Annotated in this window: 54 protein-coding genes and 2 tRNA genes (2 of these 56 cut by a window edge); 35 read left to right on the forward strand and 21 right to left on the reverse strand. The window is 68.7% G+C overall.

The features are described 5' to 3' along the window. Positions 1–158 carry the 3' portion of a methionine synthase gene (locus SCNU_RS01165; RefSeq protein ID WP_274378020.1) on the forward strand. Its footprint begins 868 nt before the window's first position, so only the last 158 of its 1026 coding nucleotides appear in the window; its start codon lies beyond the left edge, outside the window; its stop codon occupies positions 156–158. Positions 159–214: 56 nt separating this feature from the next. Here the strand turns inward: SCNU_RS01165 and SCNU_RS01170 are convergent, their stop codons facing one another. Then, positions 215–604, reverse strand: coding sequence for an MmcQ/YjbR family DNA-binding protein (locus SCNU_RS01170; RefSeq protein WP_009677512.1), 390 nt, complete (start codon positions 602–604; stop codon positions 215–217). 67 nt (positions 605–671) lie between these two features. On the opposite strand from SCNU_RS01170, the gene ligA reads away from it, so the two are divergent. Then, positions 672–2750, forward strand: coding sequence for an NAD-dependent DNA ligase LigA (ligA, locus tag SCNU_RS01175; RefSeq protein WP_009677513.1), 2079 nt, complete (start codon positions 672–674; stop codon positions 2748–2750). A gap of 49 nt (positions 2751–2799) precedes the next feature. Here the strand turns inward: ligA and SCNU_RS01180 are convergent, their stop codons facing one another. Further along, on the reverse strand, positions 2800–3510 hold the full coding sequence (locus SCNU_RS01180) for an ACT domain-containing protein (protein ID WP_009677514.1): 711 nt from the start codon (positions 3508–3510) through the stop codon (positions 2800–2802). A 4-nt stretch (positions 3511–3514) separates the two neighbouring features. Beyond that, complete coding sequence (locus tag SCNU_RS01185; protein WP_009677515.1) at positions 3515–3853, reverse strand: YbjQ family protein; 339 nt, start codon at positions 3851–3853, stop codon at positions 3515–3517. 170 nt (positions 3854–4023) lie between these two features. Here SCNU_RS01185 and gatC point away from each other — a divergent pair, with 170 nt between their 5' ends. Both gatC and gatA read left to right on the forward strand, forming a co-directional pair. Then, on the forward strand, positions 4024–4335 hold the full coding sequence (gene gatC, locus SCNU_RS01190; RefSeq protein WP_009677516.1) for an Asp-tRNA(Asn)/Glu-tRNA(Gln) amidotransferase subunit GatC: 312 nt from the start codon (positions 4024–4026) through the stop codon (positions 4333–4335). Between the two features lie 2 nt (positions 4336–4337). Continuing rightward, on the forward strand, positions 4338–5825 hold the full coding sequence (gatA, locus tag SCNU_RS01195) for an Asp-tRNA(Asn)/Glu-tRNA(Gln) amidotransferase subunit GatA (protein ID WP_009677517.1): 1488 nt from the start codon (positions 4338–4340) through the stop codon (positions 5823–5825). Here gatA and SCNU_RS01200 read toward each other — a convergent pair. Beyond that, entirely contained in the window at positions 5795–7039 is a 1245-nt protein-coding gene (locus SCNU_RS01200) for an alpha/beta-hydrolase family protein (protein WP_009677518.1), read from the reverse strand. The genes gatA and SCNU_RS01200 overlap by 31 nt on opposite strands. Next, positions 7036–7671, reverse strand: a complete 636-nt coding sequence (locus tag SCNU_RS01205) for a hypothetical protein (RefSeq protein ID WP_009677519.1) — start codon at positions 7669–7671, stop codon at positions 7036–7038. The genes SCNU_RS01200 and SCNU_RS01205 overlap by 4 nt, the downstream gene beginning before the upstream one ends. A gap of 167 nt (positions 7672–7838) precedes the next feature. Between SCNU_RS01205 and SCNU_RS01210 the strand changes: the two genes are divergently transcribed. The 3 genes from SCNU_RS01210 (at position 7839) to SCNU_RS01220 (ending at position 10924) form a co-directional block, all read left to right on the forward strand. Beyond that, entirely contained in the window at positions 7839–9110 is a 1272-nt protein-coding gene (locus tag SCNU_RS01210; protein ID WP_009677520.1) for a sensor histidine kinase, read from the forward strand. Positions 9111–9147: 37 nt separating this feature from the next. Continuing rightward, positions 9148–9789 (forward strand): response regulator, encoded by a 642-nt coding sequence (locus SCNU_RS01215; RefSeq protein WP_040517306.1) that lies wholly within the window; start codon positions 9148–9150, stop codon positions 9787–9789. A 103-nt stretch (positions 9790–9892) separates the two neighbouring features. Then, complete coding sequence (locus SCNU_RS01220) at positions 9893–10924, forward strand: ATP-dependent 6-phosphofructokinase (RefSeq protein WP_009677522.1); 1032 nt, start codon at positions 9893–9895, stop codon at positions 10922–10924. Between the two features lie 217 nt (positions 10925–11141). On the opposite strand, the gene SCNU_RS01225 is transcribed toward SCNU_RS01220, so the two are convergent. Then, the gene (locus SCNU_RS01225) at positions 11142–11381 is read right to left on the reverse strand and encodes a PspC domain-containing protein (protein WP_009677523.1); all 240 of its coding nucleotides are present in this window, start codon (positions 11379–11381) and stop codon (positions 11142–11144) included. A gap of 127 nt (positions 11382–11508) precedes the next feature. Between SCNU_RS01225 and gatB the strand changes: the two genes are divergently transcribed. Next, positions 11509–13014 (forward strand): Asp-tRNA(Asn)/Glu-tRNA(Gln) amidotransferase subunit GatB, encoded by a 1506-nt coding sequence (gene gatB / locus SCNU_RS01230; protein ID WP_009677524.1) that lies wholly within the window; start codon positions 11509–11511, stop codon positions 13012–13014. A 16-nt stretch (positions 13015–13030) separates the two neighbouring features. On the opposite strand, the gene SCNU_RS01235 is transcribed toward gatB, so the two are convergent. Further along, positions 13031–14176, reverse strand: coding sequence for a PQQ-dependent sugar dehydrogenase (locus tag SCNU_RS01235; protein ID WP_009677525.1), 1146 nt, complete (start codon positions 14174–14176; stop codon positions 13031–13033). 80 nt (positions 14177–14256) lie between these two features. Here SCNU_RS01235 and SCNU_RS01240 point away from each other — a divergent pair, with 80 nt between their 5' ends. Then, entirely contained in the window at positions 14257–15408 is a 1152-nt protein-coding gene (locus SCNU_RS01240; protein ID WP_009677526.1) for a DoxX family protein, read from the forward strand. A gap of 97 nt (positions 15409–15505) precedes the next feature. On the opposite strand, the gene ilvD is transcribed toward SCNU_RS01240, so the two are convergent. The 4 genes from ilvD to SCNU_RS01260 all read right to left on the reverse strand — a co-directional run bounded on the left by ilvD (position 15506) and on the right by SCNU_RS01260 (position 19629). Beyond that, positions 15506–17350, reverse strand: coding sequence for a dihydroxy-acid dehydratase (gene ilvD / locus SCNU_RS01245; protein ID WP_009677527.1), 1845 nt, complete (start codon positions 17348–17350; stop codon positions 15506–15508). A 119-nt stretch (positions 17351–17469) separates the two neighbouring features. Continuing rightward, on the reverse strand, positions 17470–17811 hold the full coding sequence (locus SCNU_RS01250) for a hypothetical protein (protein WP_009677528.1): 342 nt from the start codon (positions 17809–17811) through the stop codon (positions 17470–17472). Positions 17812–17871: 60 nt separating this feature from the next. Beyond that, positions 17872–19209 carry a magnesium transporter gene (gene mgtE / locus SCNU_RS01255; protein ID WP_009677529.1) on the reverse strand — a complete coding sequence of 446 codons (1338 nt, stop codon included), beginning with the start codon at positions 19207–19209 and terminating at the stop codon, positions 17872–17874. A gap of 12 nt (positions 19210–19221) precedes the next feature. After that, entirely contained in the window at positions 19222–19629 is a 408-nt protein-coding gene (locus SCNU_RS01260; protein ID WP_139025693.1) for a PH domain-containing protein, read from the reverse strand. 286 nt (positions 19630–19915) lie between these two features. Between SCNU_RS01260 and SCNU_RS01265 the strand changes: the two genes are divergently transcribed. From SCNU_RS01265 to SCNU_RS01285, 5 genes are all read left to right on the forward strand, one after another. Continuing rightward, entirely contained in the window at positions 19916–21859 is a 1944-nt protein-coding gene (locus tag SCNU_RS01265; protein ID WP_083812521.1) for an acetolactate synthase large subunit, read from the forward strand. Beyond that, positions 21856–22356 carry an acetolactate synthase small subunit gene (gene ilvN, locus SCNU_RS01270; protein WP_009677532.1) on the forward strand — a complete coding sequence of 167 codons (501 nt, stop codon included), beginning with the start codon at positions 21856–21858 and terminating at the stop codon, positions 22354–22356. The genes SCNU_RS01265 and ilvN overlap by 4 nt, the downstream gene beginning before the upstream one ends. Positions 22357–22483: 127 nt before the next feature. Further along, positions 22484–23485 carry a ketol-acid reductoisomerase gene (gene ilvC / locus SCNU_RS01275; protein ID WP_175284057.1) on the forward strand — a complete coding sequence of 334 codons (1002 nt, stop codon included), beginning with the start codon at positions 22484–22486 and terminating at the stop codon, positions 23483–23485. Between the two features lie 141 nt (positions 23486–23626). Beyond that, on the forward strand, positions 23627–24067 hold the full coding sequence (locus SCNU_RS01280; RefSeq protein WP_009677534.1) for an SRPBCC family protein: 441 nt from the start codon (positions 23627–23629) through the stop codon (positions 24065–24067). 119 nt (positions 24068–24186) lie between these two features. Then, positions 24187–24636 carry an SRPBCC family protein gene (locus SCNU_RS01285; protein WP_009677535.1) on the forward strand — a complete coding sequence of 150 codons (450 nt, stop codon included), beginning with the start codon at positions 24187–24189 and terminating at the stop codon, positions 24634–24636. Positions 24637–24707: 71 nt separating this feature from the next. On the opposite strand, the gene SCNU_RS01290 is transcribed toward SCNU_RS01285, so the two are convergent. Next, the gene (locus tag SCNU_RS01290) at positions 24708–25379 is read right to left on the reverse strand and encodes a trypsin-like serine protease (RefSeq protein WP_009677536.1); all 672 of its coding nucleotides are present in this window, start codon (positions 25377–25379) and stop codon (positions 24708–24710) included. Between the two features lie 271 nt (positions 25380–25650). Here SCNU_RS01290 and serA point away from each other — a divergent pair, with 271 nt between their 5' ends. The 3 genes from serA (at position 25651) to SCNU_RS01305 (ending at position 29362) form a co-directional block, all read left to right on the forward strand. After that, complete coding sequence (gene serA / locus SCNU_RS01295) at positions 25651–27246, forward strand: phosphoglycerate dehydrogenase (protein ID WP_009677537.1); 1596 nt, start codon at positions 25651–25653, stop codon at positions 27244–27246. Positions 27247–27263: 17 nt separating this feature from the next. Continuing rightward, positions 27264–28274 carry a 3-isopropylmalate dehydrogenase gene (locus tag SCNU_RS01300; RefSeq protein WP_009677538.1) on the forward strand — a complete coding sequence of 337 codons (1011 nt, stop codon included), beginning with the start codon at positions 27264–27266 and terminating at the stop codon, positions 28272–28274. A 137-nt stretch (positions 28275–28411) separates the two neighbouring features. After that, on the forward strand, positions 28412–29362 hold the full coding sequence (locus SCNU_RS01305) for a DUF1648 domain-containing protein (RefSeq protein ID WP_009677539.1): 951 nt from the start codon (positions 28412–28414) through the stop codon (positions 29360–29362). Here SCNU_RS01305 and SCNU_RS01310 read toward each other — a convergent pair. Beyond that, entirely contained in the window at positions 29340–30557 is a 1218-nt protein-coding gene (locus SCNU_RS01310; protein ID WP_009677540.1) for an MFS transporter, read from the reverse strand. The genes SCNU_RS01305 and SCNU_RS01310 overlap by 23 nt on opposite strands. A 109-nt stretch (positions 30558–30666) precedes the next feature. Between SCNU_RS01310 and SCNU_RS01315 the strand changes: the two genes are divergently transcribed. The 7 genes from SCNU_RS01315 (at position 30667) to SCNU_RS01345 (ending at position 37114) form a co-directional block, all read left to right on the forward strand. Further along, complete coding sequence (locus SCNU_RS01315) at positions 30667–31437, forward strand: fumarylacetoacetate hydrolase family protein (protein ID WP_009677541.1); 771 nt, start codon at positions 30667–30669, stop codon at positions 31435–31437. Continuing rightward, the gene (locus SCNU_RS01320; protein ID WP_009677542.1) at positions 31434–32267 is read left to right on the forward strand and encodes an alpha/beta fold hydrolase; all 834 of its coding nucleotides are present in this window, start codon (positions 31434–31436) and stop codon (positions 32265–32267) included. The genes SCNU_RS01315 and SCNU_RS01320 overlap by 4 nt, the downstream gene beginning before the upstream one ends. Positions 32268–32300: 33 nt before the next feature. Beyond that, positions 32301–34127 carry a glycosyltransferase gene (locus SCNU_RS01325; protein ID WP_009677543.1) on the forward strand — a complete coding sequence of 609 codons (1827 nt, stop codon included), beginning with the start codon at positions 32301–32303 and terminating at the stop codon, positions 34125–34127. 14 nt (positions 34128–34141) lie between these two features. Continuing rightward, positions 34142–35638, forward strand: coding sequence for a glutamate--tRNA ligase (gene gltX, locus SCNU_RS01330; protein WP_009677544.1), 1497 nt, complete (start codon positions 34142–34144; stop codon positions 35636–35638). Between the two features lie 138 nt (positions 35639–35776). Next, a tRNA-Gln gene (locus SCNU_RS01335) sits at positions 35777–35848 on the forward strand. 54 nt (positions 35849–35902) lie between these two features. Beyond that, positions 35903–35975: transfer RNA gene (locus tag SCNU_RS01340), tRNA-Glu, on the forward strand. Between the two features lie 362 nt (positions 35976–36337). Further along, the gene (locus tag SCNU_RS01345; RefSeq protein WP_009677545.1) at positions 36338–37114 is read left to right on the forward strand and encodes a DUF2510 domain-containing protein; all 777 of its coding nucleotides are present in this window, start codon (positions 36338–36340) and stop codon (positions 37112–37114) included. Between the two features lie 89 nt (positions 37115–37203). Here SCNU_RS01345 and SCNU_RS01350 read toward each other — a convergent pair whose 3' ends face one another. Both SCNU_RS01350 and SCNU_RS01355 read right to left on the reverse strand, forming a co-directional pair. Next, positions 37204–37704: a pyridoxamine 5'-phosphate oxidase family protein gene (locus SCNU_RS01350; RefSeq protein WP_009677546.1), complete on the reverse strand. Its 501-nt coding sequence runs from the start codon at positions 37702–37704 to the stop codon at positions 37204–37206. A gap of 44 nt (positions 37705–37748) precedes the next feature. Further along, positions 37749–38468, reverse strand: a complete 720-nt coding sequence (locus SCNU_RS01355) for an IclR family transcriptional regulator (RefSeq protein WP_040517308.1) — start codon at positions 38466–38468, stop codon at positions 37749–37751. Between the two features lie 135 nt (positions 38469–38603). On the opposite strand from SCNU_RS01355, the gene leuC reads away from it, so the two are divergent. The 3 genes from leuC to SCNU_RS01370 all read left to right on the forward strand — a co-directional run bounded on the left by leuC (position 38604) and on the right by SCNU_RS01370 (position 41562). Next, positions 38604–40040 carry a 3-isopropylmalate dehydratase large subunit gene (leuC, locus tag SCNU_RS01360; protein WP_009677548.1) on the forward strand — a complete coding sequence of 479 codons (1437 nt, stop codon included), beginning with the start codon at positions 38604–38606 and terminating at the stop codon, positions 40038–40040. Between the two features lie 26 nt (positions 40041–40066). Beyond that, positions 40067–40657 (forward strand): 3-isopropylmalate dehydratase small subunit, encoded by a 591-nt coding sequence (leuD, locus tag SCNU_RS01365; protein ID WP_009677549.1) that lies wholly within the window; start codon positions 40067–40069, stop codon positions 40655–40657. 185 nt (positions 40658–40842) lie between these two features. Continuing rightward, on the forward strand, positions 40843–41562 hold the full coding sequence (locus tag SCNU_RS01370; protein ID WP_009677550.1) for an HU family DNA-binding protein: 720 nt from the start codon (positions 40843–40845) through the stop codon (positions 41560–41562). Positions 41563–41659: 97 nt separating this feature from the next. On the opposite strand, the gene SCNU_RS01375 is transcribed toward SCNU_RS01370, so the two are convergent. Genes SCNU_RS01375 through cofC form a run of 3 tightly spaced genes read right to left on the reverse strand, consistent with a single transcriptional unit; the run spans position 41660 to position 45509 of the window. Then, positions 41660–42565, reverse strand: coding sequence for an NUDIX hydrolase (locus SCNU_RS01375; RefSeq protein WP_009677551.1), 906 nt, complete (start codon positions 42563–42565; stop codon positions 41660–41662). Beyond that, positions 42565–44772 (reverse strand): RNA degradosome polyphosphate kinase, encoded by a 2208-nt coding sequence (locus tag SCNU_RS01380; RefSeq protein WP_009677552.1) that lies wholly within the window; start codon positions 44770–44772, stop codon positions 42565–42567. Before SCNU_RS01380 ends, SCNU_RS01375 begins: the two co-directional genes overlap by 1 nt. A 14-nt stretch (positions 44773–44786) precedes the next feature. Beyond that, a complete protein-coding gene (cofC, locus tag SCNU_RS01385) occupies positions 44787–45509 on the reverse strand; it encodes a 2-phospho-L-lactate guanylyltransferase (protein WP_238526270.1) in 723 nt (240 codons plus the stop codon). Positions 45510–45645: 136 nt separating this feature from the next. Between cofC and SCNU_RS01390 the strand changes: the two genes are divergently transcribed. Next, the gene (locus tag SCNU_RS01390) at positions 45646–46656 is read left to right on the forward strand and encodes an NAD(P)H-dependent glycerol-3-phosphate dehydrogenase (protein WP_040517310.1); all 1011 of its coding nucleotides are present in this window, start codon (positions 45646–45648) and stop codon (positions 46654–46656) included. Positions 46657–46669: 13 nt separating this feature from the next. Here SCNU_RS01390 and SCNU_RS01395 read toward each other — a convergent pair whose 3' ends face one another. Continuing rightward, positions 46670–47275, reverse strand: coding sequence for a DUF3515 domain-containing protein (locus tag SCNU_RS01395; RefSeq protein ID WP_009677555.1), 606 nt, complete (start codon positions 47273–47275; stop codon positions 46670–46672). 80 nt (positions 47276–47355) lie between these two features. On the opposite strand from SCNU_RS01395, the gene thiL reads away from it, so the two are divergent. Genes thiL through SCNU_RS01410 form a run of 3 tightly spaced genes read left to right on the forward strand, consistent with a single transcriptional unit; the run spans position 47356 to position 49564 of the window. Further along, positions 47356–48348: a thiamine-phosphate kinase gene (gene thiL, locus SCNU_RS01400; protein WP_040517415.1), complete on the forward strand. Its 993-nt coding sequence runs from the start codon at positions 47356–47358 to the stop codon at positions 48346–48348. Between the two features lie 17 nt (positions 48349–48365). Further along, the gene (locus SCNU_RS01405) at positions 48366–48890 is read left to right on the forward strand and encodes a gamma carbonic anhydrase family protein (protein ID WP_009677557.1); all 525 of its coding nucleotides are present in this window, start codon (positions 48366–48368) and stop codon (positions 48888–48890) included. Continuing rightward, the gene (locus SCNU_RS01410) at positions 48887–49564 is read left to right on the forward strand and encodes a uracil-DNA glycosylase (protein WP_009677558.1); all 678 of its coding nucleotides are present in this window, start codon (positions 48887–48889) and stop codon (positions 49562–49564) included. The genes SCNU_RS01405 and SCNU_RS01410 overlap by 4 nt, the downstream gene beginning before the upstream one ends. Positions 49565–49572: 8 nt before the next feature. Here the strand turns inward: SCNU_RS01410 and SCNU_RS01415 are convergent, their stop codons facing one another. Together SCNU_RS01415 and rpmB are read right to left on the reverse strand one after the other, a co-directional pair. Next, positions 49573–50361 (reverse strand): enoyl-CoA hydratase/isomerase family protein, encoded by a 789-nt coding sequence (locus SCNU_RS01415; protein WP_040517416.1) that lies wholly within the window; start codon positions 50359–50361, stop codon positions 49573–49575. Positions 50362–50508: 147 nt separating this feature from the next. Next, complete coding sequence (gene rpmB / locus SCNU_RS01420) at positions 50509–50700, reverse strand: 50S ribosomal protein L28 (protein WP_009677560.1); 192 nt, start codon at positions 50698–50700, stop codon at positions 50509–50511. A gap of 255 nt (positions 50701–50955) precedes the next feature. On the opposite strand from rpmB, the gene SCNU_RS01425 reads away from it, so the two are divergent. From SCNU_RS01425 to SCNU_RS01440, 4 genes are all read left to right on the forward strand, one after another. Then, complete coding sequence (locus SCNU_RS01425) at positions 50956–52611, forward strand: DAK2 domain-containing protein (RefSeq protein WP_040517418.1); 1656 nt, start codon at positions 50956–50958, stop codon at positions 52609–52611. Continuing rightward, positions 52611–54881, forward strand: coding sequence for an ATP-dependent DNA helicase RecG (gene recG, locus SCNU_RS01430; RefSeq protein ID WP_009677562.1), 2271 nt, complete (start codon positions 52611–52613; stop codon positions 54879–54881). The genes SCNU_RS01425 and recG overlap by 1 nt, the downstream gene beginning before the upstream one ends. 103 nt (positions 54882–54984) lie before the next feature. Beyond that, positions 54985–55413 (forward strand): CBS domain-containing protein, encoded by a 429-nt coding sequence (locus tag SCNU_RS01435; RefSeq protein WP_009677563.1) that lies wholly within the window; start codon positions 54985–54987, stop codon positions 55411–55413. Between the two features lie 51 nt (positions 55414–55464). Then, positions 55465–55764, forward strand: the start of a protein-coding gene (locus SCNU_RS01440; RefSeq protein ID WP_009677564.1) for an HNH endonuclease family protein. 450 nt of this gene lie beyond the right edge of the window; only the first 300 of its 750 coding nucleotides appear in the window; it begins with the start codon at positions 55465–55467; the stop codon falls past the right edge of the window.

Below are 55764 nucleotides of genomic sequence, written 5' to 3' on the forward strand. Positions count from 1 at the left end.
ACCGCATCGGGCTTCCGCGTCGGATCCTGCGCGACAACCTGTTGGTGACGCCGACGTGCGGACTCGCATCGGCGACGCCTGCGTGGGCCGCCCGAGCACTGACCCTGGCCTCGGAGGTCGCCTCCGGACTGGCCGCCGATCCGGACTTCGGTAATTGAATCCCCGATAGCGTCGAGTCTTCGCTCGAAACGCTGAAACACGCGGATTCGGGGATTCAAATACGAGAATCCAGTTCGTTGATCACGCGCTTGGGCGCGATCTGGCGGAAGCCGGCGTCCAGCAGTTCGGCGATCTCATCCCAGTCGGAGTCGGCCGCGAGGTCGATGCCGAGCCATCCGTACGCGCCGACGTACGCGGGGACGAAGAAGCGGTCGTCCTGGACGAGGGCCTCGCGCTCGGCCGGATCGGGAATGAACAGCAGCGCCTGGTCGTGGCGGACCTTGGTGCCCTTCTCTCCACCGCCGTACATCGCGAACATCTTCCCGCAGCGGAACGTGGGCCTGCCGTGCGCGATCTTCTCGGTCGTCTCCGGCAGTCCGAGGGCGAGCGTTCGCAGTCGCACCAGCATCGGGTCGTCGTCGGAGAACATGATCGGATGCGGCATGCCGGTAAGCGTAGTGGCGGGCTTTCCGGGCCGCCGGATTGTCGGAGCACTCCGCTAATCTGAACGCGTGACTGAGGCTGACGGATCGGGTACCGACTGGGCGCGCGAGTGGGCACTGCTCGCGGAAGAGGTGCGGGGACACCAGTTCCGCTACTACGTACAGGATGCGCCGGTCATCAGCGACGGTGAGTTCGACACCCTGTTGCGCAGGCTGCAGGCACTCGAGGACGAGCATCCCGAACTCGCGGTCGCCGATTCACCGACCAAGCTCGTCGGCGGCGGCTTCTCGACGGATTTCACCTCGGTCGATCACCTCGAGCGGATGATGTCCCTCGACAACGTCTTCGACCACGACGAGATGCGCACGTGGGTTTCGCGTACCGAGGCCGAGATCGGCGCGGGCACGGAGTTCCTGTGCGAGCTCAAGATCGACGGCGTCGCGCTGGCATTGGTGTACGAGAACGGCAAGCTGGTGCGCGGGGTGACCCGCGGCGACGGTCGTACCGGCGAGGACGTGACCCTCAACGCGCGGACGATCACCGACGTTCCGCATGTGCTCGACGACGCCGTGCGGCCGGTCCCGGCGCTGCTCGAAGTCCGCGGTGAGGTCTTCTTCCGCGTGGAGGACTTCCAGAACCTGAACGCCTCTCTGGTGGAGGACGGGAAGGCGCCGTTCGCGAACCCGCGGAACTCGGCCGCGGGCTCACTGCGCCAGAAGAACCCGCAGATCACCGCCAAGCGGCACCTGCGGATGATCTGCCACGGCATCGGCAAGATCGAGGGATGGCGCCCGGAATCGTTGCACGACGCGTACCTCGCGCTCGGCGAGTGGGGGCTGCCCGTCTCGAAGCACACCCGGAAGGTCACCGGGGCGGGCGAGATCGTGAAGACCATCGATTACTGGGGTGAGAACCGCCACTCGGTGGAGCACGAGATCGACGGTCTGGTGGTCAAAGTCGACGATGTCTCACAGCAGCGCAGGCTCGGCGCCACCTCACGTGCGCCGCGCTGGGCGATCGCCTACAAGTACCCGCCCGAGGAGGTCACCACCAAGCTGCTCGACATCATGGTCGGTGTCGGCCGCACGGGTCGGGTGACACCGTGGGCACTGATGGAACCGGTGTTGGTCGCGGGCTCGACGGTCGCGCGGGCGACGCTGCACAACGCGTTCGAAGTGAAGCGCAAGGGCGTGCTGATCGGCGACACCATCACCATCCGCAAGGCGGGCGACGTGATCCCCGAGGTCCTCGGACCGGTCGTCGAACTGCGCGACGGCACCGAGCGTGAGTTCGTGATGCCGACCAATTGCCCCGAGTGCGGAACCGAGCTCGCGCCGGCGAAGGAGGGGGACAAGGACATCCGCTGCCCGAACCAGCGGTCGTGCCCGGGACAGCTGCGCGAGCGGCTGTTCTACCTCGCGGGCCGCGGCGCGTTCGACATCGAGGCGCTCGGATACGAAGGGGCTCAAGCGCTTCTGTCGAGCGGTGTGCTCGCCGACGAGGGCGACCTGTTCTCCCTCACGGCCGACGATCTGATCAAGACCGACCTGTACACCACCAAGGCGGGAGCGCTGTCGGCCAACGGCAAGCGATTCCTCGACAATCTCGACAAGGCCAAGCACGTCCCGCTGTGGCGGGTGATCGTCGCGCTGTCGATCCGACACGTCGGTCCGACCCCCGCGCGGGCCCTGGCCACCGCGTTCGGCGATCTCGAGGCGATCCAGGCCGCGTCGGTGGAGGACCTGGCGCAGGTCGACGGGTTGGGGCCCACGCGCGCGGCCAGCGTGCACGACTGGTTCGCGGTGGACTGGCACCGGGAGATCGTCGCGAAGTGGCGAGCGGCCGGAGTCTCGATGGCCGACGAGCGCGACGACTCGATCGAACGGACATTGGAAGGCAAGACCATCGTGGTGACCGGCTCGCTGGTCGACTTCTCGCGCGACGGCGCCAAGGAGGCGATCATCTCGCGGGGCGGCAAGGCGTCCGGATCCGTCTCGAAGAAGACCGACTATGTCGTCGTCGGCGAGGCCGCGGGCAGCAAGGCGGACAAGGCCGAGCAGTTGGGCGTGCCGATTCTCGACGAGGACGGGTTCAAGGAACTGCTCGCGACCGGGGCCGTGGCCGGGGCGACGCCCACCGAGGACTGATCGGCTCGACGGCCGGTTCGGGGCGTCGCCGTCGGCTCCGGTCCGCGAGCTACTCGGCGGGCCGATGCTCGTCCGACGAGCGCTTGCCCGCCGAACTCTTCTTCGGCTTCTTGGTCGACAGGGTGCCGATGATGCCTGCCAGGTAGCCGAGTCGTGCGACCTCGGCGGGCCGGAACTCCGGACCGCCGATCCGCCCCAGCAGCAGGGCTTTGCCGCCGTCGCCGAGCGGGGCGGCGGCGACGCTCGTGTCCATCTCCCGCCACGACTCGGGGAGCCAGTCGGCGTCCGAGTCGAACGCGACCGGTCCGTCGAGCGGCAGCCAGTCGGCCGTCTGCAGCGGGCTCTCGGGCGCGCCCGAACTCGCGTACAGTCGCAGCACGTCCGAGCCCGGCCGCGAGACGATCGTCGCCCACGAGACCCGGAGCACTCGGGGTGCGTAATCGGCGAGGATCTGCAGCCGGTCGTCGCCGCCCGCGGCGACGAGGTCGATCAGCTCCAGCTCCTGGTGCGTGTCGAGCACGCCCGCGTGCGGTCGCAGGGAATCGACGTGGACGCCCGCCACCTTCTCGGCAGCGGTGATCAGCGTGTCCGGCAGCGCACCCGCGGGGAGGTCCACCACCAGATCGTCGACGGCATAGCCCTCGCCGCGTTCGATCACTTCGAGCGAGCGGATGTCCGCGCCGACCGCACCGAGCTGCACGGCGAGCATGCCGAGACTGCCGGGGCGGTCGTTCAGGAGAACGCGCAGCAGGTACGACACCGGGTCAGCGAGGCTGCTGATCGAAGGGACGGACGCCGACGGCCGTGCCGTACGCGCACACCTCGACGCCGCCGGAACCGGCGTACTCGTTGGTCTCGAAACGGAAGGCGAGCACGGCGTTGGCGCCCTTGCTCTGGGCTTCGGCGGCCAATCGGCTGAGCGCCTCGTGGCGCGCCTCGTGCAGCAACTGGGTGATGCCCTTGAGCTCGCCACCGCCGATTGATTTCAGGCTCGCTCCGATGTTGGAGCCGATGTGACGGGATCGAACCGTGAGGCCGAAGACCTCGCCGAACACGTGCTCGATACGGTAGCCCGGCAGTTCGTTTGTGGTGACGATGATCATGCGTCCAAGCTACGTGGTGCGGTACGGGCGAGCCACTCCAGGATCATTCGGCCGGTGCACGGTCCCTGCCCGGGCCCGGCCGGGACCGGCCGCATATCCTGGTAACCGAAACCCACTGTCCAAGAGCTCCCGCGGTGCGCCGTGATGTGAGCGCGAGCGAGAGGTCGACGATGTCCACCGATTCCCAGCCGGCGATCAGCCGGGACGAGGTCGCGCATCTGGCGCGGTTGTCCCGCCTGGCGCTCGACGACGCCGAACTCGACACCTACTCGTCGCAGCTCGAGAAGATCCTGAGTCATGTCGCGCAGATCTCCGAGGTCGCAGCCGACGACGTTCCGCCGACCGCGCACCCGGCCGACCTGCGCGACGTGCTGCGCGAAGACGTCGTCGTGCCCAGCCTCACCGCAGCGGAGGCGCTCTCCGGGGCGCCCGCCGTCGAACAGGAACGCTTCGCCGTTCCCCAGATCCTGGGAGAGGAGTGAGCGTGAGCGACACCCGCACCGCCACTGACATCACCGGCCTGTCCGCGGCCGACCTGGCAGGCAAGATCGCCGCGCGCGAGCTGTCCTCGGTCGAGGTCACCCGCGCGCATCTGGACCGGATCGCCGAGATCGACGGCGAGCTGGGCGCCTTCCTGCATGTCGGGTCCGATGAGGCGCTCGCAGCGGCGCAGGCCGCCGACGACGCCATCGCGGCCGGCGACGCTCCGTCCGCGCTCGCCGGCGTGCCGATCGCGCTCAAGGACGTCTTCACCACCGTCGACGCGCCGACCACGTGCGGCTCCAAGATCCTCGAGGGCTGGGTCTCGCCTTACGACGCGACCGTCACGGCCAAGCTCCGCGCCGCGGGCATTCCGATTCTCGGCAAGACCAACATGGACGAGTTCGCGATGGGTTCGTCGACCGAGAACTCGGCGTACCAGGTGACCCGGAACCCGTGGGACACCACGCGCATCCCCGGCGGCTCGGGCGGCGGCAGCGCCGCCGCACTCGCCTCGTATCAGGCGCCGCTGGCCATCGGCACGGACACCGGCGGCTCCATCCGGCAGCCCGCGTCGGTGACCGCGACCGTCGGCGTCAAGCCGACCTACGGCACGGTGTCCCGCTACGGACTGGTGGCCTGCGCGTCGTCGCTCGATCAGGGCGGCCCGTGCGGTCGTACCGTCCTGGACACCGCGCTCCTGCACGAGGTGATCGCGGGCCACGATCCGCGCGACTCCACGTCGATCGACGTGGCGATCCCGGACGTGGTCGGGGCGGCGCGCGCGGGCGCCGCAGGTGATCTGACCGGCGTGCGGATCGGCGTCGTCAAGCAGTTGCAGGGCGAGGGCTACCAGGCGGGCGTACTCGAGTCGTTCCAGTCGGCGTGCAAGCAGTTGACGGATCTCGGCGCGACCATCGTCGAGGTGGACTGCCCGCACTTCTCCTATGCGCTCGGCGCTTACTACCTGATCCTCCCGTCGGAGGTCTCGAGCAACCTCGCGCGCTTCGACGCGATGCGGTACGGGCTCCGCGTCGGCGACGACGGCACCCACAGTGCCGACGAGGTCATGGCGCTCACGCGTGACGCCGGCTTCGGCCCGGAGGTCAAGCGCCGCATCATGATCGGCACCTATGCGTTGAGCTCGGGCTACTACGACGCGTTCTACGGTCAGGCGCAGAAGGTCCGCACCCTGATCGCCGGCGACTTCGCCAAGGCGTACCAGGACGTCGACGTGCTGATCTCGCCGACGACGCCGACCACGCCGTTCAAGCTCGGCGAGAAGGTCGACGATCCGCTGTCGATGTACCTGTTCGACCTGTGCACGCTGCCGGTGAACCTGGCGGGCACCGCCGCGATGTCGGTGCCGTCGGGCCTCGCGAGCGACGACGGCCTGCCCGTCGGTCTGCAGATCATGGCGCCCGCGCTCGCCGACGACCGGCTGTACCGCATCGGTGCGGCCTACGAGGCGGCCCGCGGCCCCATCGGCTGAGCCGGCCCGGCACAGCCCGACGGCATGCTCGCGACGGCCAGGCCCTGCTCGACGCCGTAGCGGTGTCCGTGGCCCGTCGGCACCTTCAGCGACCCGGCCAGATCGAGCACGGTTCCGACCATCGACGCGACCGGCAGCCACGGCAGCGCATCTGCCCGCTGCCGGTCGCCGTCGTCTCCGGCGATGCGAGTGACGGGACGCCACAGCAGTGCGGGACGGAACGCGGGAACCGGGTCGTCGGCGTTGGCCAGCACCACGCGGCGTTCACACGACCGCACGTCCTCGACGGTGCCCGCGGGCGGGCCGGCCAGCACCGTGCCCGCGAGATCGACGCCCGAGGCGTTCGCCCACCGGCGGGCGGCGTCGGCACCGACGGCGCCCAGACTCTGCCCGGCGAGGTACACCCGCGGTCGTCGATCCGGCGGAACCGTCGCGAGGCGGCGTTCGACGCTCGCGAGCAGCGCCGTCGCGCTGTCGCCTGCGTGATCCGGGGAGGAGACGAACGCGCGCCACGACGCGACGTCGTCGTACTGCAGTGCGAGCACCCGGACCGAACCGTCGAAGTGGCGGACGAAGCCGTCGACCGCGCCGGCGTCCACCCATCCCGATCCGGTGGGCACGGCGATCACCACGGCCCGCTGGTCGAGGCCGCCGTCGGCGCTCCAGCGCGCCGTCAGCCGGTCGGCACGCTGATCGAACGTGCCGGACTCGGTGAGTGGTCCGTAGATCATCGCCCGACTGTCCGGGACGTCCGGGCCGGACGCCTGCGCCGGTGCGGGCAGGTGGAGGGCGGTGACCGCGACCAGGCTCGCCAACGACCCGCCGACCCAGATCCGTGCGGGCACGACCACGACGGCCAGCGCGGCCACGATCGGGATCAGACCGACGGCCAGTACCCACCCGGTGCCGACCGGTGGCGCGCCGACTGCCGCGCGCACGCTCAGTTCGTGCCGGACCGCGAAACCCAAGACGGCGGAGCTGACCAGCAGACCGGCGCCCAGCCACGCCCCGGACACCGCGGGCGCCGCCCGATTCCGGTATCGATCGACGGCCTGGCCCACCAGCGCGCCGACCCCCATGCCGGCCAGCGTCAGCACCACCCCGGCGACGGTCGCGATCAGCGCCGATTGCGGCAGCATTCCCGGGGCCAGGGCGAGCAGGCGTCCGACGAGGGCGCCGACGGCGACGGCCGGCCGGATCCGCAGGCGGCTCATTTCAGCCCCAACGTTTCCGCGGTGCGCGCCAGATAGCTCGTCGCGATGTCGCCGTTGGTCTCCCGGACCGGCGGTCCGGACCGCTGACGCCAGGTGTTCACGGCGAGTCCGGTGCGTGCGGTCTCGGCGGCTGCGTGGCAGAACGGATCGTCGCACGTGGCGTGCATGTCGGCGATCAGTCGGTCGTCGAGGGCGTTCCGCGCCCACGTGCCCGCCGGTCGGCCGGTCGTGTCCGCGTATCGCAGGAGGTCGTAGCCGAGGTCGTGCGCGCGGCAGGCGTCGGTGAAGCGGTCCGGCAGCGGGATCGGCGACGAGCAGTCCCCGCGCGGATTCACCGGGCGCCCGTCGACCAGGATCGGCGAGTAGCCGAGCCGGGCGGCGAAGTCGGCGGGCAGGTCGCCGAGCGCGTCCGACGGGTGCTCGCCGACCAGGTCGGCGACCACCCGCTCGGCCGGCGTGGCCAGATGCGTCGGTGCGGACACCCGTCCGGTGGTCGCCAGCGCCGAGCTGATCGGCAGCAGCCCGAACACCCCGACGGCCAGCGTCGCACCGGTGAGGAGCCTCAGGGACCATCGGCGGAAGTGATGTCGAACGTCGGATTCGTTGCTGGTCAGAGTGGATTTCTTGGGCATACTCGAACGCTATGAGTCGGGCGTGCCCGCGCGGATCGCCCGCAGTGACGGTATTGCGCACGGTTCCGATGGGGGATCCGGCGGGCCTGCCTCACCCTCCGGGAGCAGGCGGATCTCCCTCTCGTGGGGGAGGCGCCGGGACGGCGGGCCGACCTATCGTCGAAAGAATGAAGTTCCCGTCCGTCGCCACCGTCCGCAGCTCCGTCGAGCGCGTGCACGACCGCCTCCCGCTCGACCGGGTCAGCGACCCCGCGCTGCACCGTTACCTGTCGCGGTGGCAGAACTGGCTCGCCGCCTTGGCAGCGGTGTCGATGATCGCCGTCTGCTGGCCGGTCCTCGGTCAGATCACCCGCATGCCGGGGTTTCTGCTCCCTGTGTTCGCGGTCCTCGGCTGCGGCGGGATCGCCCTCGTGTTCGCCGGTGAGGAGGCGGTCCGGTTCGGCTGGGTCTCGGCGGTCCTCACCTCCGGAGTCGCGACGTTCGTCCCCTCGGACCAGGAATGGCCGATCCCCATCCCGCTCTTCCTGCCGCTGCTCGCGCTGACCTTCGCCGCACTGTGCACGCAGCCGCTTCGCCGACTGCCCGTCGTGGTCGCGGCGACGGTCGGTGTGTTCGTCCTCGGCATGCCGCGCGAAGCGACGGTCGGCTGGAGTTTCGCGCTGGTCGTCGTCGGGATGGGCGTCGCCTTCCTGCGATACCGCGCGCGGTCGCAGCGCGAGATCGCCGAGCAGACCGAGGAGACCGAGGTGCTGCGCGCCCGCGAGGCGGTGCTCGCCGAACGATCGCGCATCGCCCGGGACCTGCACGACATCGTGGCGCACCGGATGTCGATGGTCGTGGTGATGGCGCAGACCGCTCCCTACCGGCTCGCCGCGGCCGACGAGGCGGAGGAGGTCGGTCCGGGTGCGAAGGCGGAGTTCGACGGAATCGCCGACGCCGCCAGGGAATCGCTCGACGAGGTCCGCCAACTGCTCGGCGTTCTCCGTCCTCACGGCGACGACGCGGATACCGTGGCGCTGGCTCCGGTTCAGGGACTCAGCGACCTCAGCGAGCTGATCGAGGGCGTGCAGGCGGTGGGGGTGGACGTCGAGCTGACCGACACCGCCGATCACACGGTGGTCGCGCAGACCGTCGGCGCCGCGGTGTACCGGATCGTCCAGGAGTCGGTCACGAACGCCACCCGGCACGCGCCCGGCGCGGCGATCGCCGTCCGGATCGAAGCCGACCCGGTGCACGAGGGACGGCTCGACGTCGAGATCGTCAACGGCGTCCCGACGCAGGCGGTCGGAGCGACGGTCGGCGGCGGACACGGCATTCTCGGGATGACCGAACGCGCCCATGCGGTCGGCGGAAGTCTCACGGCCGCAGCGCGTCCCGGCGGCGGCTTCGCGGTCCGCGCCTCCCTCCCGGTCAGTCCGGCGACGCGAGCGGTCGCGTGACGCGGCGGCGTCGAAGGCGTCGTCTAGGCTGAGCTCCGTGCCGACAACCGTGCTGATCGCCGACGACCAGGCGATGGTCCGCGCCGGATTCGCCGCACTGCTGGGCGCCGCCGACGACATCACCGTCCTGGGCGACGCGGCCGACGGGCTGATCGCCGTCGACGAGGTGCATCGCCTCAAACCCGATGTGGTCCTGATGGACGTGCGCATGCCGCGACGCGACGGACTGTGGGCCGCCGAGCAGATCATCTCCAGCGGATCGTCGACCAAGGTCTTGATGCTCACCACGTTCGACATCGACGACTACGTGTATTCGGCACTCCGCATCGGCGCGTCGGGATTCCTGCTCAAGGACGCGCCCGCCGACGAACTGGTGCGCGCGGTGCGGGTGGTCGCGGCCGGCGACGCACTGCTCGCACCGTCGGTCACCAAACGGCTGATCGAGCAGGTGACCTCCCGGACCACGCGGAAGGCGACCGCGGCCGCCGAATCGCTGACGCCCCGCGAGCTCGAGGTGCTGCTCACCGTCGCCGACGGCAAGTCGAACGGGGAGATCGCCGACGAACTGTTCGTCTCGGAGCAGACGGTCAAGACCCACGTCAGCAACATGCTGACGAAGCTCGGCCTGCGGGATCGCGCGCAGGCGGTCGTGTTCGCGTATGAGAACGGCTTGAAGTAGGTCGGTCACCGGGGGCGGCGGAAGTCGCTGACGCCCTGCCGGATACCGCGTTTCGTGTTGTGATTGACACCGAACCCGACTTCCGACGAGAGGGCCGTGATCGATGGCACGAATCGGCATCCTGACTTCCGGTGGCGACTGTCCGGGCCTCAACGCGGTGATTCGCGGCACGGTCCTGCAGGGCCGGACGGTGCACGATCAGGAGTTCGTGGGCTTCAAGGACGGCTTCTGGGGTCTGGTGTACGGCGAGGCGATCGACCTCGACCGGTCGGTGGTTCGCGGGATCTCACAGCAGGGCGGAACGATCCTCGGCACCAGTCGGTTCGGACCGTACACCGAGCCCGACGGGGGACCGGAGAACATCAAGCGGGCGCTGGAGCGGATCGGGGTCGACGGCGTGATCGCGGTCGGCGGTGACGGCACCATGGCCGCCGCGAACCGTCTGCTGGGCGACGGGATTCCGGTGGTCGGCGTGCCGAAGACCATCGACAACGATCTGCAGGCCACCGACTACACGTTCGGTTTCAACACCGCGGTGGAGATCGCGACCGAGGCCGTCGATCGGCTGCGCACCACTGGCAACTCGCACAAGCGCTGCATGGTGCTGGAGGTGATGGGCAGACACGCCGGCTGGATCGCGATGTACTCCGGCGTCGCGGCCGGCGCTCACGCGATCCTGATCCCCGAACAGCAGGAGTCGCTGGAGCAGGTCTGCGAGTGGGTGCTGAGCGTGCGCGACCGCGGCCGGTCGCCGATGGTCGTGGTGGCCGAGGGATTCAAACTGCCCGAGATGGATGAGGCGCACTCGCACAAGGGGATGGACGGATTCAACCGTCCTCGGCTCGGCGGCATCGCCGAGATCCTGGCGCCGCTCATCGAGGAGCAGACGGGGATCGAGACTCGGGCCACGGTACTCGGGCACATTCAGCGAGGTGGCGTGCCGAGTGCCTGGGACCGGGTGCTCGGCACCCGCTTCGGTCAGGCGGTCAGCGATCTCGTCGCCGACGGTCAGTGGGGCCAGATGGTCGCGCTGCGCGGCACCGACATCGTCCGAGTCCCGTTCCACGAGGCCGTGGGCCACACCAAGACCGTGCCCCTCGACTACTACCGCGGCGCGCGCGCGATCTTCGGCTGACGCCGCGACGGGTCTCGGAAGGCTGTGCCCGACGAGTGTGTGCGAAGGTCCGCCCCAGCCTCGCCTGCCGCCCCCGGCTGATCGAGTAGCCGCGGCGTATCGAGATCCGCACATCGACGGATGACAACCCTGAGGCGAGCCTGGAGTGCTTGTGCCGTTGACTGTGACCACCATGTGGTCACGACCAACGGCACAAGCGAACAGCCCGGGGCCGGCTCTAGCTCTTCGGGATGATGATCCAGAGCAGGAGGTACAGCAGCACCTGGGGGCCGGGGAGGATGATCGACGCGACGAACGCGACGCGGACCCAAGTGGAGTCGACGCCGAAGTACTCGGCGATGCCGCCCGCCACGCCGCCGAGCATCTTGTCGGAACTCGACCGGGTCAGGCGGCGCGAAGGCCGGCTCGGTTCGGGGTTGTACGCGCCGTCGGCGCCGGGGATGCTGGGATCGGTCATGGCGTTCTCCTGTGTGGCTCGCGGTGATCTCGGTGCGGGCGAGGGCCCATGACTCCAACGTAGGTTCGCGGGCGGTATCGGGCATCGGGAAGCACCCTGAGTTCGGCCCCCAGATACGATGGACGCCATGAGTGCGGCTATCGACGAACTGATGGACTTCGACGACGTCATCGAGACTTACGACCCGGTCATGGGCATGGAGGTCCACGTCGAGCTCGGGACGGCGACCAAGATGTTCTGCGGTTGCCCGACGACCTTCGGCGGCGAGCCGAACACCCAGGTGTGCCCGGCCTGCCTCGGCCTCCCCGGCGCGCTGCCGGTCGCGAACGCCAAGGCCGTCGAGTCCGCGGTCCGCATCGGTCTGGCGCTGAACTGCTCGATCCGCGAGTCGAGCGTGTTCGCGCGGAAGAACTACTTCTATCCGGACCAGCCGAAGAACTACCAGATCAGCCAGTACGACAAGCCGACGTCGTACGACGGCTATCTCGACGTGGTCCTCAGCGACGGCACCACTTGGCGCGTCGACATCGAGCGGGCACACATGGAGGAGGACACCGGCAAGTCGCTGCACATCGGTGGCGCCACCGGTCGCATCCACGGGGCCAGCCACTCGCTGCTCGACTACAACCGTGCGGGCGTGCCCCTCGTCGAGATCGTCACGCGCCCGATCGAGGGCGCGGGCGAGCGGGCCCCGGAGATCGCTCGCGCCTACGTGACCGCCCTGCGCGATCTGCTGAAGTCGCTGAACGTCTCCGACGTCCGCATGGACCAGGGGTCGATGCGCTGCGACGTGAACCTGTCCCTGATGCCCAAGGGCGCGGCCGAGTTCGGCACCCGCACCGAGACCAAGAACGTCAACTCGCTGAAGTCGGTGGAGACGGCGGTCCGCTTCGAGATGCAGCGTCAGGCCGCGATCCTGTCGGCGGGCGGTGAGATCGTTCAGGAGACCAGGCACTTCCACGAGGCCGACGGCACTACGTCGGCGGGTCGCCGCAAGGAGACCGCGGAGGACTACCGGTACTTCCCGGAGCCGGATCTGCCGCCGGTCATCGCGAGCCCGGAGTGGGTCGAGGGCCTCCGCGCCACGCTGCCCGAGCTGCCGTGGGTCCGTCGCGCCCGGATCCAGGAGCAGTGGGGGGTGTCCGACGAGGTGATGCGCGACCTGGTGAACGTCGGCGCCGTCGACCTCATCATCGAGACCGCCGAGGCCGGCGCCTCCGCGGACGCGGCCCGCAGCTGGTGGGTCTCGTTCCTGGCCCAGCAGGCCAATACGCGCGACGTGGAGCTCGCCGAACTGGCGATCACCCCGAAGCAGGTCGCCGAAGTGATCGGCATGGTCGACGAGGGCAAGCTCACCAACAAGCTGGCGCAGCAGGTGGTCGTCGCCGTGCTCGACGGTGAAGGCGAGCCCGCCCAGATCGTCGCCGACCGCGGGCTCGAAGTGGTCCGCGACGACTCGGCGCTGCAGAAGGCGGTCGACGAGGCACTGGCGGCCAACCCCGACATCGCGGACAAGATCCGGAGCGGCAAGGTGCAGGCGGCCGGAAAGATCGTCGGCGACGTCATGAAGGCCACCCGTGGCCAGGCCGATCCCGCCCGGGTCAAGGAGCTGGTGCTCGCCGCCTGCGAGTGATCGCCGCCGGCGGACGCTACGTCAGGTCCTCGCCCGCCTTCGGCATGTAGATCGCCACGCGGTCGTCGTAGCTCTTCACCGGCGCGCCCGAGGTGGCCTTGTTGACCGTTGCGAGCTGCGTCGCCTGACCGCCGAGCGCGGTCATCCGGCCCACCGCGCCGTACGTCTTGCTGAAGTCCTGCGGGTTCGGCCTGCCGACGGTCAGGCTTCCGTTGGCGGGCCTGATGAAGGTGTCGATCCGCTTGGCCCCGGCCACAGACACCGCGATCCAGCTGTCGCCGACGGCGCAGCCGCTGACGCCGGGGCGGTCGGGCCAGGTCCACAGCGTCTGCAGGCCCTTGGGGCCGACCAGCGACAGACGGTCGCCCGCAGCGCCGCTGTCGGCGACGAAGAGCTGGCCGTCGGCGCCCGGGGAGGGGCACAGCGCGACGTCGGAGCCGAGCCCGGTCGCGCGGATGTCGGGTTTCGGGTCGGCCACGTTCGGGTCGATCGAGAAGATCTTGCCCGCCAGCGAGCCGCGGTCGCTCGCCGCGGCGGGGTCGCCGGCGTCGCCGGTCGCGACGACCAACTCGGTCGGGGACGCGAACGAGATGGAACCCATGTTGCCGGTCGCGCCCTTCGGGATGCCGGTCAGGATCGGCTTCACCGATCCGGTCGGCGCGATCCGCACCACCCGGTTGTCCGAGCCGGTGGTGACCAGTGCGTAGATCATCTGGTCCTCGACATACGTCGGCGACATCTCGAAATCGATCAGGCCGCCGTCGCCGGAACCGTCGACGTCGACGCTGGCGACGACCCGCTGCGGGCCGTATCGCTTCGACAGGATGATCTTGCCCGTCGTGCGTTCGGCGACGTACGTCGTGCGGCCCGACGGGTCTGCGGGACGGACGCCGCCGGTGGACGCGAGGCAGGTCGCGATGACGGCGGGATCGGGGTCGACGCACGGACCGGTGGGCGGCGGGCCGCCGCCCTGGTCGTCGGACGGAGGCTGCGGGGCCTGCTGCGGTGCGCGTTCCATCGTCGGCGGCGCAGTGAACGAACCCTGGTCGGCGGCCTGGTCCTCCTGGGAGAAGTCGGCGCACCCCGTTGCGGCCAGCGCGACGGCGATCGCGGACGTCACGGCGAGCAGAGCGCGACGGGCGGCGCGGGAGTGCGATGGCATTCCACCACTCTAACTATCGTTATCAAATCGTCGGGTGCCGCTGAGCCCGAGTCCGCACTGTCGGCCATAGAGTCGGTGATGTGAGTAGCGCCGAAGACAAGCCCTCGGTCGGCGGAGATCCGCAGACGGCGGGGAGCCCGTACGACGAACCCACCCAGGCGATCGAACGGCCGCGGGTGCGTCGACCCAAGCCGGACAACGACAGCTTCTTCGACAAGCACGGCCGTCGGCCGTCGCCCGGGGTGCAGAACGCCATCGACGAGAAGGCCGCACGGGACGAAGCCGCCGACGTCGACGCCCCGACGGAGACGCTGCCGGTGACCGAGCCCACCGAGCCTGTGTCCACGGTCGGCGCCGACGAGGGGGACGACGCGAAGACCGCGGTGATCGTCAGCTCCGGCGCCGAAGCGGCCGCCGAGAACCCGGTCAAGAAGAGTTCGTCGGACGAACCGGTGCACACCGAGCCCTTCGTGGACGAGGACGACCGGAGCGAGGAACCGGAGGACCGGAGTCGTTTCGCCGAGCATCTCACCGAGCCGCCGCTGCCGTACATCGAGCCGCAGCCGACGACGCCGATCGATCTGGACGACGAGTACGAGGCCGGCGGACCGATCGTCGACGACGCCGCCGAGCCTCCCGTCGTGGGCGATGTGCCTGTGGCCCGCCGGGGCACCATCGACCTCGGGCTGTTGATCCTGCGCATCGCGGTCGGCGTCACCTTCACACTGCACGGTCTGCAGAAGCTCACCGGCTGGATGAACGGGCCGGGACCGGACGGGTTCGCACAGTATCTCGCCAACCGTCCGAATCCGGCGCTCGGCTTCCACGACAGCGCGACGACCACGCTGGCCCTGGTGTCCGGGGTCAGCGAGACTGCGGGCGGGATCCTCCTGATCCTCGGGCTGCTGACGCCGATCGCCGGCGCCGCGCTGCTCGGCGGCATCCTGGTCGCGATGGCCTACAAGGCGACGCTCGCCGGCGGTCTGTGGTTCTTCACCGCTGACGGTGCGGGCAACGGTCTGGAGTTGGAGATCCTGTTGGCGGCGGCGTCGGCCGCGTTGATCCTGACCGGCCCGGGAACGTACTCGTTCGACCGTCGTTGGGGGTGGTCGCGCCGCCCGTCGTGGGGTTCGGCCGCCTGGGTGATCGTCGCGATCGGTGCCGCGGTGGCGGTGTGGATACTGCTGAACGGTGCGAACCCGCTGCACTCACCGGGCAACCCGACGACCTGATCGGCACCATGGCCTTGGCCGAAAACGCTTATGCCGTTCTCCGTGACCCGAATCGGGTCACGGAGAACGGCATAAGAATTCTCGCTGGGGCGGTGCGTCAGTCGACGACGCGGACGGCGCCCTTGTCCGCCGACGTCGCCAGCTTCGCATACGCGCGCAGCGCCTTGGAGACGGTGCGCTGACGGTCGCGCGGGGTCCACGGGTGCTCCGAGGCCTCCATCTTGGCGCGACGCTCGGCGAGCGTCTCGTCGTCGACGAGCACCTTGAGTGTGCGGGAGTGGACGTCGATGAGGATCTCGTCACCGTTCTCGACGAGACCGATGTCGCCGCCTGCCGCCGCTTCGGGGGAGGCGTGGCCGATGACCAGGCCCGACGATCCGCCGGAGAACCGGCCGTCGGTCACGAGGCCGCAGTGCTTGCCCATCCCCGTGCCCTTCATGAAGGCGGTCGGGTGCAGCATCTCCTGCATACCGGGGCCGCCGGCGGGGCCCTCGTAGCGGATCACCAGCACCTCGCCCTTCTGCAGTTCCTTCGACAGGATCGCGTGGACGGCGTCCTCCTGGCTCTCGACGACGCGCGCCGGACCCTGGAAGTGCCAGAGCGACTCGTCGACGCCCGCGGTCTTGAGGATCGCGCCCTTCTCGGCGATGTTGCCGTGCAGGACGCACAGGCCGCCTTCGACGGTGTACGCGTGCTCCTTGTCGCGGATGCAGCCGTCGGCGGCGTCGGTGTCGAGCGACTCCCACCGGTTCGACGTCGAGAACGGCTGCGTGGTCCGGACGCCGCCGGGGGCGGCGTGGAACAGTTCGATCGCCTCGTCGATGGCGGTGCCGCTGCGGATGTCCCAGTCGGCGAGGTATCCCTCGAACGTCGACGCGTGGACCGGGTGGACGTTCGTGTTCAGCAGGCCCGCGCGATTCAGCTCGCCGAGGATCGCGGGGATTCCGCCTGCGCGATGCACGTGCTCCATGTAGTACTTCGGGGAGTTCGGCGCGACCTTCGCCAGACACGGGACGTTCCGCGAGATGCGGTCGATGTCGTGGAGGTCGAATTCGACCTCGCCCTCCTGCGCCGCGGCGAGGATGTGCAGGACGGTGTTGGTGGACCCGCCCATCGCGACGTCGAGGGCCATGGCGTTCTCGAACGCCTCACGGGTCGCGACGTTGCGGGGGAGGACCGACTCGTCGTCGTCCTTGTAATAGCGCGTCGCGATGTCGACGATCAGCTCGCCAGCCTTGGTGAACAGATCGCGGCGGGCGGTCTGGGTGGCGAGTGTCGAGCCGTTGCCGGGCAGTGACAGGCCGAGGGCCTCGGTCAGGCAGTTCATCGAGTTCGCGGTGAACATGCCCGAGCAGGAACCACAGGTCGGGCAGGCGGACTGCTCGACCTCGAGCAGTTCCTTGTCGTCGACGTTGCTGTCCGCGGAGGCGGAGATCGCGTCGATCAGGTCGGTGCCCGGACGGACGACGCCGTCGATGACGACGGACTTGCCCGCCTCCATCGGTCCGCCCGAGACGAACACGGTGGGGATGTTCAGACGCATCGCGGCGTTGAGCATGCCGGGCGTGATCTTGTCGCAGTTCGAGATGCAGACCAGGGCGTCCGCGGTGTGCGCGTTGACCATGTACTCGACGGAGTCGGCGATGATCTCGCGGCTGGGGAGCGAGTACAGCATGCCCCCGTGGCCCATCGCGATGCCGTCGTCGACGGCGATGGTGTGAAACTCCTTCGCGACGCCGCCCGCAGCGCGCACGGCGTCGGCGACGATCTCGCCGACGTCCTTGAGATGCACGTGACCCGGAACGAACTGGGTGTACGAGTTGGCGATCGCGATGATCGGCTTCCCGAAATCGTCGTCCGTCATTCCGGTGGCGCGCCAGAGGGCGCGGGCGCCGGCGGCTTCACGGCCGACGGTGGTGGTGCGAGACCGCAGGGCTGGCATGAATTCCTCGCTAGAAGATCGCTGAACTGGACCCGGTCGGGCTGACGAACGGGCTGTCACCCGAGTTTACGCCCAGCTGTCCAATGCTATTTCCGGCGTGCGCCGGACCTGCGCGAGGCTCAGCGCAGACGTCGGTGCGCCGCCGCTGCAAATCTGGACAGCCACGGCTCGCGCTCGACCTGATCCGGACGTTTCTGCAGGCTCTGGAACTTGGTCACGAAGCCGGCGATCGCCCGCTGTTCGCCGGCGGCGTCGCCCATCGGATCGGCGACTTCGACGAGCACGACGGTGCCGGGGCCGATGTCGAGTTCGTCCCAGCAGACGGCGAGGTTCTGTGCGAGCACCCGGCGGTCGCCGACCGTCAGATGGATGCGGGATGCGTAACGGGTCGTCTCCCAGGTGAGTTCCTCCGCGGCGTCCGCGTCGAGACGACCCTCCGCCGTGAACTGCTCAAGGTGCATACCTCGACCGTAACGCCGATGTCTGCCCGCCGCGCGTGTGGCGACCATCGCCGTCGACCCTCAGATGCCGAGGACCACCTTGGCGATGGAGAAGTAGATGATCAGGCCGGTCGCGTCGCAGAAGGTGGAGATGAACGGTGTCGAGAAGACCGCGGGATCGACGTGCACGGCGCGCGCGATCAGCGGCATGATCCCGCCGACGGTGGCGGCGACCGTGCAGATGGAGACGATCGTCAGTCCGATCACCGTGCCGATGCCGAAGTCGTAGACCAGACCGGCGACGAGGAAGCCGAGGAGCCCCAGGGCCGTGCCCATCGTCACACCGACACTCATCTCCTTGCCTGCGACCCGCAGCACGTCCGACTTGGCGACCTCGTCGGTGGCCAGGGCGCGGGTCACGGTGGTCGCCGCCTGCGAACCGGTGTTGCCGCCGATGCCGGTCAGCAGCGGGATGAACAGCGCGAGCGCGACCCGCTGTTCGAGGGTCCCCTCGAAGATCTCCAAGACGTTGACGGTCAGGATGGCCGAGATCGCGAGGACGAACAGCCAGACCACCCGGGCGCGGGTGATCGCGAACGTCGACGCCTGCAGGTACGGGGTCTTCAGCAGTTCGCGGGCACCGGCGCGCGCCTCGTCCTCGTCGCGCGCCGCTTCCACGACCTCCGCCGCGTCGTCGAGGGTGAGGACACCGAGGAGACGGTCTTCGTTGTCGACCACCGGCATCGCCATGATCGATCGGTCGATGCACCGCTGGGCCGCCGACTCGGCGGGCTCGGCGGCGTACGCGAAGATCGGCGACTTCGTGTAGTCCTCGACCCGCACCTCGGGATCCGACAGCAGCAGGTCGCGGAGGCTGACCACGCCAACCAGACGTCGCTGGTGGTCGACGACGGGCACCGTGTAGATCGTCTCCGCGTCGCGCCCGCGCACCTTGATCCGATCGATTGCGGCGGCGCAGGAGTCGTCCGGGAAGACGTGGACGAACTCGGGGCTCATCCGCCGGCCGACCGATCCCCGTTTGAACCCGAGGACGACGGCCGTCGCCTCGCGTTCGGCGGGGGACAGGCTGCGGATCAGCGCCTTCGCGACGTTGGCCGGCAGTTCGTCGAGCAGTTCGGCGCGGTCGTCGGGATCGAGGTGATCGAAGGCGTCGGCGACTTCGGCGGTCCCCAGGGACCGGATCAGCGCCGCCTGCGCGCTCGAGCTCAGGTCGTCGAAGACCTGGACGGCGTCGTCCTTGGCGAGGAGGCGGAACGCGATCGTCCGATCGCTCGCGTCGACGGCGTCGAGCATGGCGGCCGCGTCCTGCGGTGCCAGTCGGGACAGTTCCTGGCCGACGTAGGCCAGCCGGCCGTCGTCGAGCGCGCTCTGCAGGGCCCGGGCGGTCAGTGTCGTCATCGGTCCCTGTGGTCAGTGGGAGGCCAGGCGGGCTTCTCGTTCAGCGGCGAACGGATCGGGGATACGACCGCCGCTCGCCTTCGACAGTGCGGGCAGGTCGGAGAATCCCACCGCGGGCAGCCGGAACTCGGTGCCGTCGTGCGAGACGAGGCGGACCGCGCCCCAGCGCGGGAAGCGGATGCCGTCCACGTCGTGCCAGGGGAGTCGGTGGGTGCTGAACGTGCCGACGGCGGTGACGCCCTGCTCGTCGACCTCGGTGCGCAGTCGGTGAATCCACCAGGCCAGCGCGATCGGCACGACGACCGTCCAGGCGAAGCCCGCCACGGAGACGCCCATGAGCATCACCACGAGCAGGAACCCGATCGGGACGGCGAAGTACGCGAGGCGTGAGATGGAGAAGACCCTTGACGATTCAGCCATATCTCCCAGTGTCTCACGCATTCGGGGCGCGCATCGTCGCGCATGTCGTGTCATCGTCTTCGCCGGGTCGAGGTGATTTGACGGGACGGGTCGCGCTGGCCTACTTTGTCCTGGTGATGAATCAGAAGCTTCTCGTAGTAATCGGTCGGCGCGTCGACGCCTGATCGGTCACTTCGTGGACCTTCAGATACCAAACACGACGCGCCCCTCGCACAGCCTCGCTGGCGGGGGTTTTTTCTTGCCGGGAGTCGGAAGAGAAGTCCCTCCGGACCTGATCGAGAAGCGCATGGAAGAGCACCCACAAGAGGATGAGGATCGTGCAGTGAGTACTCCAACAGCACGCGGGTCGTCGACCCGACCGCAGTCGCCGTCCACCGAGGGCATGCGCTCGCCGGACGCCGTCGTCGCACCCGAGCGAGTCACGGGCGCACAGTCCGTGGTCCGATCGCTCGAAGAACTCGGCGTCGAGGTCGTGTTCGGCATTCCGGGCGGCGCAGTGCTCCCGGTCTACGACCCGCTGCTCGACTCGCAGCGCGTCCGTCACGTCCTCGTCCGTCATGAGCAGGGTGCGGGCCACGCCGCCACCGGCTATGCACAGGTCGCCGGTCGTGCGGGCGTGATGATGGCGACCTCGGGCCCGGGCGCGACCAACCTGGTCACCCCGCTGGCCGATGCGCAGATGGACTCGGTCCCAGTGGTCGCGATCACCGGCCAAGTCGGCCGCCAGCTGATCGGCACCGACGGCTTCCAGGAGGCCGACATCTCCGGTATCACCATGCCGATCACGAAGCACAACTTCCTGGTCAGCAGTGCTGCCGAGATCCCGCGCATCATCGCCGAGGCGTTCTACATCGCCGAGTCGGGCCGCCCCGGCGCCGTCCTCGTCGACATCCCGAAGGACATCCTGCAGGCGCAGACCACGTTCTCCTGGCCGCCGCAGTTCGAGCTGCCCGGGTACCGTCCGGTCACCAAGCCGCACGGCAAGCAGATCCGCGAAGCCGCGCGCCTGATCGCGCAGGCTCAGCGACCGGTGCTGTACGTCGGCGGCGGCGTCATCAAGGCCGAGGCGTCCGAGGAACTGCGTGAGCTGGCCGAGCTGACCGGCATCCCGGTCGTCACCACGCTGATGGCGCGCGGTGCCTTCCCCGACAGTCACGATCTGCACATGGGCATGCCGGGCATGCACGGCGCCGTCGGCGCGGTCGCTGCCCTGCAGCGCAGCGACCTGCTGATCACGCTCGGCGCCCGGTTCGACGACCGCGTCACCGGGCAGCTCGACTCGTTCGCGCCCGACGCCAAGGTGATCCACGCCGACGTCGACCCGGCCGAGATCGGCAAGAACCGCGAGGTCGACGTGCCGATCGTCGGCGACGCGAAGGCCGTCATCGTCGATCTCATCGAAGCCATCCGCGCCGACCTGGCCGCGGGCGGCTCCAAGCCGGACATGACCGACTGGTGGGAGTACCTGCGGGACATCCGCAACACCTATCCGCTGAGCTACGACAAGCAGTCCGACGGCTCGCTGTCGCCGGAGTACGTCATCGAGCAGCTCGGACGCGCGGCGGGACCGGACGCGGTCTACGTCGCGGGCGTCGGTCAGCACCAGATGTGGGCCGCGCAGTTCGTCAAGTACGAGAAGCCGCGCACGTGGCTGAACTCGGGCGGCCTGGGCACCATGGGCTACTCGGTTCCGGCGGCCATGGGCGCCAAGGCCGCAGCTCCCGAGAAGGAGGTGTGGGCCGTCGACGGTGACGGATGCTTCCAGATGACCAATCAGGAGCTCGCCACCTGCGCCATCGAGGGCTTCCCGATCAAGGTCGCGCTGATCAACAACGGCAACCTCGGCATGGTCCGTCAGTGGCAGACGCTCTTCTACGACGAGCGCTACTCGAACACCGATCTGGCGACCCACTCGCGGATGATCCCGGACTTCCTGAAGCTCGCCGAGGCGTTGGGCTGTGTCGCGTTCCGCGTGGAGCGGGAAGAGGACGTCGCCCCGACCATCGCCAAGGCGCGGGAGATCAACGATCGTCCGGTCGTCATCGACTTCATCGTCGGCAAGGACGCACAGGTGTGGCCGATGGTCGCCGCCGGAACCGGCAACGACGAGATCATGGCCGCACGCGACATCCGGCCGCTGTTCGACGACGAGGAGTCGGCCGCCGACCCGGTCGAGATCCACGACACCATGAATCGTGAGCAGGCCACGAGCGAAGGGAACCAGCAGTGAGCACCCATACTCTGAGCGTTCTGGTCGAGGACCGTCCGGGCGTTCTGGCCCGCGTGTCGGGCCTGTTCTCTCGCCGCGGATTCAACATCGAGTCGCTGGCCGTCGGCCCCACCGAGCTCAAGGGGATCTCGCGGATGACCATCATGGTCTCGGTGGACGACTTCCCGCTGGAACAGGTCACCAAGCAGCTCAACAAGCTCGTCAACGTCATCAAGATCGTGGAGCAGGAGCCGGCGAACTCGGTCTCCCGCGAACTGATCCTGATCAAGGTGCGGTCGGACGCGTCCAACCGCAACGAGGTCATCGATGTGGTGAATCTGTTCCGCGCCAAGGTCGTCGACGTCTCTCCCGAGTCGCTGACCGTCGAGGCCACCGGAACCTCCGACAAGCTCGAGGCACTGCTCCGGATGCTGGACCCGTACGGCATCCGCGAGATCGCGCAGTCCGGCGGAGTCACGCTGGGCCGCGGGCCCAAGAGCATGTCGGCCAACCGCTGACCGAATCCGGTCGACCCCCGTCGCGGCCGGTGTCACACTGACACGGTTCAATGGTCACGACACACAAACACACACCTAGTACTCACACCTAAGTACGTATTGAAGGGATTTAACTGTGGCAGTCGAGATGTTCTACGACGATGACGCCGACCTGTCGATCATCCAGGGCCGCAAGGTCGCGGTGATCGGCTACGGCAGCCAGGGCCACGCACACTCGCTGTCGCTCCGCGACTCGGGCGTCGAGGTCGTCATCGGTCTGCGCGAGGGTTCGCCGTCGCGTGAGAAGGCCGAGGAGCAGGGCCTGAAGGTCATGGGCACCGCCGAGGCCGCCGCATGGGCCGACGTCATCATGCTGCTGGCGCCGGACACCAGCCAGGCCACCATCTTCACCAACGACATCGAGCCGAACCTCAAGGACGGCGACGCGCTGTTCTTCGGTCACGGCCTCAACATCCACTTCGGCCTCATCAAGCCGGCCGCGAACATCACCATCGCGATGGTTGCACCGAAGGGCCCGGGCCACCTCGTCCGCCGTCAGTTCGTCGACGGCAAGGGTGTTCCGGCTCTGATCGCCGTCCACCAGGACCCGAAGGGCGAGGGCCAGGCGCTGGCGCTCAGCTACGCCAAGGGCATCGGCGGCACCCGCGCGGGCGTCATCAAGACCGACTTCAAGGAAGAGACCGAGACGGACCTCTTCGGCGAGCAGGCCGTGCTCTGCGGCGGTACCGAGGAACTGGTCAAGACCGGCTTCGAGGTCCTCATCGAGGCAGGTTACGCGCCGGAGATGGCCTACTTCGAGTGCCTGCACGAGCTCAAGCTCATCGTCGACCTCATGTACGAGGGCGGCATCGCCCGCATGAACTACTCGGTGTCCGACACCGCTGAGTTCGGCGGCTACCTGTCGGGTCCGCGCGTCATCGACGCCGACACCAAGGAGCGCATGAAGGCGATCCTGACCGACATCCAGGACGGCACCTTCGTCAAGCGCCTCGTCGCCAACGTCGAGGGTGGCAACTCCGAGCTCGAGGGCCTCCGCAAGGAGAACGCCGAGCACCCGATCGAGGTCACCGGCCAGAAGCTGCGCGACCTGATGAGCTGGGTCGATCGCCCGATCACCGAGACCGCTTAGGTTTCGGCGGACCGACTCCGCACCACGTCCGACGACCCCGCACCCGATGGGTGCGGGGTCGTCCGCGTTCACCCCGCCGACGCTCGCTACGATGCTGCGCAGCGCCGCAGGACGGCCTGCGCGCAGCAGAAGGGGAGAGCAATGGGTGAAGTCCGGCATCAGGCAGTGATCCGCAGTCCGCGCGAATCGGTGTTCGCGTATGTGGACGACTACCGGAACGTGCCCGAGTACATGTTCGGCGTCGGCCGCTTCACGCCGACCACCGAGGTGACTCAGGGCAAGGACTCCGAGTTCGAGACCGCCATCAAGGTCGGACCGAAGGAACTGACGTCGACGGTGCGGTGCGTCGACTGGGTCGAGGGCGAGTTGATCAGGCTCGAGTCGGTCAAGGGGTTCGGCGCCGACACCGCGTGGTCGTTCGCCGACGGCGACGAGCCGGGCACCACCGTGCTCGACGTGGTGTTCGGGTACACGCTTCCCGGCGGCCTCGCCGGGAAGGTTCTCAGCGGGCTGATCGGCCCGTTCGCCGAGCAGGGCGTCAAGCACACGGAGTCGAAGATCCGCGCGGCGCTGGAGGTCTGAGGACACACCCGGGGGTTGTCGCGACGTTGCCATTGCTCCATGGCATCGTGGTGACCACAACATCGGACACTGCATCGCGTCCGATTGTCCCGCAACCGAACGAAGCCCAGGAGCAACCCATGCCGGGAGTCCGCCAGACCGTGACCACCGAGGCGCCGCGCGACCGCGTATTCGCCTACGTCGATGACTACCGCCACGTGCCGAGCTGGATGTTCGGGGTCACGAAGTTCACCCCCGTCACCGAGCAGACCTCCGGCCTCGGCGCCACCTACGAGGCGTCTATGAAGATCGGTCCCAAGAACCTCAAGTCGACTCTGCGGGTCACCGAGTGGGTGGAGAACGAGACGGTGGTCCTCACCTCCATCGCGGGGTTCGATGTGCAGACCGGCTGGCGGTTCGCGGACGGTGACGACGGACGGACGGTCGTCGATGCGTACTTCGATTACCGGCTGCCGGGCGGACTGGCGGGCCGGGCGCTCGGTGCGATCATCGAGCCGGTCGTCGGCCAGGCGGTCAAGCAGACCGAGTCCGCGCTGCGAGCGGCGGTTGAGGACGGCGACGCCGCCTGACCGGGCACAGCAAAGAGGCCGGGCCCCGAGACTTCGTCAGTCTCGGGGCCCGGCCTTCTCCGCTGTGCTGGTCAGACCGGCTTGAAGTTGTTGTAGCCGATCTTGTTCAGACGATTCAGGATCGTCTTCGCGTTGGTGCCGGTCTCCGGGCCGAGGCAGGAGACGAAGTAGTAGGCGTTCACCATGCCGACGAGCTGATCGCCGACGACCACGGGGCTGCCCGAGTCGCCTTCGATGACGCACATCTGGCTGAAGTGCGAGTCGCCGTCCGAGAACCACGTCACGCCACAGGTGTTACCGGTGGTGCGGCCCTCCTTGCAGAGGATCGTGGGGAACTGGACCGGTGCGGTGTTGACCTTCCGGATGGTGACTCCGCGGACGGTGCGGGTCGGTGCGACATTCGAGTTGAGCGCGATCACCGCGACGTCGATGTCCGACGCCGAGTACACGATCGTGCCGATCTGACCGCGGCTCTGGAAGTTCTCCGAGAACACGCGCTGTCCGGGCTTGCCGCAGTGGCCGGCCGTGACTGCGATGAGCTGCCCCTTGCGGGCGCCGGAGGTCGGACGTCCGACCGTCGTCACCGTGCAGGCTGCGGCGCTGTTGCCGCCCTTGAGAACCAGGATTCCGGATCCGCCACCCAGCGGAACCTTGGGTGCGGCGTCGGCGGTTCCGAGTCCCACCAACGACAACAGCCCGGCGGCGACCACCGCGAGCAGCACCGTCAATTTCTTCATGCGCATCTCCGCTCAGTACTTGTCCAGGCCGCGTTCGCTCTGCGGGCGACGTGCCTACCTTAAGTGCCCCCTCGGGCAACCCCCAATGCCCACTTCGAAGACCGCAGCAGTTGTGACGCAATTGAGACGACGTCAGCAATGTACACGTGCGGAGGTGTCGGGCACCACATTCGTCTCAGGGCGGATGTGCTCAGCGGGCACCGGGGATTTAGGATGACGGGGCAAGTCTTGGGTGCCGGACCTGGCACTCTTCACCCGAAGAAACCTGGAGCACGTAGTGACCGAAAGCGGCCGTCCAGTTGTCCTCATCGCTGACAAGCTCGCCCCCTCGACGGTGGAAGCCCTCGGCTCCGACGTCGAAGTGCGGTGGGTAGACGGCCCCGATCGTCCGAAGCTTCTCGAAGCCGTCGTCGACGCCGACGCCATTCTGGTGCGTTCGGCCACCACCGTCGACGCCGAGGTGCTCGACGCGGGCAAGAACCTCAAGATCATCGCCCGCGCAGGCGTCGGCCTCGACAACGTCGACGTGCCGTCGGCCACCGAGCGCGGCGTCATGGTCGTCAACGCGCCGACCTCGAACATCCACTCCGCCGCCGAGCACGCCATCGCGCTGCTGATGTCGACCGCTCGCCAGGTTCCGGCCGCCGACGTCACGCTGAAGGAGCACACCTGGAAGCGCTCGTCGTTCTCCGGCGTCGAGCTCTTCGACAAGACCGTCGGCGTCATCGGCCTGGGACGTATCGGCCAGCTGGTCGCCCAGCGCCTCGCCGCCTTCGAGACCAAGATCGTCGCCTACGACCCGTACGCCTCGGCGGCCCGCGCAGCGCAGCTGGGCATCGAACTGGTAGGCCTCGACGAGCTCCTCGAGCGCGCCGACTTCATCACCATCCACCTGCCCAAGACCAAGGAGACCGCGGGCCTGCTCGGCGCCGAGCAGTTCGCCAAGGTCAAGGACGGCGTGATCGTCGTCAACGCCGCCCGCGGCGGACTGATCGACGAGCAGGCTCTCGCCGATGCGATCAAGTCCGGCAAGGTCCGCGGTGCGGGTCTGGACGTCTTCGACTCGGAGCCGTGCACCGACTCGCCGCTGTTCGAGCTCGACCAGGTCGTCGTCACACCGCACCTGGGCGCGTCGACCGCAGAGGCTCAGGACCGCGCGGGCACCGACGTCGCCGCGAGCGTGAAGCTGGCCCTGGCCGGTCACTTCGTGCCCGACGCCGTGAACATCACCGGCGGCCCCGTCGACGACGAGGTGGCGCCGTGGCTGGAGCTGTCGCGCAAGCTCGGCGTCCTCGCGGGTGTCGTCGCGGGCGGCATGCCGACCAATCTCACCGTCGAGGTCCGCGGCGAGCTCGCCGCGAGCCCGGTCGACGTCCTCGGTCTGTCGGCCCTGCGCGGCCTGTTCTCGGCCGTCGTCGATGAGCCGGTCACCTTCGTGAACGCCCCCGCCGTCGCCGGTGAGCGCGGCGTGAGCCACGAGGTCGTCACCGAGACCGAGAGCCCGAACCACCGCAGCCAGGTGGATGTCCGCGCGGTGTTCGCCGACGGCAGCATCGTCAACGTCGCGGGCACCCTGACCGGACCGCAGCAGGTGCAGAAGATCGTCAACATCAACGGACGCAACTTCGACCTCCGCGCCGAGGGCCGCAACCTCCTCGTCAGCTACGCCGACCAGCCGGGCTCGCTCGGCAAGATTGGCACCGTGCTCGGCAACGCGGGTGTCGACATCGTCGCCGCGGCTCTGGCCCAGGACGTCGAGGGTGCAGGCGCGACCATGATCCTGCGCCTGGACCGCGAGCTCGACGACGCCCTCGTGGCCTCGGTCGGCGATGCCGTCTCCGCGACCCTCATCAAGCAGGTGGACCTCGCATGACGGATTCTTCGTCGCCCATGAAGCTGGCCGTGATTCCCGGCGACGGCATCGGACCCGAGGTCGTCGACCAGGCGCTCCGCGTGTTGCGCAAGCTGCACCCCGAGGTCGAGACCACCGAGTACGACTTCGGCGCCCGCCGCTACCACGCGACCGGTGAGCTGCTCACCGACGAGGACATCGCCTCGATCCGCGAGCACGATGCGATCCTGCTCGGAGCCATCGGTGATCCGTCGGTCCCGTCGGGGACCTTGGAGCGCGGTTTCCTGCTGAAGATGCGTTTCATCCTCGACCACCACGTGAACCTGCGTCCGTCGGTGCTCTACGACGGTGTGGCCTCACCGCTCGCCGGCGACCCGAAGATCGACTTCCTCGTCGTCCGTGAAGGCACCGAGGGGCCGTACACCGGCAACGGCGGAGCCATCCGAGTCGGCACGCCGCACGAGGTCGCGACCGAGGTCAGCGTGAACACCCGCTTCGGCATCGAACGCGTGATCCGCGATGCCTTCGCGCGGGCACAGGCTCGCCGCAAGAAGCTGACCCTGGTGCACAAGAACAATGTGCTGTCCTTCGCCGGCGGCATGTGGACCCGTGCCGTCGAGGAGATCGGCAAGGAGTTCCCCGACGTCGCGACCGACTACCTCCATGTGGATGCGGCGACGATCTTCATGGTCACCGACCCGGGCCGCTTCGACGTGATCGTCACCGACAACCTGTTCGGCGACATCATCACCGATCTCGCGGCAGCGGTCTCCGGCGGCATCGGCCTGGCGGCGTCGGGCAATATCGACGCCACCCGCGCCAACCCGTCGATGTTCGAGCCGGTTCACGGCAGCGCCCCCGACATCGCGGGTCAGAACATCGCCGATCCGACCGCCGCGATCCTCTCGGTCGCGCTGCTCCTGCGCCACCTCGGTGACGAAGCGGGCGCGGCCCGCGTGGAGAAGGCCGTCGCGGGCGACGTCGCGACTCGCGGCGAGAACCGAGGTTCCACCTCCGAGGTCGGCGACCGCATCCTCGCCGCCGTCTGACGGAGCAGCACCGAGCTGACACCGACATCCGCTCCCTCGACCTGCATCCGCGCCCCTCGGGAAGGGCGCGGATGCAAGTCGGGGGAGCGGATGTGGTTGTGCGCAGCGGCGCGGACCGCTCGGCTACCGTGGCCTGTATGGGTGAATCTGCACGACGGGCGGTCGGACCGCTGGTCGCATTGCTGGCCGGTGTCATCGGGTCCGTGCTCCTCGCGCTGTGGTCGGGGGACCTGCCCGACGACGTCGCGTCGCACTTCCGCGCCGACGGCACCGCCGACCGCTTCTCGTCGGTGACGGAGCTGATCGTGCTCACGTCGGTGACGGGCGTCGTCGGCGCCGTGATCGCCGGCGTCGGTGCCTACTTCGTCAAGGAGCCGGTCACCTCGCGGATCGTCGCCGCGCTCGGCAGCGGCACCGCGGTGTTCGTCATCGCGGTCACGGTCTGGATCACCGCCCGCCAGCGCGGTCTGGGCGACAGCACGGAGGCCACCGCACCCGCCTGGGTGATGATCTGCTGCGCCCTGCTGGCGATCGTCGTGGCGGTGGCGGTCGCCTTCACGACGCCGGTCCATGCGATCGACTACCTCCGTGAGGCCGCGGTCGGCGACGTCCCGGTGTCGGGCGACGGACGTCGGACGTGGTCGGGTACCGCGTCGGGCAGTGCGGGCGGACTGATCACGGTCGGCGCGACGGTCGCCGTGCTGTGCGGCCTCGGGGTGGTGATGGCGAACTGGTTCCTGATCGCGTTCGCGGTGATCATCGCCGTCGCCGGCCTCGCGCTCACCGGTTCGGTGCAGGTGCGGGTCTCCGACGAGGGCTTCCGCGCGGCGAGCAAGATCGGCTGGCCGGTCATCACGATGCCGCTGTCCGAGATCCGACGCGCCGAAGTCGTGCAGGTGAACGCGTTGCGCGACTTCGGCGGCTGGGGATATCGAGTGTCGGGCCGACGGCACCTGCGCGGCGCCAAGGGCTTCGTACTGCGCTCGGGTGAGGCGCTGATGGTGGTCGGCGACCACCGACGCGAGCTGGTCGTGGTGGACGGTGCGTCCGACGCTGCGGGCGTCCTCAACGCACTGGTGTCTCGCTGATCCGCGGGGTCTGGTCCTTCGGGACCAGCGGGATGGCGACCAGCGGTGCGACCGCCGCGACCGCGAACGCGGCTGGATAGCCGGCGAACTCGATCAGCGCACCCAGTACCGGCGTGCTGGCGGCCGTCGTGACGTACTGCGCGGTGTTCTGAACGCCGAGCGAGCGACCGCTCCACGACGGTCCGGCGAACTCGGCGATCGCGGTGAACGCGAGGCCGTTGTCGGCGACCGAGCTCACCGTCGCGAAGACCATGACGGCGGCCGCGACCGGGGAGCCGAGCCAGTCGGTCAGTGCCAGCAGTGCGGTCCCGGCTCCCGCGGCGACCGCGATCACGCGGATCGGCCGCATCCGCGATCCCCACACGTCCGAGATCCGGCCGGCGACGATACGGCCGAGCGCACCGACCACCTGCGTCGTGGTCACCAGCACGCCCGCACTCAGCGGCGACCAGTCGTGTCCGACGATCAGCCAGGCGGGCACGAAGGTCCACAGCATCGACTGCGGGATCACCAGCAGCACGCTCACCGCGTGAACGCGCTGCAGGAACGACGAGCCGCGGTACGGGTTCGCCGCACGGACGCCGTCGCCGGACCGATGCACCGGCGGATCGATGATGCCGAAGACCACGGCGGCGAGACCGAGCGCGGTGACGACTACCGGCACCGTGAACGCCGCGGTGAGACCGACGCGCTCGGCCAGGACCGGCATCGTCAACGCGCACACGGCGATTCCCAACGGCTGAGCCATCTGCCGGATGCCCATCGCGGTGCCGCGCAACGACGCGGGGAACCACCCGACGACGATCCGGCCGCTGGCTCCGTTGGCCGCGCCGGCGCCCAACCCGCCGACCAGCAGTCCCGCGGCGAGTGCGGTGAACCCGGCGCCTGCGGCCGCCGCGGCGAGGGTCGCGACGGTGCCGGCCAGGGTGATCAACAGCGAGACGATCAGGACGCGGCGTTCGCCGAAGCGGTCGAGTGCCGCACCCCACGCGATGATCGTCAGAGTCAGGCCGATCGTCGGGATCGCGGCGAGCGTCGCCGCGGAGGACAGCGACATGCCTTGTGCACGATGCAGTTCCGGGATCACATAGGCGACGCCGGAGGTCGCGCACGTGGTCGTCATCGCGGCGAGGAGCGAACACGCGAGCATCGTCCATGCCCTGGCGTCCGAGACGGTGGCGTTCTCACGCGGCATCTTGAGTCCTCCTGCTCGTCGGCGTGGAAACTCTGTAATCGAATCTCACATACTGGTACATCAGTTCCACAGTGTAGAACAGTCGGATCTGTGCGTTAGCCTTGGGGCTATGAAATTGGGTCGTGTAGCCAGTCCTGACGGCGTCGCTTTCGTCGCCATCGAGGGCGATCCGGGGCAGGAGACCGCCCGCGAGATCGCCGAGCATCCGTTCGGAACTCCGACGTTCACCGGTCGGACATGGAAGCTGTCGGAGACCCGCCTGCTGGCGCCGATCCTCGCGACCAAGATCATCGCGATCGGCAAGAACTACGCCGCTCATGCGGCCGAGATGGGCGGTGAGGCGCCGGCGGATCCGGTCATCTTCCTGAAGCCCAACACCTCGATCGTCGGACCGGAGGCGCCGATCGTGCGTCCGCCGTCGTCCGAGCGCGTCGACTACGAGGGCGAGCTCGCGATCGTCATCGGCCGGCCGTGCAAGGACGTTCCGGCGGCCAAGGCCAAGGACGTCATCCTCGGGTACACCGTCGCCAACGACGTCACCGCCCGCGACCATCAGCAGCACGACGGTCAGTGGACGCGCGGCAAGGGCTACGACACCTTCTGCCCGCTCGGCCCGTGGATCGTGACCGATTTCGATCCCGCCGACGTAGCGATCAAGACCGAGCTCGACGGCGCCGTGAAGCAGTCCAGCCGGACCTCGCTCATGCTGCACAGCATCGGCGAGATCGTGGAGTGGGTCTCCCGCGTCATGACGCTGCTGCCCGGCGACGTCATTCTCACCGGTACGCCCGAGGGCGTCGGTCCGATGACCGCAGGCCAACGGGTATCGGTGACGGTCGACGGAATCGGCACGCTGAGCAACCCGGTGATCGACAAGTGACGCGTCCGGCTGTCGCGAAGCCGCAGACCGCGGAGCTCAACGGCATCACGCTGTCGTACACGGACGCCGGATCGGGTCCGCTGGTCGTCATGGTGATGGGCACCGGGAGCCCGGGCCGGGTGTGGCACGCCCACCAGCAGCCCGCGCTCGTGAAGGCCGGCTATCGCGTCGTCACCTTCGACAACCGCGGCATCGCACCGTCGAGTGAGTGCGTCGAGGGCTTCACGCTGGCCGACATGGTCGCCGACACCGCCGCGCTCATCGAGCACCTCGGCGGTCCCGCGCTCGTCGTCGGGACGTCGCTGGGAGCGCGCATCACCCAGGAACTCGCCCTCGCGCGACCCGATCTCGTCTCGGCGGCGGTGATGCTGGCGACGTACGGCCGGCCGACCCCGATGCTCGAAGCGGTCTCGGCGGGAGAGCGTGAGCTGTTCGACCAGAACATCACCCTGCCCGATTCGTATCACGCGGCGCTCACCGCGCACCTGAATCTGTCGCCGCACACGCTCTCGGACGATCGGGCGGCACGCGACTGGCTCGACATCATCGGATTCAGCGGTCAGGTCCGCTCCCGAGGCGTGCGTGCGCAGCTGGGGCTGCACGACCGCGAGCAGAACCGGCTTCCCGCGTACCGCAATGTCAAGGCCCCGTGTCTGGTGGTCGGTTTCGCCGACGACCGGACATTGCCGTCGTACCTGGCGAAGGAGGTGTCGGAGGCCATCCCGTCGGCGGAGTACCGAGAAATCGAACGAGCCGGGCACTACGGGTACCTGGAGCAGCCGGACGAGGTGAATTCGCTTATCCTCGATTTCCTCAGCCGCCATCGGTGATGGCGGGAAGGAAGCTCGACTAGGGAGTTGCTCATGTCCGACCGTCAGCCGAATCGGACGAAGACTCTCCTGCAGCGGACCTTCTTCGCGAGTGAGACCCCTCGCATCGAACCCGCGCTTTACGCCGACGGCACGGCGGTACGCGCCGAACGTGACCGCGCGGTGCTCAGTGACGGTGCACGGCTCAGCACGGACACCTACTTCGGACGGTTCGCGGCGACGTACTGGCAGCGCTACACCGACCTGGCTGCGGTGACCGTCGAACTCGACTACGACTGCTCCGACGGCGCGACGCTGACCGTCCAGACGCGCGCGTCCGACATCAGCGGACGTGTGCGGCCACTCAGCGTGGAGCGATTCACCGGGGCGGGCACGGCGGTGATGGACGTCCGGATCGACCGATTCCTCGACGGCGGTGCGGCGTGGTTCGACCTCGCAGCGGACGGCGGATCGGTCTCGGTGTCCGCCGCACGGTGGCTCGCCGACGCCGCGCCGGTGCGTGACCGTCGCGTCAGTGTGGTGATCTGCACCTTCAACCGCCCCGACGACGCGGTCGCGACGGTCGGCGCGGTGGCGGGCGACGCCGATCTCGCCGAACGGGTCGAGGCCGTCCACCTCGTCGATCAGGGCACCGCGCGAGTGTCCGACAACCCCGGATTCGCCGGCCTGGCGGATCTGCTCGGCGACCGGCTCAACTACCTCAACCAGGCCAACCTCGGCGGCAGCGGCGGCTTCTCGCGTGGGATCTACGAATCGACCGCCCAGGGCAGGCCGGTCACCGACGTGCTCGTCATGGATGACGACATTCTCTGTGAACCGGAGTCGATCCTGCGTATGACCTCGTTCGCGCAGTTCGCGCGTAAGCCGATGCTGGTCGGTGCGCAGATGCTGCTGTTGTCGGAGACGACGCGTATCCACATGACGGCCGAGACCGACGACCTGGCACATCTGGATTGCACGGTGCCGCCGCCCAATGCGCGCCGCGGCGTCGACGCCCTGGAGTTCCGCCAGGACAAGCGGGTGATCGCGGGCTACAACGCGTGGTGGTCGTGCCTGATTCCGCGTGAGGCGATCGACGCCGTCGGACTGCCGATGCCGTACTTCATCAAGTGGGACGACATCGAGTACGGAGTGCGCTGCCGCGGCGCGGGGTTCCCGACCGCCACGCTGCCGAACGCCGGCGTCTGGCACGCCGACTTCCATCTGAAGGACATCGACGACTGGTCGTCGTACTTCGGTCAGCGCAATGTGCTCATCTCGTCGGCGATCCACTCCGCGTTCGACGGCAAGACGATCGCGGCGACGATGGCCAAGCACATCGGGGAGTCGATCGTCGGCCTCAAGTACGGGCAGGCCGCCATCGAACTCGAGGCGCTGCGCGACTTCCTCGCCGGGCCGTATGTGCTGGCGGACGGCGGTCGGGCCAAGCTCGCCGAGATCAACGCGATGCGTCGGGACTTCGACGACACTCGCGTCCGTCCTGCGTCGGAGATCGCCGATCCGCCGGTGATCCCGTCGCCGCCCGCGCCCGCACCGAAGTGGGAACGTGGGGTGCTGGTGAAGCGCGCCGCGCAGCAGATCCTGGGCCGGACCGCGCCCGGGCAGATCGCGGTCGGCGCCTTCGACGCCACGTGGTGGCATGTCGGCCGGTTCGCCTCGGCGGTCGTCACCGACGCCTCGCAGACCGGCGTTCGGGTCCGCACGTACGACCGCGCGCTGAGCCTGGCGCAGGGCCGCGAGCTCGCCGCATTGTGCTGGGAACTGCGCAAGCACGCGCCGGAGCTCCAGCGCGCCTGGCGCGAGGCAGTGCCGCAGCTCACGAGCCGGGAGAACTGGGAACGACTGTTCGCAGTGGACTGACTACCATTGCGGCCATGACCAGTGCCGAAAACGTTCGTGTCCGCTTCTGTCCGTCACCGACCGGAACCCCGCACGTCGGCCTCGCCCGGACCGCCCTGTTCAACTTCGCGCAGGCCCGCCATGTCGGCGGGACATTCGTCTTCCGCATCGAGGACACCGACGCCGCCCGTGACAGTCAGGAGTCGTACGACGCGATCCTCGATGCACTGCGCTGGCTCGGCCTCGATTGGGACGAGGGACCGGAGGTAGGCGGCGACTACGGTCCGTACCGCCAGTCTGAGCGCAAGCAGATCCATCTCGACGTCGTCGCCAAGCTGCTCGAGGCCGGCGAGGCGTACGAGGCGTACTCCACCAACGAGGAGGTGGAGGCGCGGCACAAGGCGGCCGGACGGGATCCGAAGCTCGGCTACGACAACTTCGACCGCGATCTGACCGACGAACAGCGAGCGGCGTTCCGTGCCGAGGGCCGCAAGGCGGTGATCCGGTTGCGGATGCCCGACGAGGACTTGACGTGGGACGACCTCGTCCGCGGCACCACGACCATCAAGGCGGGCACCGTGCCCGACTTCGCACTCACCCGCGGTGCGGCGGGGGATGTGATCGGCGATCCGCTGTATACGCTGGTGAACCCGGTGGACGACGCGATGATGAAGATCACGCACGTGCTCCGCGGCGAGGACCTGCTGTCGTCGACGCCGCGCCAGATCGCGCTGTACCGCGCCCTGATGCGCCTCGGGATCGCCGACCGGGTTCCGGAGTTCGGTCACCTGCCGTTCGTGATGGGGGAGGGCAACAAGAAGCTCTCCAAGCGCGACCCGGAGTCGAGCCTGTTCCATCATCGCGACCGCGGCTTCATCCCGGAGGGTCTGCTCAACTACCTCGCACTGCTGGGCTGGGGGATCTCGGGCGACCACGACATCTTCACCCTCGACGAGATGATCGAGGCGTTCGACGTCCGGAACGTGAACTCGAATCCGGCGCGCTTCGATCAGAAGAAGGCCGACTCGATCAACGCCGAGCATCTTCGCAGGCTCGAGCCCGCCGACTTCGCCGCGCGGCTGCAGAAGTTCCTCATCGACGGCGGGCAGTTGTCGGAACCCGTCGACGCCGAGCGGTGGGCGGTGATCGCCGACCTCGTCCAGACGCGCATCCAGGTGCTCGGCGACGCCTGGGGGCTGATCAAGTTCCTGTTCGTCTCTGACGACGATTTCGCATACGACGAGAAGAGCGTGAGCAAGAACCTCGGCGGCGAAGCCACGGCCGTTCTGGACGCCGCTATCGCCGCCTGTGAGTCGGTGGACACCTGGGACACCCCGACGCTGGAGGAGTCGCTCAAGACGGCGCTCGTCGACGGTCTGGAGCTGAAGCCGCGCAAGGCGTTCGGTCCGGTGCGCGTGGGTGTCACCGGCGCGGCGGTCAGCCCGCCGCTGTACGAGTCGATGGAGCTGCTCGGCCGTGAGAAGTCGCTGGCTCGTCTGCGTCAGGCACGCGAACTGTCTGCTTCGCTGTAGTCACCGCGGCTGGTCGGAGGCGAGAATCCGCCTCTGACCAGCCGATTTGTGTTTAGGGTGGGGGTTGTTGGTATTGTTCTTTCCGGCCAGGGAAGCGGAACGGCAAAGCCAAAGCCCAACGAATTCCGGTCAAACCCTTGGGGTATGGTGTAATTGGCAACACAGCGGTTTCTGGTACCGCCATTCTAGGTTCGAGTCCTGGTACCCCAGCGAAGTACACGGATGTTATTCTGTGTGCCTCACAATTCAACAGAGTTGTTCTAGGGCCCCGTCGTCTAGCGGCCTAGGACGCCGCCCTCTCAAGGCGGTAGCGCGGGTTCGAATCCCGTCGGGGCTACAAATTGAGGAAGGCCCCCGGCTCGCTAAGCGAGCCGGGGGCCTTCCTCAATTTGTATATCGAACAGAGTGATTCGAGGAGGAGCGAAGCGACGGACTCCCGTCGGGGCCACGCTGTGGCCAGCCTCTCAGCGTTGAGAGGGATGCGGGCAGTGCTTCCGACCCAACCACCTCGCGAGGTTTCGACCCGCTCCGCCCGCTCATCCAACACAAGCGCCACACAGGCCCCTTCCCGCTGTCCACCGAACGAACTCGGTCGAACGAACTCGGGGCCGACCGGTGTTCTGAGCCGTTAGCGTCGATTGCGACAAGTCGAGTGAACATCTCGAAGTTCGCTTCGCCGTACCGCATCGGAGACATCTGATGAGTGATTCGCCGCCGCCACCGAATGCGCCCGCCGGGTGGTACCCGGACCCGGAGGATCCTGAACTGCTGCGCCGATGGGACGGCGCAGGGTGGACCGACGATGCGCGGTTCGTGAACGACCCGCCCACCGACCGGTTCTGGGCGCCGCCGCCGTCGAGCGCTGACGGACCGGTCGGCGCGGGTTCTGGGAGGCGTGCGTCGGCCACGTCTCGAACCACGTGGATCGGGGCGGCAGCGATGGTGGTCATCGCGGCGCTCGCGGCGGTCGTCGTCATCGTCGGCCGAAGCAACTCGTCGTCGACGTCGACCGCGGACTCGCCCGTGACCGTCAGTGAGCCCTCCGAGACGGTGGATTGGGCGGCCGCGTCGGCTGCTGCGAGTTCGCGTGCGGCCCACGCGTCCAAGGTGGCGGACAAGTCCAATTACCAGTCGACGACCTCGCGGGACTGGCAGCTGGTAGCCAAGAACGGCGACAGTCACGTCGGAGAGCTGTACGTCGTCTACGGCCGGGTGACACAGGCGGATTCCGGTACGGGGTCGTCGACTATCCGCGTGGACACCGACGGTGAGCAGGTCGGACAGTACGAGTACGACATCAACACGATGGTCACCGAGGGGACGTCGGGTCTGTTCGCCGAGACGGTCAAGGACGATCTGGTCGAGCTCTGGGTGGAGGTGACCGGTTCCACCACCTACGAGACGACGATGGGTGGCAACGTGACCGCGTTGGCGACGACGGCCTACTTCGTCGAATCGACCGGCACTGCGGGCTGACCGCCGCAGTCGAAACGCTTATGCCGTATTCCGTTACCCGAATCGGGTAACGGAATACGGCATAAGCATTCGACGGGCAGGGGCGAGGGTCAGTCGTTGAGCCATTCCGCGGTCGAGCCGGCGACCGGCATCGAGGGCAGGCCCAGCTTGCGGTGATCCCAGGAGCGGATGCGGGAGGGGACGAGGCGGACTGCGACCCGCTTGTTCATCATCGCCTCGACGGCGGGTCGCAGGTCGTCGCTGTAGGGACCGTTGTAGCGTTCCCAGACGCTGACGCCGACCTTGAGGCAGGTGTCGGGGTCGTCGAAGATCTCCACGGCGCCCTCGATGCTCACGCCGCGGAGGGTGTCGTAGGTGTCGCCGTCCTCGATGAGCACGGTGGCTTTCGGATCTCGCCGGAGGTTGACGATCTTCTGCGACTTCGCCTTGGTCTCGAACCAGATGTCCCCGTCGATCACGCCGTACCACATGGCGGTCAGGTGGATGCCGTTCTTGCCCTGCGTCGCCAGGTTCGCGATCCGGTGCCTGCTGATGAACGTCTCGATCTCGTTGTCGCTCATGACGATCGTCGAGCGCTGATTGATTCCCATTCCCGTGACGTTATCGTCTCGGCCGCGAGTTCTGGAGTGTCGCGTCAGATCTGCGCGGGAGCCTTGAGGCGAGCGCTGATCGCGTCAGCGGCGGCGACGAGGTCGGTGGACAGGCGATCGCCCGGACGTCGGCCCATCCGGTCGACGGGGCCGGAGACGGAGACCGCGGCGACGACGGCTCCCGATGCGTCGCGAACCGGAGCGGAGATGCTGGCGACGCCCGCCGCTCGTTCGGCGACGCTCTGCGCCCATCCGCGGCGGCGGATCTCGGCGAGGCTGCGTTCGGAGTACGCGGCGTCGGCGAGCAGGCTGCGAAGGGTATCGGGGTCCGACCACGCGGCGAGCACCTTCGCGGCCGAGCCCGCCGACATCGGCAGCCGGGTGCCCTCGGGCACCGTGTCGCGCAGTCCGGTGGGCGGTTCCACGGCGGCGATGCACACGCGGTCGGCACCCTCGCGACGGTACAGCTGCACGGACTCCCCGGTGCTCTCCTGCAGTCGGGGGAGCACCATGAGGGCCGCCTCGCGGACGGTGTCGCGGGCGGTGGCCGCCAACCGGCCGAGCGTGGGGCCGGGGATCCAGCGGCCGGCCTCGTCGCGGGCGACGAGCTGGTGCACCTCCAGTCCGACGGCCAGTCGGTGCGCGGTGGCGCGCGGCAACCCGGTCACGTCGCACAGCTCGCCGAGGTTGCATGGCTGCCGGGCGACCGTGTGCAGAATCATCACGGATTTGTCCAGCACGCCGATTCCGCTATCCTTTCCCATAGGACGATATTAGCCGTCCAAATACTGAGATTGAAAGTCGAGGGGCGCAGGCCCGGCCGACGCGGTCCCCAGCCCGGACCGCCCGGTCGCGTCCCTCGGCGCGAAGCGGAACTACTAGAAGATGCGAGTGAGCTCATGACGCAGAGCGCCGGAAATCCGCGCACGCTGGCCGAGAAGGTCTGGGACGACCACGTCGTCGTTCCGGGCGAGACCGATGCGAGCGGCAATACCAACCCCGACCTGATCTACATCGACCTGCACCTGGTGCACGAGGTGACCAGCCCCCAGGCCTTCGACGGTCTTCGCGTGGCGGGTCGCGAACTGCGACGTCCCGATCTCACCATCGCCACCGAGGACCACAACGTCCCGACGGTCGACATCTTCAGTCCGATCGCCGACCAGGTCTCGGCACTCCAGGTGGAGACGCTCCGTCGCAACTGCGAGGAGTTCGGTGTCCGCCTGTACCCGATGGGCGACGCCGAGCAGGGCATCGTCCACGTCGTCGGGCCGCAGCTGGGCCTGACTCAGCCCGGCATGACGGTCGTGTGCGGCGACAGCCACACCTCGACGCACGGCGCATTCGGTGCGCTGGCGATGGGCATCGGCACCTCCGAGGTCGAGCACGTGATGGCCACGCAGACGCTGTCGCTGCGCCCGTTCAAGACGATGGCGATCACCGTCGACGGCGAACTGCCCGACGGCGTCACGAGCAAGGATCTGATCCTGGCCGTCATCGCCGAGATCGGCACCGGCGGCGGCCAGGGCCACGTCCTGGAGTACCGCGGCGCCGCGATCGAGAAGCTCTCGATGGAGGCCCGGATGACGATCTGCAACATGTCGATCGAGGCCGGCGCCCGCGCGGGCATGATCGCACCCGACGAGATCACCTACGAGTTCCTCAAGGGCCGTCCGCACGCGCCGCAGGGCGCCGACTGGGACGCGGCCGTGGAGTACTGGAACTCGCTGCGGACCGACGAGGGCGCCGAGTTCGACCGCGAGGTGCACATCAACGCCTCCGAGCTGACGCCGTTCGTCACCTGGGGCACCAACCCCGGCCAGGGGCTGCCGCTGGGTGCGAACGTTCCCGATCCGGCGGACATCGTCGACGAGACCGAGTCGCTCGCCGCGGCCCGCGCGCTGGAGTACATGGACCTGCAGCCGGGCATGCCGCTGCGCGAGGTGAAGGTCGACACCGTGTTCGTCGGCTCGTGCACCAACGGCCGCATCGAGGATCTGCGGGCGGTCGCCGACGTGCTCAAGGGCCGCAAGGTCGCCGAAGGCATGCGGATGCTGGTGGTCCCCGGCTCGATGAAGGTGCGCGCGCAGGCCGACGCCGAGGGTCTCGGCGAGATCTTCGAGGCGGCAGGCGCCGAATGGCGCATGGCCGGGTGCTCGATGTGCCTCGGCATGAACCCCGATCAGCTGTCGCCGGGCGAGCGCTGCGCGTCGACGTCGAACCGCAACTTCGAGGGACGCCAGGGCAAGGGTGGGCGCACTCACCTGGTGTCTCCCGCCGTCGCCGCGGCGACCGCCGTGCGCGGAACCCTCGCCGCCCCCGCCGACCTCGACTAGCACCCAGCCACGGACAAGGACCTGACATGGAACCGTTCATCACCCACACCGGTGTCGGAGTTCCGTTGCAGCGCAGCAACGTCGACACCGACCAGATCATCCCCGCCGTCTACCTGAAGCGGGTCACCCGCACCGGCTTCGAGGACGGGCTCTTCGCCGGCTGGCGGAACGACCCGGACTTCATTCTCAACAACGAGCCGTGGAGCAACGGCTCGGTGCTGGTCGCCGGACCGGACTTCGGCACCGGATCGTCCCGGGAGCACGCCGTCTGGGCGCTCATGGACTTCGGCTTCCGCGTCGTCATCTCGTCGCGGTTCGCGGACATCTTCCGCGGCAACTCCGGCAAGGCCGGACTGGTGGCCGCACAGGTCGACCAGTCGGACGTCGAACTCATCTGGAAGCGGCTGGAGGCCGAGCCCGGTCTCGAAGTCACCGTCAGTCTCGAGGACCGCACGGTCACCGCGGGAGACCTCGTGGTGCCGCTGCAGATCGACGACTACACGCGCTGGCGACTGATGGAGGGGCTCGACGACATCGGGCTCACCCTCCGCCAGACCGATGCGATCGCGGAGTACGAATCGCATCGGCCGTCCTTCAAACCGACGACTCTTCCGTGACTTAACCGGACAGACAATCGGGACACTCACGGCGAGAATCGATTTCGATTCTCGCCGTGAGTGTTATGTTCTGCGCCCGAACTTCTCATGTGAATTTGCGCTGGTTGGCTTATTTTGCGCGGCAACCCGTTTACCGTGTGGATTAGCTGGCACGCCCGGCCAGTGCAAATCCTGCGGAGGTACGGATGAACAAAGCAGAACTCATCGAGGAACTCACGAAAAGGCTCGATGCGGATAGGAAGACCGCCACCAACTTCGTCGAGCAGGTGATCGACACCATCGTTCGCGCCGTCAACAAGGGCGAGAGTGTGACGATCACCGGGTTCGGCGTCTTCGAGAAGCGCCGCCGCGCCGCGCGGGTGGCTCGCAATCCGCGCACTGGCGAGACAGTCAAGGTCAAGGCCACGTCGATCCCGGCGTTCCGGCCGGGTGCGCAGTTCAAGGCGATCGTCTCCGGCAAGCAGAAGCTGAAGTCGGGACAGCCTGCGGTGAAGCGTGCTTCGGCCGAGTCCGCGGCCCCCGCGAAGAAGTCGGCGCCGGCGAAGAAGACCGCTGCGAAGAAGTCGACTCCGGCGAAGAAGGCGACCGCGGCCACGTCGACTCCCGCCAAGAAGACTGCCGCGGCCAAGAAGACCACGACTGCGGCGAAGAAGACGACGGCGGCCAAGAAGACGGCAGCGAAGAAGACCGCAGCTCCGACGACGGCCGCCAAGAAGACGGCAGCGAAGAAGACCACGACCGCCGCGAAGAAGACCACGGCGGCGAAGAAGACCACGGCTGCCAAGAAGGCGGCCCCGGCCAAGAAGGAAGCGGCCAAGAAGACCACGACCGCCGCGAAGAAGACGACCGCTGCCAAGAAGACCCCGGCGAAGAAGGCGACGTCGAAGAAGGAGTCCGATAGCTGAGGAGAATCCACCTGCCGCCAAAGGGTATCTACGCGCTTCGGCCCCTGCCTGCACGATGCGGGCGGGGGCCGAAGTGCGTCGGCGTCTGCCTCGGCCGTCAGCCGGCGAGCGGGGCCGCGATGTGGTCCGCGGCGGTCAACTCGCCGTCACGGGTGGTGAGCACCCACACGCTGCCCTTGCGGTTCTCGGCGTCGGGCAGGGCGACGCCGTCGGCTTTGGCCCATCGCCTGAGCACCGGCGGTATCACTCCGCCCTGGCTGCAGATCGCGTGGATGGACCCGGTCTTGCCGCCGAGTTTCCGGAGGCGGTCGTAGGCGGCGTCGGGGTCGGCGTCGAAGGCCTCCTCGGACAGCGTCGGCTCCAGTTTCACCTCGGTTCGCAACTGCTCCGCCAGCGGGGTCAACGTCTGTACACAGCGCGTGCGGTCGGCCGCGTGCAGACGATGCGCACCGAACAGGGCGAGCAGTTCCCGGAGCGCGCCGGACTGCCGGACACCGCATGCGTCGAGCGGCCGTCGACGGTCGTCGCCGTCGAAGTCCTCGCGGGCACCGGCCGACGCGTGACGCACGACGATCAGCGTGTGCAGTTCGCGGACCGGCCGGGACGCGAAGGTGTGCAGTACATCCCGGTCCGCCTCGTAACTGACCTTCTCGATGGCGTCGGACACCGGCAGCCACGTCAGATCGTCGCACTCGCGACTCGCCGCGAAGCCGCCGCCGACCGCTTCGACGGACCAGTAACCGACGCGCTTGGGTGCGCCGGACCCGAGGCGGTAGCCGACCGTCCGGAGATGGTGGCCCATCCGGACCTCGTAGCCGGTCTCCTCGACGATCTCGCGCGCCGCGGTCACCGGCAGGATCTCACCGCGTTCGGCTTTGCCCTTGGGCAGCGACCAGTCGTCGTACCTGGGCCGGTGGACCAGGGCGACTTCGACGTCGGCCGACCGTTTCGGCCGCCACAGGACGCCGCCGCCGGCCCACACCGTGCGCGTCGGGCGGCTCATCAGGATCCGGCCGGCTCGGCGTGGTGGCGGTGGCGGGTCATCATCTGCCGCTGGTGATCTCGGACCTGCTCGCCTGCGGCGGGCTGGGCCTCCCAGGTGCCGTCCGGCCGCAGTTCCCAGCAGCGGGTGCGCGGGTCCAGCGCGGACTCGAAGATGTCCTCCAGATCGGCGGTGAGTCTACGGTCGCGGACCTGGACCATCACCTCGACGCGGCGGTCGAGATTGCGGTGCATCATGTCCGCGCTGCCGATCCAGTACTCGTCCTGTGCACCGAACTGCAGAATGCGCGAGTGCTCGAGGAACTGCCCGAGAATCGACCGGACGACGATGTTCTCGCTGAGCCCTTCGACGCCGGGGCGCAGCGCGCAGATTCCGCGCACGACCACCTCGACGGGCACACCGGCCTGCGAGGCCCGATACAGCGCGTCGACCACCTGCTCGTCGACGAGGGCGTTGGCCTTCAACCGGATCCGGGCGGCGGTGTCTCCGGCACGGTGCGCGGCGATCTCCGCGTCGATCCGGTCGATGATCCCGGTTCGGATGCCGTGCGGCGCCACCAGCAGGTTGCGGTACTCCTGCTTCCGCGAGTAGCCGGTCAGCGTGTTGAACAGATCGGTCAGGTCCGAGCCGATCTCCGGTGCCGCGGTGAACAGGCCGACGTCCTCGTAGAGGCGCGCGGTCTTCGGGTTGTAGTTGCCGGTGCCGATGTGGCAGTAGCGGCGCAGTGCCGGCCCCTCGCGGCGGATCACCAGACAGGTCTTGCAATGGGTCTTCAACCCGACCAGGCCGTATACGACGTGCACTCCGGCCTGCTCGAGTTTGCGGGCCCACTTGATGTTCGCCTGCTCGTCGAAGCGCGCTTTCAGTTCGACGAGCGCGACGACCTGCTTGCCCGCCGCGGCGGCGTCGATCAGCGCGTTGACGATGGGGGAGTCGCCGGAGGTGCGGTACAGGGTCTGCTTGATCGCGAGCACCTGCGGATCGGCTGCGGCCTGTTCGATGAACCGCTGAACGCTGGTGGAGAACGAATCGTACGGATGATGCACCAGGACGTCACCGTCGCGCAGAGTGGCGAAGATGCTCTTCGGCGTCTCGCGCTCACCGAAGGCCGGGTGCGTGGCGGGCACCACCGGGCGCTCCTTCAGCTGGGGGCGGTCGAGCCCGTAGATCTGCCACAGGCAGGTCAGGTCGAGCAGGCCCGGAACCTGGATCACGTCGGCGGGATCGACGTCGAGCTCGCGCAGCAGCAGCTCCAGCATGTGCTCGGTCATGTCGTCGCCGACCTCGAGTCGCACCGGGGAGCCGAATCGGCGGCGAGCGAGTTCCCGTTCGAGCGCCTGCAGCAGATCCTCGTCGCGGTCCTCGTCGACCTCGAAATCGGCGTTGCGGGTCACCCGGAACACGTGGTGCTCCACGATCTCCATGCCGGGGAACAGCTCCGACAGATTCGCGGCGATCAGGTTCTCGACCGGGAGGAACAGTGCAGGCCGGGGACCGTCGTCGTCCGGGTCGCCGGACGGCGCCAGCTGATCGACGCGGACGAACCGGCTGACGTTGTCGGGCACCTTCACGCGCGCGAAGTGCTCGCCGCCGTAATTGCTCGGCGATCCGCCGTCCGACCGGTCCCGCACGGTCACCGCCAGGTTCAGACTGAGCCCGGAGATGTACGGGAAGGGATGTGCGGGGTCGACGGCCAGCGGCGTCAGGACCGGGAACAACTCGTTGTGGAAGTGCGCCTGCATCCGCACCCGCTGCACGGCCGTGAGGTCGTCCCAGCCGATGATCCGGATGTTCTCGCCCGTCAGCGCCGGGGCCACCGAGTCGCGGAACACGCGGGCGTGCCGGTCGGCGATCTTCTGCGAACGCAGCGCGATCATCTGCAATTGCTCGCGCGGCGACCGCCCGTCGGCCGACCGGACCGACAGCCCGGTCTCATCGCGACGCTTGAGGCCGGCCACCCGCACCATGAAGAACTCGTCCAGGTTCGAGGCGAAGATGGCGAGGAACTTGGCCCGCTCCAGCAACGGCAGCGAGACGTCCTCGGCGAGCGCCAGCACGCGCGAGTTGAAGTCGAGCCAGCTGAGCTCGCGGTTGAAGTAGCGGTCGGCGGGCAGATCCGCCGCCTCGTCCGGGTCCACGGTCTCGGCGGGCAATGCGGCGGGCAGGGCCGTCAGGGATTCGTTCTCGATCTCTTCCGTGGCACTCACGGGTCAATTGTGGACTATCGGCAGTGCGCTGTCCTGTCAGCCGAGAGGTTTCCGGCGTCCGCGTGTCGAGGTGCGGCGAGCGCACTCCTCGTCGCCGGGCCGACGCCCAGCCCGATCGCCGCCGTCAGGTCGGCGGGCGTGTCGACGTCGGTGCGCAGACGGTTCCAGCGCAGCCCGCCCGGATCGAGTTCGACGGCGCCCGCAGCCCGGTGCGCGGCCGCCGACATCGGTCCGAACCGCGGAGCCGGCGGCTTCGTGGCGCGCACCACGAGCATCGAGGTGCCCTCGCCCGCGCGATCGGCGACGAACGCCGCAGGCGCGCCCCGGTCGATCGCCTCGGCCGCGGCGGTGAGCGCGTCGGCGAGGGTCTCGGCGTCCAGTGCGGCGAGATCGGCCTGGAGTGCGGCGACGAACTCGGCGTCCGGTGCGACGGCGGCGATTCCGTGTGCGAGCGCGGCGTTCAGCGGTGTCCGGTCGAGCCCAGGATCGTCGGGGGCGGGCTCGTCGAGGGCGAGGGCGCCGTGATCGGCGACGACCGCGTGCACGTTCGGGTCGGGGCTCACCACGACCACCCGGTCGACGCCCGCGTCGCGGACCGCGCCCAGCGTGTCGGTGAGCATCGCGGTCACCAGGCTGCGTCGGCGGTCGGCCGACGGCACCGCCGACGCCAGCCGTGACTTCGCGTCGTCCAGACGTTTGACGGCGAGGACGACGGCGACCGAGGGCGGGACGGACATGGTCACCATGGTGCAGCACGTGCGGGCCCGATCGCTCGTCGGGCCGTGCGCGCGGCGTCACCGGTCAATCGGTTCGGCGGCTCGCGGCCGGGAGATAGGGTGGACCGCAGTTTCTATCCGGGCGGAGGAGTGCGACGTGCGTGCAGTGGTGATGGGTGCCGGTTCCTGGGGCACCGCAGTGGCGAAGGTACTCGCCGACGCGGGCAATGATGTCAAGATCTGGGCGCGTCGCCCCCAACTGGTGGAGCAGATCAATACCCGGCACGAGAACGGCGACTACCTGCCCGGGATCACGCTGCCCGAGAACCTGCGTGCGGTGAGCTCGGTCGAGGAGGCGCTGGCCGACACCGAACTCGTGGTGTGCGCGGTGCCGTCGCAGTCGTTGCGCGACAACCTCGTCGGCTGGCGGGCGCATCTGCCCGCGGACGCGATCCTGCTCTCGCTCGCCAAGGGCGTCGAGACGAGTTCGGGCAAACGGATGAGTGAGGTCATCGGTGAGGTGACCGGCTTCCCGGCACGGCAGATCGCGGTGCTGACCGGACCCAATCTCGCGAAGGAAGTCGCGCAGGGGCAGCCGGCCGCGACCGTCATCGCCTGCGTCGACGAGGCGCAGGCCGTCCGGGTGCAGCAGGCCTTCGCCACCGGCTATTTCCGGCCCTACACCAACGTCGACGTCGTCGGCTGCGAGATCGGCGGCGCGGCGAAGAACGTCATCGCTCTCGCGTGCGGCATGGCGTCCGGCATGGGCTTCGGCGAGAACACCCTCGCCACGATCATCACCCGCGGGCTGGCTGAGACCATCCGGCTCGGCGTGGCACTCGGCGCCGACATCACCACGCTCGCCGGACTGGCAGGCATCGGCGACCTCGTCGCGACATGCTCGTCGCCGCTGTCGCGTAACCGCACATTCGGCGCGCGGCTCGGTGAGGGCGCGAGCCTGGCGCAGGCCCAGGCCGCCACCAACGGGCAAGTGGCCGAAGGCGTCAAGTCGTGCTCGTCGGTGCTCGCCCTGGCGAAGACCCACGGGGTGGAGATGCCGCTGACCGAGGCCGTTCATCAGGTGTGCCATGAGGGCATGTCGGTGCCGGACATGGTCAGCGCGCTCCTCGGCCGCAGCACCAAGCCCGAGGTCTACGGTCCGGCCTGAGGCCTGGGTCCGGCTACTTGCCGAAGTCGAGCGGTGCCCGCTCCAGGTGCGCCTCGATGAGGGCCGACACGTCGGTGATCGGCGCGTTGCCCGCACCGACCGGGACCCACACGGCCACGTAGGGGCGGTGGTCGACGCTGACGAAGGCCTGACCGCGTCCGTCGATCGTATCGGTCATGAACCACTGCACCGGATTGATCACCTGCAGGGCGCTCGTCGGCGCGAGCTCATCCGGGCGTTCCACGCCGCAGCGCAGCACCACCGGATCCGAATCCGGCTTGGTCCAGCGGACGGTCGTGCCGTCGACCGACTTGTCGCCGAAGTCGCCGAGCTTCTCCGGCAGCTGGTCGATGAACGCCGCGCACTTGGCAGAGTCCGCCGCGGAGGTGGCGTACGACTCCACGGGGGAGGACTCGGAGTCGCTCGAGGAGAAGTTGAGGGCGGCGTACGTGATGAAACCCGCGAGCACCATGACCGGAATCGCGACCAGCGTGGCGATGAGAGCGGGACTCAGTCGCGAGCCGCTCTCGGCGGCCGCCTTTGTCGTCGACGACGTCTCGGACGTCTGCTCGTCGGCCGGCTTCAGCTCGGCGGACTTCTTCTCGGTCCCATCGCTCATACCGCCAGTGTGGTCGATGAGCGGTGTCGGCCGGAAATCAGCCGGCGGACCGGCGGCGGGCGCCCGGTAGCATCAGCGCCGTGAAGACGGTGGGTGAAGTCGGTGAACGCGAACTGATCGCGATGTTCACCACTGCCGCGCGATCCGTCGGGGGATCGGGCGACGTGGTGATCGGATCCGGCGACGACGCCGCGGTGTTCGTCCCCACCGGGCCGGTGGTGGTCAGCACCGACACCGCGGTGGCGGGCAGGCATTTCCGCTTCGACTGGTCGAGCCCGCGGCAGATCGGCGCCCGCGCCGTGGTCCAGAGTGCCGCCGACATCGCCGCGATGGGCGGTGTCCTCACCGGCGTGGTGGTCTCGATCGGCTGCCCGCCGCAGACGCCGGTGGATCGGGTCCTCGAACTCAACGCGGGCATCGTCGAGCAGAGCCATCGATACGGCGCCCGCGTGCTCGGCGGCGACCTCGTCTCCTCGGCAGAGGTCGTGCTGACCGTGACCTCGCTGGGCGTGCTCGAGGGCACCGCGGCGGTCGCACTGGTCGGCGCGATCGCCGGTGACGTGCTCGCGGTGAGCGGACCGCTCGGCGGGCCGGCGGGCGGGCTCGCGGCGCTGTCGGCCGTCGAGCACGGCGCCGATCCGGGGCTTCTCGAGCAGTTCGCCGACCTGGTCGCGGCGTACCGGCTGCCCGCCCCGGACCTGTCGCAGGGTCGAGTGGCCGCCGTCGCCGGGGCCCACGCCATGACCGACGTGTCCGACGGCCTGGTGGAGGAGCTCATCACCATGTCGGGGGCCTCGCAGGTCCGGCTGGACGTGCAGTCGTCGGCGGTGCCGCAGGCGAGCGGGCTGTCGGAGCTGGGCGCGGCCCTCGGCGTCGACCCGGCGCGATGGGCGCTCGCCGGAGGTGAGGAGCACGAACTGCTCGCGGCCTTCGAGCCCGCGCACGTGCCCGCCGGATGGACGGTGATCGGTGAGGTGTCGGTGGGCGGGACGATCGGGGACGAGGCCGGGGCCCGTGTGGACGGCGTGCCGGTCGGCGAGATCCGCGGGTGGCAGTCGTTCACCGACGTGTGACCTGATTAGATCGTCACATGGCTGTCTATGCACTCGGCGATCGCGAGCCGGTACTCGGCAAGGACGTGTTCATCCACCCCGACGCCACCGTCATCGGCGCGGTGACCCTCGGCGACGGAGTCTCGGTCTGGCCGGGTGCGGTGCTCCGCGGCGACTACGGGACCATCACGGTCGGTGCCCGCACCAACATCCAGGACGGCACCGTCATCCACTGCACGTTCACCGAACCCACGGTGATCGGTGCGGGCTGCGTGGTCGGGCACAATGCGCACATCGAGGGCTCGACGATCGGCGACGACTGCCTGATCGCGTCGGGCTCGGTGGTGCTCAACCGATCGGTGATCGGCTCCGGGTCGGTGATCGGCGCGGGCGCGGTGGTGTCGTACGGATTCACCGTGCCGGAGCGCTCGATGGCGCTCGGCGTGCCCGCGAAGGTACGGGAGGGGCATCAGGTCCCGGAGGGCCACCTCGAACAGAACACCGAACTGTACTTCCAGAACGGGCAGTACTATCGCGCGAACCTCCGGCGGCTCGACGCGTGAGCGCGAAGCCGCTGTCGGAGCTCGTCGATCCGGGTTGGGCGCAGGCGCTGGCGCCGGTCGAGGGCGTCGTCGCGCAGATGGGGGAGTTCCTCCGCGCGGAGAACGCGGCGGGCCGCCGCTATCTGCCGGCCGGACAGAACGTGCTCCGTGCGTTCAGCCAGCCGTTCGACGACGTGCGCGTGCTGATCGTCGGGCAGGATCCCTATCCGACGCCGGGCCACGCCGTCGGGCTCAGCTTCTCCGTCGCACCCGACGTGCGGCCGATCCCGCGGTCGTTGCAGAACATCTACAACGAGTACTGCGAGGACCTCGGCTATCCCCGGCCGACCAACGGCGACCTGACGCCGTGGACCGAGCAGGGCGTGCTGCTGCTGAACCGGGTTCTGACGGTGATGCCCGGCGAGCCCGCGTCGCACCGCAACAAGGGCTGGGAGCAAGTCACCGAATGCGCGATCAAGGCGCTCGCCGCCCGCGATGAGCCGATGGTCGCGATCCTGTGGGGCAACGATGCGCGACAGCTGGTGAAATGGCTGCCGGACATCCCGGTGATCGAATCCGCGCATCCGTCGCCGCTGTCGGCGTCTCGCGGCTTCTTCGGGTCGAAACCGTTCTCCCGCGCCAACGAGGAACTGCTCGACCTCGGCGGCGATCCCGTCGACTGGCGCCTGCCCTGATCGACGGGCTACCGCACGCCGCGGTAGTCCGGCGCGCGCTTGGCCAGGAAGGCGTCGACGCCCTCGACCCCTTCCGGCGTCGTGCTGAGCGCCGAGATCGAGGCGGCTTCGGCCGTGAGCTGATCGGCGAGAGTGCTGGTGGCGCTCCGATGCAGCAGCCGGCGGATCGCGGTGTACGAGCCGCGCGGACCGGAGGCCAGCTTCACTGCGGTCGCGTGTGCGGCCTGTTCGACGGCGTCGTCGTCGACGAGCTCGGAGAGGATGCCGAGTTCGAGTGCACGGTCGGCGGCCAGGATCTGATCGGTCATGATGATGTGCCGCGCGCGGGCGGCGCCGACCGCGCGCGGAAGCAGCCACGACATCCCGCCGTCCGGCGAGAGGCCGATTCCGGGGTATGCCGGGCGCAGCTTCGTCGCGGTGCCGCCGATCGCGATGTCGGCGTGCAGCACCAGACTCATGCCGGCGCCGGCGGCCCAGCCCTTGACCGCGGCGACCACGGGGAGTTCGCTCTCGTAGAGGAATTCGATCGTGGAGTGCAGATCGTCGGCCAGCCCGCGCAGGTAGTCACCGCGATCGTCGGCCGCGGCGAACGCGGCGACGTTGCCGCCCGCGCAGAAGTTCTTGCCCGCTCCGCGCAGCAGTACGGCGCCGGCGTCGAGCTTGCCGCGGGTCACCGCGCGCAGCGCCTCGCGGCCCTCGAGGACCAGGTCGTGGTCGAGTGCGGTGCCGGCATCGCTTGTGGAAACGGTGAGGTTCAGGACGCCGTCGTCGTCGACGTAGATGAGATCAGAAGCCATACCCGAGTACTTTACGGAACGCTCGGTCACGCGGAACTCCGACGGGGGGAGTCCGGTGCTGATCAGCGGTTCGACGGTGGCGACCCCGGAGACGACGAAATCGCCGCCCGGCAATGCCGGACGGCGATCAGGTCAAGCGTTGAGCGCTCAGGCCTTGACGGTCTTGCCCGCCTTCAGGCACGAGGTGCACACGTTCTGGCGCTTCTTGTTGCCCGGGGCGACCTCGACACGCACAGACTGGATGTTCGGGTTCCAGCGGCGGTTGGTGCGCCGATGCGAGTGCGAGACCGACTTGCCGAAGCCGGGGCCCTTGCCACAAACGTCACAGACGGCAGCCATGATCGAACTCCCTTGGTAGAAATCTTGGTCAGTAGTCAGCCGATCGTGAGCGCTGCGTAGCGCGCCGCGACAATCGGCAACCCGAATAGAATAACCGGGCGATCCTCAGCTGTCCAAATCGGATGCGGTGGACCGGGCTCACCGTACCTGTCGGAACACGGATGTCGGAGTCGGGCGGTAACCTCGGGACACATTCGACGATCGTCGGCGCTGCACCTCGTCGGCGGGCCAGGAAGGTGGGTGGTCGTGCGGCTGATGACCGGTGACGCCAGCACCGCGATCAATCCCCAGCTCATCAGGGACTGGGCGCACGCCTGCGCGGACGGCCTGGAGGCCATGCGCACAGAGATCAACGACCTCAACGTGTTTCCGATTCCGGATTCGGACACCGGCAGCAACATGGCGCAGACCATGGCCGGCGCCGTCGCGGTGCTCGACGACCTCGACGATGAGTCCGACCTCTCGACGGTCACCCGGACACTGGCCGACGCCGCCGTCGGCTGCGCCCGCGGCAACTCCGGCGTCATCCTGTCCCAGATCCTGGTCGGCCTCGCCGATGCCGCAGACCTCGCCGTCGCCGAGGACGACCACAGCTTCAACCGGCTGTGCATGAATGGACTGCGGCTCGGGGCTCTCGCCGCACGGCGAGCGGTCAGCGCGCCGCGCGAGGGCACCGTGCTCACGGTATTGAAGGTCGCCGCCCAGAGCGCCTCCGCCAACGTCCACGGCTCGCCCGCCGACCTCGCCCGCGCCGTCGCCGACGACTGCGCCGAGGCACTGGAGCTGACCCCGGAACAGTTGCCGGAGCTCGCGAGCGCAGGCGTGGTCGACGCCGGCGCGCGCGGTTTCCTGGTGATGGCGGATTCGATGGTGCTGGTCGTCAGCGGCGTCGCCAACAAACGGCGGGCCTACCGCGGCATCCTCACCGCCGGAACGACCGGCACCGGGCACGATGACGGTTCATGCGTGGGGGCGGGCGACACCGACTTCGAGGTGATGTACCTGCTGGACGGCGCTGACGGCTCGCAGATCGGTGCCTTGCGCGACCGGCTCGGCGAGCTCGGTGACTCCATCGTCATCGTCGGCGACAGCTCCACGTCGGCCGAACGGTTCTCGGTGCACGTGCACACCGACGAGCCCGGACAGGCGGTGGAAGCGGGCCTCGCGCTCGGTCGACTCACCGAGATCCGCATCAGCTGCTTCGCGCTCGACGCGATCCGGTCGGCGCCGGGCGCGAGCGAACCGGCTCCGCGGTTCAAGCGCGCGGTGGTCGCACTGGTCACCGGCGACGGCGCGGAGGAACTGTTCACCGAGGCCGGCGCGGCGGTCGTGCGGGCCGATCACGGCGTCCACCCGGCGACCCTGACCGAGGCGATCCGCGGCACCGACAGCGCGCACGTGATCGTGATGGGCAACGGCATGATGTCGTCGCAGGATCTGGTGCAGGTCGGCGCACAGGCGCGGTCGACACAGCGGTCGGTGGTGTTCCTGCCGACGCTGTCGATGGTGCAGTGCCTGTCGGCCCTGGCAGTCCACGATCCGGCCGAGGAACCCGACGTCGATGCCTTCGCGATGGCGGAGGCTGCCGCAGGCACGCGGTGGGGGTCGCTGATGCGGTCCAACACCAAGATGATGACGCTGGCCGGCACCTGTGAGATCGGCGACACGCTCGGCCTCATCGGGTCGGACGTGCTGGTCATCGCGCACGAGCAGCGTCAGGCGGCGACCGCCCTGCTCGACCTGATGCTGGCCACCGGCGGTGAGATGGTCACCGTGCTGGCCGGCCGCGACCTGGACGTCCCCGCCCGCGAATCGATCGCGGAGCACCTGCGGTCGCACTATCCCGGCATCGAACTCGCGCTCTACGACACCGCGCAGTCGAGCCATCTGCTCCAGGTAGGCATCGAGTGATGTTGACTGCGGCCTCGCCGCTCACCGAGTCGACGGTCGATCCGGCGCTGCTCAAGAAGCTCGCCGGGCTCGAACTCACCACGGTCGGCGAACTGCTGCGCTACGTGCCGCGACGCTACGTTCGCCGCGGTCATCTCTCGGAGTCGGAGCGGCCGGAGCCGGGCGAGTGGATCACCGTGATCGGGCGCATTCAGAAGGCGCAGATGATCTCGATGAAGCGCCGTTACGGTCAGTTCCTGAAGGTCGTCGTCAACGACGGCCGCGCCGACTACGAGGCGAGCTTCTTCAATGCCCGCTGGATCCAGAAGGTGCTGAAGCCGGGGACGCGCGTGGCGATGGCGGGCACGGTCAAGCTGTTCCGCGATCAGATCCAGCTGTCGCACCCGGACTGGATGGTGATGCCGGAGGACGACGGCATCGACGTCGTCGGCAATGCCGCGATGATCGGCGAGATGTATGCGGACGCGGCCGAGTCCGGCGACGAGAAGACGCACGGTTCCACCGCGTCGGCCGACGACGCCCGGAGCTTCGCGCGCGACATCATCCCGATGTATCCGGCCACCAAGGACGTCCAGACCTGGGAGATCTGGCGCGCCGTGCGGCAGGTACTCGCCGACACGGTGCCGGCCGAGGACCCGCTGACCGACGACCAGCGGACGTCGCGCGGACTGATCACCGGGGACGAGGCCATTCACCGAGTGCATCTGCCGGAGAACCTCGAGGACATCGAGGCCGCGCGTGCACGACTGAAGTTCGACGAGGCGCTGGCCGTCCAGACCGAACTCGCGCGCCGTCGGCTGAGCGCGGTCGCCGAATCGGCCCGTCCGTGCCCGCACGTGCCCGGTGGCTTGGAGGACCAGTTGCTGGACCGCCTGCCGTTCGAGCTGACCGGCGGGCAGCGGGACGTGTTGCTCGAGATCGGGGAGGACCTGGCCGACGAGCATCCGATGAGCAGGCTGCTGCAGGGCGAGGTCGGCTCCGGTAAGACGTTGGTCTCGCTCCTCGCCATGCTCCGGGTGGTCGACAACGGCCACCAGTGTGCGATTCTGGCGCCCACCGAGGTGCTGGCGGCTCAGCACTACCGGACGGTGATGACCATGCTCGGAGATCTCGCGCGGGCGGGCGAACTCGGCGCCGCCGACGGTGCGACCAGGGTCGGACTGCTGACCGGGTCGCTGGGCACCGCGACGAAAAGGCAGGTGCTGCTCGACGCGGTCACCGGCGATGCGGGCATCGTGATCGGCACCCACGCCCTCCTCGAGGAGCATGTCGAGTTCTTCGATCTCGGGATGGTGGTCGTCGACGAACAGCATCGGTTCGGTGTGGAGCAGCGCGACGTGCTGCGCTCGAAGGGACGCGACGACTCGCGTCCACACTTCCTGGTCATGACTGCCACGCCGATTCCGCGAACGGTCGCGATGATCACCTTCGGCGACCTCGACACCTCGGTGATGACCGAGCTGCCGCGCGGGCGGCAACCGATCACCACGAGCGTCGTCCCGATGCGCAAGCAGGCGTGGGTCGATCGCGTGTGGGCACGGGCGAACGAGGAGATCGACGCCGGACGGCAGGTGTACGTGGTGTGCACGAAGATCGGCGACGAGCAGACGAACGCGAAGAGGTCGAAGAAGTCGGCCAAGGAATCCGAGGCGGAGGACGACACGATCTCGGTGCTCGACCTCGCCGAGCAGCTCGCGGCCGGACCGCTCGCGGGCCGACGGATCGGGATCCTCCACGGCAGGCTGCCGGCCGACGAGAAGAACGACGTGATGGACGCCTTCACGCGCGGCGAGATCGACGTGCTCGTCGCGACGACCGTCATCGAGGTCGGTGTCGACGTCCCCAATGCGACGATGATGGCGATCGTCAACGCCGAGCGGTTCGGCGTGAGCCAACTCCATCAATTGCGCGGCCGCGTCGGACGCGGCGAGCACGCGGGCCTGTGTCTGCTGATGACGACGGCCGGTGACATGGGGCAGTCGATGGAACGTCTGCGTGCCGTGGAAGCGAGCAGCGACGGGTTCGAGCTGGCCCGCGTCGACCTCGCGCAGCGTCGTGAAGGAGACATTCTCGGCGCCCTCCAGTCGGGAGGCAAGAGCTCGCTGAGCTTCCTGTCGCTGCTCGACGACACCGACGTCATCGCCGATGCGCGCGACCTGGCCGAACAGATCGTGCTCGACGACCCCGACCTCGTCGCACATCGGGCGCTGGCGGACCTCGTGCAGTCGATCCTGCTCCCGTCGCGCGTCGAGTACCTCGACAAGTCGTAGTCGAATCGGCGGTGCTGTCGAATCACTGAGGGTCTGGCCTTTTCGGTCGTTGTGGCGGACCCTGGAGGTGTCGAATTCAGCTCACGACGGGTGGAGGACGGCTATGCGGATTTCGCAGATCCTGGGCAAGAAGGGCAGCGGTGTCATCACGGTGCGGGCGGGCTCCACGGTCCGCAGCCTGCTCGCCACGCTGGATGAGTGGAACATCGGGGCGGTCGTGGTGATCGGTGACGGCGGCACGCTGGCGGGCATCGTGTCCGAGCGGGACATCGTGCGCAGGCTGCACTCGGGCGGCGCGGGCGTCCTCGACGGTCCGGTGTCGGCCATCATGACGCCGGTCGTGCACGTGTGCGCCCCCGACGATCCGATCGAGGGTCTCCGCGACACGATGACCGAGCACCGGGTGCGTCACCTGCCGGTCCTGGACGCGGGCGAGCTCGTCGGGATCATCAGCATCGGCGACGTCGTCAAGAGCGCGATCGACGAACTCGAGACCGAGCGCGAGCATCTGGTCCACTACATCCAGCACTGACTCCATCCGCGTGTCCCGGAACCGGGGACGCCCCGCAGACGTCCAAACGGTATGTGGCACGCGATCGGTCAGCGGTGGAAGTGGGTCAGATCGCGCCACCGGCCGGGACGCATCAGGCTGACCGGCAGGCAGTGGGGCGCACTCGTGGCGTTCGCGGCGACTGCGGTCGTGGTCGCGGTAGGCCTCGGCGTGCCGCACACCGCGTCGCCGGTGCCCGCGGTGTCGGTGGAGCGGGCGCGCGCGAGCCTCGCCCGACTGCGCGTGATCGAGCGGAGACCGGCTCACGATCGCGACTACCATCGTGACGCGTTCGGTCCCGCGTGGACGGACGACGTCGACGTGGTCGGTGGC

The organism is Gordonia neofelifaecis NRRL B-59395, assembly GCF_000192435.1.
Lineage (GTDB): Bacteria > Actinomycetota > Actinomycetes > Mycobacteriales > Mycobacteriaceae > Gordonia > Gordonia neofelifaecis.

What these genes read in the sequence shown, in the direction of transcription:
- rpmB (WP_009677560.1), bottom strand. Translation starts at nt 50,700, where the DNA reads ATGGCTGCCGTCTGTGACGTTTGTGGCAAGGGCCCCGGCTTCGGCAAG.
- mgtE (WP_009677529.1), bottom strand. Translation starts at nt 19,209, where the DNA reads ATGACGACACTGACCGCCCGGGCCCTGCAGAGCGCGCTCGACGACGGC.
- gatC (WP_009677516.1), top strand. Translation starts at nt 4,024, where the DNA reads ATGTCCACCGATTCCCAGCCGGCGATCAGCCGGGACGAGGTCGCGCAT.
- cofC (WP_238526270.1), bottom strand. Translation starts at nt 45,509, where the DNA reads ATGTCCGTCCCGCCCTCGGTCGCCGTCGTCCTCGCCGTCAAACGTCTG.
- SCNU_RS01315 (WP_009677541.1), top strand. Translation starts at nt 30,667, where the DNA reads ATGAAATTGGGTCGTGTAGCCAGTCCTGACGGCGTCGCTTTCGTCGCC.
- SCNU_RS01405 (WP_009677557.1), top strand. Translation starts at nt 48,366, where the DNA reads ATGGCTGTCTATGCACTCGGCGATCGCGAGCCGGTACTCGGCAAGGAC.
- SCNU_RS01375 (WP_009677551.1), bottom strand. Translation starts at nt 42,565, where the DNA reads ATGAGCCGCCCGACGCGCACGGTGTGGGCCGGCGGCGGCGTCCTGTGG.
- SCNU_RS01305 (WP_009677539.1), top strand. Translation starts at nt 28,412, where the DNA reads ATGGGTGAATCTGCACGACGGGCGGTCGGACCGCTGGTCGCATTGCTG.
- ilvD (WP_009677527.1), bottom strand. Translation starts at nt 17,350, where the DNA reads ATGCCAGCCCTGCGGTCTCGCACCACCACCGTCGGCCGTGAAGCCGCC.
- SCNU_RS01285 (WP_009677535.1), top strand. Translation starts at nt 24,187, where the DNA reads ATGCCGGGAGTCCGCCAGACCGTGACCACCGAGGCGCCGCGCGACCGC.
- SCNU_RS01235 (WP_009677525.1), bottom strand. Translation starts at nt 14,176, where the DNA reads ATGCCATCGCACTCCCGCGCCGCCCGTCGCGCTCTGCTCGCCGTGACG.
- gatB (WP_009677524.1), top strand. Translation starts at nt 11,509, where the DNA reads ATGAGTGCGGCTATCGACGAACTGATGGACTTCGACGACGTCATCGAG.
- SCNU_RS01220 (WP_009677522.1), top strand. Translation starts at nt 9,893, where the DNA reads ATGGCACGAATCGGCATCCTGACTTCCGGTGGCGACTGTCCGGGCCTC.
- SCNU_RS01185 (WP_009677515.1), bottom strand. Translation starts at nt 3,853, where the DNA reads ATGATCATCGTCACCACAAACGAACTGCCGGGCTACCGTATCGAGCAC.
- SCNU_RS01300 (WP_009677538.1), top strand. Translation starts at nt 27,264, where the DNA reads ATGAAGCTGGCCGTGATTCCCGGCGACGGCATCGGACCCGAGGTCGTC.
- recG (WP_009677562.1), top strand. Translation starts at nt 52,611, where the DNA reads ATGTTGACTGCGGCCTCGCCGCTCACCGAGTCGACGGTCGATCCGGCG.
- SCNU_RS01280 (WP_009677534.1), top strand. Translation starts at nt 23,627, where the DNA reads ATGGGTGAAGTCCGGCATCAGGCAGTGATCCGCAGTCCGCGCGAATCG.
- SCNU_RS01205 (WP_009677519.1), bottom strand. Translation starts at nt 7,671, where the DNA reads ATGCCCAAGAAATCCACTCTGACCAGCAACGAATCCGACGTTCGACAT.
- SCNU_RS01425 (WP_040517418.1), top strand. Translation starts at nt 50,956, where the DNA reads ATGACCGGTGACGCCAGCACCGCGATCAATCCCCAGCTCATCAGGGAC.
- gltX (WP_009677544.1), top strand. Translation starts at nt 34,142, where the DNA reads ATGACCAGTGCCGAAAACGTTCGTGTCCGCTTCTGTCCGTCACCGACC.
- SCNU_RS01290 (WP_009677536.1), bottom strand. Translation starts at nt 25,379, where the DNA reads ATGCGCATGAAGAAATTGACGGTGCTGCTCGCGGTGGTCGCCGCCGGG.
- SCNU_RS01260 (WP_139025693.1), bottom strand. Translation starts at nt 19,629, where the DNA reads ATGGCTGAATCGTCAAGGGTCTTCTCCATCTCACGCCTCGCGTACTTC.
- leuD (WP_009677549.1), top strand. Translation starts at nt 40,067, where the DNA reads ATGGAACCGTTCATCACCCACACCGGTGTCGGAGTTCCGTTGCAGCGC.
- SCNU_RS01170 (WP_009677512.1), bottom strand. Translation starts at nt 604, where the DNA reads ATGCCGCATCCGATCATGTTCTCCGACGACGACCCGATGCTGGTGCGA.
- SCNU_RS01370 (WP_009677550.1), top strand. Translation starts at nt 40,843, where the DNA reads ATGAACAAAGCAGAACTCATCGAGGAACTCACGAAAAGGCTCGATGCG.
- leuC (WP_009677548.1), top strand. Translation starts at nt 38,604, where the DNA reads ATGACGCAGAGCGCCGGAAATCCGCGCACGCTGGCCGAGAAGGTCTGG.
- SCNU_RS01435 (WP_009677563.1), top strand. Translation starts at nt 54,985, where the DNA reads ATGCGGATTTCGCAGATCCTGGGCAAGAAGGGCAGCGGTGTCATCACG.
- SCNU_RS01355 (WP_040517308.1), bottom strand. Translation starts at nt 38,468, where the DNA reads ATGGGAAAGGATAGCGGAATCGGCGTGCTGGACAAATCCGTGATGATT.
- SCNU_RS01265 (WP_083812521.1), top strand. Translation starts at nt 19,916, where the DNA reads ATGGAAGAGCACCCACAAGAGGATGAGGATCGTGCAGTGAGTACTCCA.
- SCNU_RS01325 (WP_009677543.1), top strand. Translation starts at nt 32,301, where the DNA reads ATGTCCGACCGTCAGCCGAATCGGACGAAGACTCTCCTGCAGCGGACC.
- SCNU_RS01350 (WP_009677546.1), bottom strand. Translation starts at nt 37,704, where the DNA reads ATGGGAATCAATCAGCGCTCGACGATCGTCATGAGCGACAACGAGATC.
- SCNU_RS01415 (WP_040517416.1), bottom strand. Translation starts at nt 50,361, where the DNA reads ATGGCTTCTGATCTCATCTACGTCGACGACGACGGCGTCCTGAACCTC.
- SCNU_RS01225 (WP_009677523.1), bottom strand. Translation starts at nt 11,381, where the DNA reads ATGACCGATCCCAGCATCCCCGGCGCCGACGGCGCGTACAACCCCGAA.
- ilvC (WP_175284057.1), top strand. Translation starts at nt 22,484, where the DNA reads ATGTTCTACGACGATGACGCCGACCTGTCGATCATCCAGGGCCGCAAG.
- SCNU_RS01200 (WP_009677518.1), bottom strand. Translation starts at nt 7,039, where the DNA reads ATGAGCCGCCTGCGGATCCGGCCGGCCGTCGCCGTCGGCGCCCTCGTC.
- SCNU_RS01345 (WP_009677545.1), top strand. Translation starts at nt 36,338, where the DNA reads ATGAGTGATTCGCCGCCGCCACCGAATGCGCCCGCCGGGTGGTACCCG.
- SCNU_RS01395 (WP_009677555.1), bottom strand. Translation starts at nt 47,275, where the DNA reads ATGAGCGATGGGACCGAGAAGAAGTCCGCCGAGCTGAAGCCGGCCGAC.
- SCNU_RS01250 (WP_009677528.1), bottom strand. Translation starts at nt 17,811, where the DNA reads ATGCACCTTGAGCAGTTCACGGCGGAGGGTCGTCTCGACGCGGACGCC.
- SCNU_RS01310 (WP_009677540.1), bottom strand. Translation starts at nt 30,557, where the DNA reads ATGCCGCGTGAGAACGCCACCGTCTCGGACGCCAGGGCATGGACGATG.
- SCNU_RS01210 (WP_009677520.1), top strand. Translation starts at nt 7,839, where the DNA reads ATGAAGTTCCCGTCCGTCGCCACCGTCCGCAGCTCCGTCGAGCGCGTG.